The sequence below is a fragment of the Escherichia sp. MOD1-EC6098 genome (assembly GCF_002965865.1).
Taxonomy (GTDB): Bacteria; Pseudomonadota; Gammaproteobacteria; order Enterobacterales; family Enterobacteriaceae; genus Escherichia; species Escherichia marmotae.
On record NZ_PTSN01000020.1, the window covers coordinates 54,038 to 95,358 of the forward strand.

At 46.5% G+C, this 41,321-nt stretch carries 45 protein-coding genes and 6 pseudogenes (1 of these 51 cut by a window edge); 22 read left to right on the top strand and 29 right to left on the bottom strand.

Translation table 11 applies throughout. The annotated features are described in order from the left end of the window. The 4 genes from kdgA to C0K55_RS26140 form a co-directional block, all read right to left on the bottom strand. Nucleotides 1–43, bottom strand: the beginning of a protein-coding gene (kdgA, locus tag C0K55_RS19595) for a bifunctional 4-hydroxy-2-oxoglutarate aldolase/2-dehydro-3-deoxy-phosphogluconate aldolase (RefSeq protein ID WP_000800529.1). The gene continues 599 nt to the left of window position 1, outside the view; the window shows 43 of its 642 coding nt (coding positions 1–43); the start codon lies at nucleotides 41–43; the stop codon falls past the left edge of the window. Nucleotides 44–80: 37 nt separating this feature from the next. Continuing rightward, on the bottom strand, nucleotides 81–1,892 hold the full coding sequence (edd, locus tag C0K55_RS19600; protein WP_105266316.1) for a phosphogluconate dehydratase: 1,812 nt from the start codon (nucleotides 1,890–1,892) through the stop codon (nucleotides 81–83). 234 nt (nucleotides 1,893–2,126) lie between these two features. Continuing rightward, the gene (gene zwf / locus C0K55_RS19605) at nucleotides 2,127–3,602 is read right to left on the bottom strand and encodes a glucose-6-phosphate dehydrogenase (protein WP_000301721.1); all 1,476 of its coding nucleotides are present in this window, start codon (nucleotides 3,600–3,602) and stop codon (nucleotides 2,127–2,129) included. Nucleotides 3,603–3,617: 15 nt separating this feature from the next. Next, complete coding sequence (locus tag C0K55_RS26140) at nucleotides 3,618–3,917, bottom strand: hypothetical protein (protein ID WP_000155615.1); 300 nt, start codon at nucleotides 3,915–3,917, stop codon at nucleotides 3,618–3,620. Nucleotides 3,918–3,939: 22 nt separating this feature from the next. Here C0K55_RS26140 and hexR point away from each other — a divergent pair, with 22 nt between their 5' ends. Together hexR and pyk are read left to right on the top strand one after the other, a co-directional pair. Beyond that, nucleotides 3,940–4,809, top strand: a complete 870-nt coding sequence (hexR, locus tag C0K55_RS19615; RefSeq protein WP_001056699.1) for a DNA-binding transcriptional regulator HexR — start codon at nucleotides 3,940–3,942, stop codon at nucleotides 4,807–4,809. 126 nt (nucleotides 4,810–4,935) lie between these two features. Then, nucleotides 4,936–6,378, top strand: a complete 1,443-nt coding sequence (pyk, locus tag C0K55_RS19620; RefSeq protein WP_000091161.1) for a pyruvate kinase — start codon at nucleotides 4,936–4,938, stop codon at nucleotides 6,376–6,378. Nucleotides 6,379–6,532: 154 nt separating this feature from the next. On the opposite strand, the gene lpxM is transcribed toward pyk, so the two are convergent. The 3 genes from lpxM to znuA all read right to left on the bottom strand — a co-directional run bounded on the left by lpxM (nucleotide 6,533) and on the right by znuA (nucleotide 9,893). Further along, on the bottom strand, nucleotides 6,533–7,504 hold the full coding sequence (gene lpxM, locus C0K55_RS19625; protein ID WP_105266315.1) for a lauroyl-Kdo(2)-lipid IV(A) myristoyltransferase: 972 nt from the start codon (nucleotides 7,502–7,504) through the stop codon (nucleotides 6,533–6,535). A gap of 118 nt (nucleotides 7,505–7,622) precedes the next feature. Next, entirely contained in the window at nucleotides 7,623–8,945 is a 1,323-nt protein-coding gene (gene mepM, locus C0K55_RS19630) for a murein DD-endopeptidase MepM (protein WP_001184055.1), read from the bottom strand. 15 nt (nucleotides 8,946–8,960) lie between these two features. After that, entirely contained in the window at nucleotides 8,961–9,893 is a 933-nt protein-coding gene (znuA, locus tag C0K55_RS19635) for a zinc ABC transporter substrate-binding protein ZnuA (RefSeq protein WP_010376204.1), read from the bottom strand. A 78-nt stretch (nucleotides 9,894–9,971) separates the two neighbouring features. Between znuA and znuC the strand changes: the two genes are divergently transcribed. Continuing rightward, nucleotides 9,972–10,727 carry a zinc ABC transporter ATP-binding protein ZnuC gene (gene znuC / locus C0K55_RS19640; protein WP_001516255.1) on the top strand — a complete coding sequence of 252 codons (756 nt, stop codon included), beginning with the start codon at nucleotides 9,972–9,974 and terminating at the stop codon, nucleotides 10,725–10,727. Then, entirely contained in the window at nucleotides 10,724–11,509 is a 786-nt protein-coding gene (znuB, locus tag C0K55_RS19645) for a zinc ABC transporter permease subunit ZnuB (protein ID WP_000571466.1), read from the top strand. The genes znuC and znuB overlap by 4 nt, the downstream gene beginning before the upstream one ends. A gap of 838 nt (nucleotides 11,510–12,347) precedes the next feature. Here znuB and C0K55_RS19650 read toward each other — a convergent pair. The 3 genes from C0K55_RS19650 to C0K55_RS19660 all read right to left on the bottom strand — a co-directional run bounded on the left by C0K55_RS19650 (nucleotide 12,348) and on the right by C0K55_RS19660 (nucleotide 13,910). Next, nucleotides 12,348–12,794: a YcgN family cysteine cluster protein gene (locus C0K55_RS19650; RefSeq protein WP_001516253.1), complete on the bottom strand. Its 447-nt coding sequence runs from the start codon at nucleotides 12,792–12,794 to the stop codon at nucleotides 12,348–12,350. Between the two features lie 91 nt (nucleotides 12,795–12,885). Then, nucleotides 12,886–13,545, bottom strand: a complete 660-nt coding sequence (locus C0K55_RS19655; protein WP_000284291.1) for a fumarylacetoacetate hydrolase family protein — start codon at nucleotides 13,543–13,545, stop codon at nucleotides 12,886–12,888. Between the two features lie 71 nt (nucleotides 13,546–13,616). Next, on the bottom strand, nucleotides 13,617–13,910 hold the full coding sequence (locus tag C0K55_RS19660) for a YcgL domain-containing protein (protein ID WP_001516252.1): 294 nt from the start codon (nucleotides 13,908–13,910) through the stop codon (nucleotides 13,617–13,619). A 128-nt stretch (nucleotides 13,911–14,038) separates the two neighbouring features. On the opposite strand from C0K55_RS19660, the gene minC reads away from it, so the two are divergent. From minC to C0K55_RS19685, 6 genes are all read left to right on the top strand, one after another. Further along, nucleotides 14,039–14,734, top strand: a complete 696-nt coding sequence (gene minC / locus C0K55_RS19665) for a septum site-determining protein MinC (protein WP_001516251.1) — start codon at nucleotides 14,039–14,041, stop codon at nucleotides 14,732–14,734. 23 nt (nucleotides 14,735–14,757) lie between these two features. Continuing rightward, the gene (minD, locus tag C0K55_RS19670) at nucleotides 14,758–15,570 is read left to right on the top strand and encodes a septum site-determining protein MinD (protein ID WP_000101053.1); all 813 of its coding nucleotides are present in this window, start codon (nucleotides 14,758–14,760) and stop codon (nucleotides 15,568–15,570) included. Between the two features lie 3 nt (nucleotides 15,571–15,573). Continuing rightward, nucleotides 15,574–15,840, top strand: coding sequence for a cell division topological specificity factor MinE (gene minE, locus C0K55_RS19675; RefSeq protein WP_001185664.1), 267 nt, complete (start codon nucleotides 15,574–15,576; stop codon nucleotides 15,838–15,840). 283 nt (nucleotides 15,841–16,123) lie between these two features. Next, complete coding sequence (locus C0K55_RS27200; protein WP_372340132.1) at nucleotides 16,124–16,273, top strand: hypothetical protein; 150 nt, start codon at nucleotides 16,124–16,126, stop codon at nucleotides 16,271–16,273. Between the two features lie 16 nt (nucleotides 16,274–16,289). Beyond that, nucleotides 16,290–16,634 (top strand): YMGG-like glycine zipper-containing protein, encoded by a 345-nt coding sequence (locus tag C0K55_RS19680; RefSeq protein ID WP_000726984.1) that lies wholly within the window; start codon nucleotides 16,290–16,292, stop codon nucleotides 16,632–16,634. 3 nt (nucleotides 16,635–16,637) lie between these two features. Further along, a complete protein-coding gene (locus C0K55_RS19685) occupies nucleotides 16,638–16,973 on the top strand; it encodes a YmgD family protein (RefSeq protein WP_000979974.1) in 336 nt (111 codons plus the stop codon). A gap of 307 nt (nucleotides 16,974–17,280) precedes the next feature. On the opposite strand, the gene ymgF is transcribed toward C0K55_RS19685, so the two are convergent. The 3 genes and pseudogenes from ymgF to C0K55_RS27205 form a co-directional block, all read right to left on the bottom strand. Further along, nucleotides 17,281–17,499: a cell division-associated protein YmgF gene (gene ymgF / locus C0K55_RS19690; RefSeq protein WP_001065870.1), complete on the bottom strand. Its 219-nt coding sequence runs from the start codon at nucleotides 17,497–17,499 to the stop codon at nucleotides 17,281–17,283. Nucleotides 17,500–17,669: 170 nt separating this feature from the next. Further along, nucleotides 17,670–19,193, bottom strand: coding sequence for an EAL domain-containing protein (locus tag C0K55_RS19695; RefSeq protein ID WP_001246517.1), 1,524 nt, complete (start codon nucleotides 19,191–19,193; stop codon nucleotides 17,670–17,672). 672 nt (nucleotides 19,194–19,865) lie between these two features. Beyond that, a pseudogene (locus C0K55_RS27205) lies at nucleotides 19,866–19,951 on the bottom strand (capsid protein); the annotation flags it as partial. Nucleotides 19,952–20,003: 52 nt separating this feature from the next. Between C0K55_RS27205 and C0K55_RS19705 the strand changes: the two are divergent. Beyond that, entirely contained in the window at nucleotides 20,004–20,333 is a 330-nt protein-coding gene (locus tag C0K55_RS19705) for a YkgJ family cysteine cluster protein (RefSeq protein ID WP_010376212.1), read from the top strand. A 274-nt stretch (nucleotides 20,334–20,607) separates the two neighbouring features. Continuing rightward, nucleotides 20,608–21,324, top strand: coding sequence for a YebC/PmpR family DNA-binding transcriptional regulator (locus C0K55_RS19710; RefSeq protein WP_000532916.1), 717 nt, complete (start codon nucleotides 20,608–20,610; stop codon nucleotides 21,322–21,324). A gap of 112 nt (nucleotides 21,325–21,436) precedes the next feature. Here the strand turns inward: C0K55_RS19710 and C0K55_RS19715 are convergent, their stop codons facing one another. After that, nucleotides 21,437–21,763, bottom strand: coding sequence for an EthD family reductase (locus C0K55_RS19715; RefSeq protein ID WP_000092982.1), 327 nt, complete (start codon nucleotides 21,761–21,763; stop codon nucleotides 21,437–21,439). Nucleotides 21,764–21,991: 228 nt separating this feature from the next. Here C0K55_RS19715 and C0K55_RS19720 point away from each other — a divergent pair, with 228 nt between their 5' ends. Beyond that, on the top strand, nucleotides 21,992–22,903 hold the full coding sequence (locus C0K55_RS19720) for a LysR family transcriptional regulator (protein ID WP_105266314.1): 912 nt from the start codon (nucleotides 21,992–21,994) through the stop codon (nucleotides 22,901–22,903). Here the strand turns inward: C0K55_RS19720 and C0K55_RS19725 are convergent, their stop codons facing one another. Both C0K55_RS19725 and C0K55_RS19730 read right to left on the bottom strand, forming a co-directional pair. Next, the gene (locus C0K55_RS19725) at nucleotides 22,904–24,013 is read right to left on the bottom strand and encodes an alkene reductase (protein ID WP_085448856.1); all 1,110 of its coding nucleotides are present in this window, start codon (nucleotides 24,011–24,013) and stop codon (nucleotides 22,904–22,906) included. A gap of 183 nt (nucleotides 24,014–24,196) precedes the next feature. After that, nucleotides 24,197–24,503, bottom strand: a pseudogene (locus C0K55_RS19730) (terminase small subunit); the annotation flags it as partial. Nucleotides 24,504–25,262: 759 nt separating this feature from the next. Between C0K55_RS19730 and ynfU the strand changes: the two are divergent. Then, nucleotides 25,263–25,433 (top strand): putative zinc-binding protein YnfU, encoded by a 171-nt coding sequence (gene ynfU / locus C0K55_RS26690; protein WP_001405948.1) that lies wholly within the window; start codon nucleotides 25,263–25,265, stop codon nucleotides 25,431–25,433. A 279-nt stretch (nucleotides 25,434–25,712) separates the two neighbouring features. Here ynfU and cspB read toward each other — a convergent pair whose 3' ends face one another. The 5 genes and pseudogenes from cspB to C0K55_RS19760 all read right to left on the bottom strand — a co-directional run bounded on the left by cspB (nucleotide 25,713) and on the right by C0K55_RS19760 (nucleotide 28,242). Beyond that, nucleotides 25,713–25,928 (bottom strand): cold shock-like protein CspB, encoded by a 216-nt coding sequence (cspB, locus tag C0K55_RS19740; protein WP_000066486.1) that lies wholly within the window; start codon nucleotides 25,926–25,928, stop codon nucleotides 25,713–25,715. 372 nt (nucleotides 25,929–26,300) lie between these two features. Continuing rightward, nucleotides 26,301–26,624, bottom strand: a pseudogene (locus C0K55_RS19745) (antitermination protein Q); the annotation flags it as partial. Nucleotides 26,625–26,680: 56 nt separating this feature from the next. Beyond that, nucleotides 26,681–26,782, bottom strand: a complete 102-nt coding sequence (locus C0K55_RS19750; protein ID WP_077767216.1) for a hypothetical protein — start codon at nucleotides 26,780–26,782, stop codon at nucleotides 26,681–26,683. A gap of 103 nt (nucleotides 26,783–26,885) precedes the next feature. Next, a pseudogene (locus tag C0K55_RS19755) lies at nucleotides 26,886–27,681 on the bottom strand (helix-turn-helix transcriptional regulator). A gap of 9 nt (nucleotides 27,682–27,690) precedes the next feature. Further along, on the bottom strand, nucleotides 27,691–28,242 hold the full coding sequence (locus C0K55_RS19760) for a kinase inhibitor (protein WP_016248622.1): 552 nt from the start codon (nucleotides 28,240–28,242) through the stop codon (nucleotides 27,691–27,693). 361 nt (nucleotides 28,243–28,603) lie between these two features. Between C0K55_RS19760 and C0K55_RS19765 the strand changes: the two genes are divergently transcribed. Beyond that, a complete protein-coding gene (locus C0K55_RS19765) occupies nucleotides 28,604–29,647 on the top strand; it encodes an alpha/beta hydrolase (protein ID WP_105266313.1) in 1,044 nt (347 codons plus the stop codon). Between the two features lie 60 nt (nucleotides 29,648–29,707). On the opposite strand, the gene emrE is transcribed toward C0K55_RS19765, so the two are convergent. Beyond that, nucleotides 29,708–30,040 carry a multidrug efflux SMR transporter EmrE gene (gene emrE, locus C0K55_RS19770; RefSeq protein ID WP_001070432.1) on the bottom strand — a complete coding sequence of 111 codons (333 nt, stop codon included), beginning with the start codon at nucleotides 30,038–30,040 and terminating at the stop codon, nucleotides 29,708–29,710. A 195-nt stretch (nucleotides 30,041–30,235) separates the two neighbouring features. On the opposite strand from emrE, the pseudogene C0K55_RS27210 reads away from it, so the two are divergent. The 3 genes and pseudogenes from C0K55_RS27210 to C0K55_RS19785 all read left to right on the top strand — a co-directional run. Then, a pseudogene (locus C0K55_RS27210) lies at nucleotides 30,236–30,382 on the top strand (exonuclease); the annotation flags it as partial. A gap of 112 nt (nucleotides 30,383–30,494) precedes the next feature. After that, entirely contained in the window at nucleotides 30,495–30,590 is a 96-nt protein-coding gene (locus C0K55_RS25995; RefSeq protein ID WP_001516237.1) for a DUF1317 family protein, read from the top strand. 182 nt (nucleotides 30,591–30,772) lie between these two features. Then, a complete protein-coding gene (locus C0K55_RS19785; protein ID WP_001516236.1) occupies nucleotides 30,773–31,183 on the top strand; it encodes an ASCH domain-containing protein in 411 nt (136 codons plus the stop codon). Between the two features lie 263 nt (nucleotides 31,184–31,446). On the opposite strand, the pseudogene C0K55_RS19790 reads toward C0K55_RS19785, so the two are convergent. After that, nucleotides 31,447–31,614 (bottom strand): annotated as a pseudogene (locus tag C0K55_RS19790) (isocitrate/isopropylmalate family dehydrogenase); the annotation flags it as partial. A gap of 912 nt (nucleotides 31,615–32,526) precedes the next feature. Between C0K55_RS19790 and sitA the strand changes: the two are divergent. Genes sitA through sitD form a run of 4 tightly spaced genes read left to right on the top strand, consistent with a single transcriptional unit; the run spans nucleotide 32,527 to nucleotide 35,976 of the window. Continuing rightward, nucleotides 32,527–33,441 (top strand): iron/manganese ABC transporter substrate-binding protein SitA, encoded by a 915-nt coding sequence (sitA, locus tag C0K55_RS19800; RefSeq protein ID WP_033552498.1) that lies wholly within the window; start codon nucleotides 32,527–32,529, stop codon nucleotides 33,439–33,441. Continuing rightward, the gene (gene sitB / locus C0K55_RS19805; protein ID WP_000983722.1) at nucleotides 33,441–34,268 is read left to right on the top strand and encodes an iron/manganese ABC transporter ATP-binding protein SitB; all 828 of its coding nucleotides are present in this window, start codon (nucleotides 33,441–33,443) and stop codon (nucleotides 34,266–34,268) included. Before sitA ends, sitB begins: the two co-directional genes overlap by 1 nt. Further along, entirely contained in the window at nucleotides 34,265–35,122 is an 858-nt protein-coding gene (gene sitC / locus C0K55_RS19810) for an iron/manganese ABC transporter permease subunit SitC (RefSeq protein WP_001101728.1), read from the top strand. The genes sitB and sitC overlap by 4 nt, the downstream gene beginning before the upstream one ends. Then, complete coding sequence (sitD, locus tag C0K55_RS19815) at nucleotides 35,119–35,976, top strand: iron/manganese ABC transporter permease subunit SitD (protein WP_033552502.1); 858 nt, start codon at nucleotides 35,119–35,121, stop codon at nucleotides 35,974–35,976. Before sitC ends, sitD begins: the two co-directional genes overlap by 4 nt. Before the next feature lie 203 nt (nucleotides 35,977–36,179). On the opposite strand, the gene C0K55_RS19820 is transcribed toward sitD, so the two are convergent. The 6 genes from C0K55_RS19820 to C0K55_RS19845 form a co-directional block, all read right to left on the bottom strand. Further along, nucleotides 36,180–36,467 carry a hypothetical protein gene (locus C0K55_RS19820; protein WP_069371600.1) on the bottom strand — a complete coding sequence of 96 codons (288 nt, stop codon included), beginning with the start codon at nucleotides 36,465–36,467 and terminating at the stop codon, nucleotides 36,180–36,182. 13 nt (nucleotides 36,468–36,480) lie between these two features. Beyond that, nucleotides 36,481–37,182, bottom strand: a complete 702-nt coding sequence (locus C0K55_RS19825; RefSeq protein ID WP_105266311.1) for a tail fiber domain-containing protein — start codon at nucleotides 37,180–37,182, stop codon at nucleotides 36,481–36,483. A gap of 9 nt (nucleotides 37,183–37,191) precedes the next feature. Beyond that, entirely contained in the window at nucleotides 37,192–37,473 is a 282-nt protein-coding gene (locus tag C0K55_RS19830) for a hypothetical protein (RefSeq protein ID WP_001531348.1), read from the bottom strand. Beyond that, complete coding sequence (locus C0K55_RS19835) at nucleotides 37,473–39,848, bottom strand: prophage tail fiber N-terminal domain-containing protein (RefSeq protein WP_105283147.1); 2,376 nt, start codon at nucleotides 39,846–39,848, stop codon at nucleotides 37,473–37,475. Before C0K55_RS19835 ends, C0K55_RS19830 begins: the two co-directional genes overlap by 1 nt. Before the next feature lie 64 nt (nucleotides 39,849–39,912). After that, nucleotides 39,913–40,512: an Ail/Lom family outer membrane beta-barrel protein gene (locus C0K55_RS19840; RefSeq protein ID WP_105269418.1), complete on the bottom strand. Its 600-nt coding sequence runs from the start codon at nucleotides 40,510–40,512 to the stop codon at nucleotides 39,913–39,915. Nucleotides 40,513–40,581: 69 nt separating this feature from the next. After that, on the bottom strand, nucleotides 40,582–41,321 hold a 740-nt coding region (locus tag C0K55_RS19845; protein ID WP_123059773.1), incomplete at its 5' end, for a phage tail tip domain-containing protein.

A 41,321-nucleotide genomic window follows, 5' to 3' on the forward strand; every position in this document is an offset into this window, starting at 1 on the left:
CAGTGGTCAGGATTGATTCTGCACTTGTTTTCCAGTTTTTCATCAGAGTTTTCTCTCGCCTGATTACAAATTTTGTCGTCTTAAAAAGTGATACAGGTTGCGCCCTGTTCGGCACCGGACAGTTTTTCACGCAAGGCGCCGAATAATTCACGTCCTGTTCCTACGCGTGACGCGCTCAGGTCAGGAATGTGTGGTTCGCGAGCAGCCAGTTCCGCTTCGTCTACCAGCAACGTCAGTTCGCCTGTCTGTCCATTCACACGAATGATGTCTCCATCGCGCACTTTCGCCAGTAACCCGCCATCGTAGGCTTCTGGTGTTACGTGGATAGCTGACGGCACTTTACCTGAAGCACCGGAGAGGCGTCCATCGGTAACTAACGCAATTTTGAAACACCGGTCCAATAATACACCAAGTGGCGGCATGAGTTTATGTAATTCTGGCATTCCGTTCGCTTTTGGCCCCTGATGACGAACAACAACCACACAATCACGGTCCAGCAAACCCGCTTCAAAGGCTGGCATAACGTCATGCTGGCTCTCGAAAACAACCGCAGGCGCTTCAATTACCTGGTTTTCAACGGGTACAGCGGAGGTTTTCATAACCGCACGGCCCAGGTTACCGCTTAACACTTTTGTCCCACCATGATGAGAGAAAGGTTGTTCGAAGGAAGCGATCACATTGCTGTCGAGCGATTTTTCTGCACCTTCTCGCCAGTCCAGCTCACCGTTATTCAGCCACGGCTCGAGGGTATAACGAGAAAGACCAAAACCCGCTACCGTATTCACATCTTCATGCAGCAGACCCGCCTTGAGCAGTTCACGCACCAGCACCGGTACGCCTCCCGCCGCCTGGAAGTGATTAATATCGGCCGGGCCGTTCGGGTAGAGACGCGCCATCAGCGGTACGACATCAGAAAGATCAGAGAAGTCATCCCAGTTAATCTGAATACCCGCCGCACGCGCCATCGCCACCAGGTGCATTGTATGGTTAGTGGAACCACCTGTTGCCAGCAGCGCCACGATACCGTTCACCACCACTTTCTCATCGATCATCTTACCGATTGGCATCCATTCATTACCATTGCCGGTCATGCGTGTAACCTGGCGCGCAGCGGCTGCAGTTAATGCATCACGCAGTGGAGAGTCCGGATGAACAAAAGAAGAGCCTGGCAACTGCATCCCCATAAATTCAACCACCATCTGATTGGTGTTGGCTGTACCGTAAAAAGTACACGTACCCGGCGCATGATAAGACGCGGCTTCTGACTCCAGCAGCGCCATACGATCCACTTTTCCTTCAGCATAAAGCTGGCGAATGCGAACTTTCTCTTTGTTTGGCAAACCACTTGCCATCGGGCCTGATGGCACAAATACCGCAGGCAGATGACCGAACGACAGTGCAGCCATCGTCAGCCCTGGGACAATCTTGTCGCACACGCCGAGGAACAGCGCGCCATCAAACATGTTATGAGACAGCCCCACCGCCGCCGACATGGCAATCACTTCGCGGCTTAACAGCGACAGCTCCATTCCGTCCTGCCCCTGGGTGACACCATCGCACATCGCCGGAACACCCCCCGCCACCTGGCCGACCGCGTTAGCTTCATGCAGTGCTTTACGAATGATCTCTGGATAATGTTCATAAGGCTGGTGGGCAGAGAGCATGTCGTTGTAGGAGGTGATAATGGCGATATTGTTACGCAACATGCTTTTCAGGGAGGCTTTGTCTTCTGGCTGGCAAGCGGCGAAACCGTGTGCCAGATTACCGCATGCCAACTGCGAACGATGAACGGTCGAGGTTTTCGCTTGTTCGATCCGGGCGAGATAAGCAGAACGAGTCGCGCGCGAACGTTCAATAATTCGATTTGTTACGCGTAACAATTGTGGATTCATAAAGGCTCCTGAAATTGAGTTGTCAGAGCAGGGTGATTCACAATGCGTTTCACTCAAGAAAAATATGACTGAAACGCCTGTAACCGGAGCTCATAGGGCAGAAACGTTTCAGTGAGTGTAATAAAAAAAGCCTCGTGGGTGAATCCACACGAGGCTCAAAAGTGTAAAAATTACTCTACAATCTGTGCAAGATCATGTTACCGGTAAAATAACCCGTAAGGATAAGTCGAGATATTACTCAAACTCATTCCAGGAGCGACCGTCACGGGTAATCATCGCCACCGAGGCAACCGGGCCCCAGGTTCCGGCCTGATACGGTTTCGGCGCATCGTTGTCCATCGCCCATGCTTCAGTAATGGAATCTACCCATTTCCACGCTTCTTCCACTTCATCGCGACGCACAAACAACGCCTGAATACCGCGCATCGTTTCCAGCAACAGACGCTCATAAGCATCAGCCAGATGCGTCTGATTAAAGGTTTCTGAATAGCTCAGATCCAGTTTGGTGATTTGCAGATTATGTTTGTGATCAAGACCAGGGACTTTATTCAACACCTGGATATCCACGCCCTCATCGGGTTGCAGACGAATAGTCAGTTTGTTCTGCGGCAGATCCTGCCACGACTCTTTGAACAGATTCAGTTCTGGTGTTTTGAAATAGACCACAACTTCAGAGCATTTTGTCGGCAGACGTTTACCTGTTCGCAGGTAGAACGGCACGCCAGCCCAACGCCAGTTATCGATGTCGACGCGGATAGCCACGAAGGTTTCCGTGTTACTGCTTTTATTCGCACCCTCTTCTTCCAGATAGCCTGGTACTTTTTTGCCCTGAGCGAAGCCTGCGGTGTATTGCCCGCGTACTGTTTTTTCACGCACATTGGTGCGGTCAATTCGACGCAATGACTTCAGTACTTTCACTTTTTCATCACGGATGCTGTCGGCGCTCAGGTCGGACGGCGGAGACATCGCAATCATGCAAAGAATTTGCAGCAGGTGGTTCTGGATCATATCGCGCATCTGACCGGCTTTATCAAAATACCCCCAGCGCCCTTCGATTCCGACCTCTTCTGCCACCGTGATCTCAACATGATCAATGGTGCGATTGTCCCAGTTGTTCACAAACAGAGAGTTAGCAAAACGCAGCGCCAGCAGGTTCAGTACCGTTTCTTTACCCAGATAGTGGTCGATACGGTAAACCTGGCACTCCTCGAAATATTCGCCTACCTGATCGTTAATTTCACGCGAAGTCGCCAGTGATGTTCCCAGCGGTTTTTCCATGACCACGCGAGCAGGTTTAGCATTCAGTTTTGCCTCACCCAACCCTTTGCAGATCGCACCAAAGGTGCTTGGTGGCATGGCAAAGTAGTTAATGGTGATACGATTTTTTTGATCCAGCATCGCGCCAAGGCGGTTGAATGCGGCCGTGTCATTGACATCAAGATTACAAAAATCCAGACGCGCACTCAGGGTATCCCACAGACCTTCATCAATGGTTTCTTTCATGAAGGTTTCAAGCGCCTCGCGGACAACTTTGGTATATGCCGCTTTATCCCAGTCAGCACGCCCTACGCCGATAATCCGGGTGTCCGGGTTGAGCTGACCGGCTTTTTCCAGTTGATACAGGGAAGGCAGCAATTTACGACGCGCAAGGTCGCCTTTCGCGCCGAAAATGACCAGGTCACAGGCCTGGGCTGTTTGCGTTACCGCCATGTCATTCTCCTTAAGTTAACTAACCCGGTACTTAAGCCTGGGTATATTTGTAATTTTCTTACGGTGCACTGTACTGCTTTTACGGGCTTGCGAAAACTGTAAACGCTTATCCACCCGTGCGATTACGGCAAAAGCGCGCAAAGTGCGGCAAAACTGATAAAAAAACCATCGTTTTCCATTGGGTAAAAATCTGACACTGATCATGTTATGAAAAAAAATAACAACTTTTTTATCTGCTTTTGTCATTAACCCAGCACACAGGCGTAATATCTGACAAAACTGCATTTCGATTTCTTTCAGTGCGGAAATCGTCATTACCCGTGAGTCTCTTTACATCATGAATATGCTGGAAAAAATCCAGTCTCAACTGGAACATTTGAGCAAATCAGAACGCAAAGTTGCCGAGGTCATTCTTGCTTCGCCCGACAACGCGATCCATTCGAGTATTGCTGCTCTGGCGCTGGAAGCCAATGTTAGCGAGCCGACGGTGAATCGTTTCTGTCGCAGCATGGACACTCGCGGTTTTCCTGATTTTAAACTGCATCTGGCGCAAAGTCTGGCGAATGGCACTCCTTATGTTAATCGCAACGTCAATGAAGATGACAGCGTTGAATCATACACAGGGAAAATATTTGAGTCGGCAATGGCTACTCTTGATCACGTCCGTCACTCGCTGGATAAATCCGCCGTCAATCGTGCCGTTGATCTCCTCACCCAGGCGAAGAAAATTGCCTTTTTTGGATTAGGTTCTTCCGCTGCCGTTGCCCACGATGCGATGAATAAGTTTTTTCGCTTCAATGTTCCGGTGATCTACTCGGACGATATCGTACTGCAACGAATGAGTTGTATGAATTGTAGTGATGGTGACGTCGTTGTGCTGATTTCCCACACCGGCAGAACAAAAAATCTGGTTGAACTGGCGCAACTGGCGCGAGAAAACGACGCAATGGTGATTGCCCTCACCTCAGCGGGAACGCCACTCGCCCGGGAAGCAACGCTGGCAATTACCCTCGATGTACCGGAAGATACTGACATTTATATGCCCATGGTCTCTCGACTTGCACAGTTGACCGTGATAGATGTGCTGGCAACAGGATTTACTTTGCGACGCGGAACAAAATTCAGAGATAACTTGAAGCGGGTCAAGGAAGCTCTCAAGGAATCGCGTTTTGATAAGCAGTTACTTAATTTAAGTGACGATCGCTGAAACGATAGTCACTGTTCTATCCTTATACGACATTCGCATGTGTTTAATTTAGAACCGTTATCGTTTTAATTTATGCGAATTTCATGTTCAAGCAACACCTTGTTGTTTCAGTCAACGGAGTATTACATGTCCAGAAGGCTTCGCAGAACCAAAATCGTTACCACGTTAGGCCCGGCTACTGATCGCGATAATAACCTTGAAAAAGTTATCGCTGCCGGCGCAAACGTTGTACGTATGAACTTTTCTCACGGCTCGCCTGAAGATCACAAAATGCGCGCAGATAAAGTTCGTGAAATTGCCGCAAAACTGGGGCGTCATGTGGCTATTCTGGGTGACCTTCAGGGGCCAAAGATTCGTGTATCTACCTTTAAAGAAGGTAAGGTGTTCCTCAACATTGGGGACAAATTCCTGCTGGATGCTAACCTGGGTAAAGGTGAAGGCGATAAAGAAAAAGTCGGTATCGACTATAAAGGTCTGCCTGCTGACGTCGTGCCTGGCGACATCCTGCTGCTGGACGACGGTCGCGTACAGTTAAAAGTGCTGGAAGTTCAGGGCATGAAAGTGTTCACCGAAGTCACTGTCGGTGGCCCTCTCTCTAACAATAAAGGGATCAACAAACTCGGCGGCGGTCTGTCGGCTGAAGCACTGACCGAAAAAGATAAAGCTGATATTCAGACTGCCGCACTGATTGGCGTGGATTATCTGGCAGTTTCCTTCCCGCGCTGTGGCGAAGATCTGAACTATGCCCGCCGTCTGGCACGCGACGCAGGTTGTGATGCGAAAATTGTCGCCAAGGTTGAACGTGCGGAAGCCGTTTGCAGCCAGGATGCAATGGACGACATTATCCTCGCCTCTGACGTGGTGATGGTCGCACGCGGTGACCTCGGCGTTGAAATTGGCGATCCGGAACTGGTCGGCATTCAGAAGGCGTTGATCCGTCGTGCGCGCCAGCTTAACCGTGCGGTAATTACAGCGACCCAGATGATGGAGTCAATGATCACCAACCCGATGCCAACCCGTGCAGAAGTTATGGACGTGGCAAACGCCGTGCTGGATGGTACTGATGCCGTGATGCTGTCTGCGGAAACCGCTGCGGGCCAATACCCTTCAGAAACAGTTGCTGCGATGGCGCGCGTTTGCCTGGGGGCTGAAAAAATCCCGAGCATTAACGTTTCTAAACACCGTCTGGACGTTCAGTTCGATAATGTGGAAGAAGCAATCGCCATGTCCGCGATGTATGCAGCTAACCACCTGAAAGGGGTTACCGCTATCATCACCATGACCGAGTCTGGTCGTACCGCGCTGATGACCTCCCGTATCAGTTCCGGTCTGCCAATTTTCGCCATGTCTCGTCATGAGCGTACCCTGAACCTGACTGCACTTTATCGTGGTGTCACGCCGGTCTATTTTGACAGTGCAAGTGATGGCGTAGTTGCGGCCAGCGAAGCGGTAAATCTGCTGCGCGATAAAGGCTATCTGATGTCCGGCGACCTGGTCATCGTCACCCAGGGCGACGTAATGAGTACCGTGGGTTCTACCAATACCACGCGTATTTTAACTGTTGAGTAAGTAAGTTGCCGGATGCGGCGTAAACGCCCTATCCGGCCTACAACACCTTGATAATTCAAAAGATTACAAATCGTCTGTAGGCTCGATAAAATTACTCATCAGGCAAACTTGAACTTATCAACTAACGGAAGCCTCTCCTCGTGAGAGGCTTTTTTTATTTGATGGGATAAAGATCTTTACGTTTATACGGCTGGATTTCACCAGGCTTCCGGGTCTTGAGCAATTTTAAAATCCAGGTGTATTGTTCTGGTCGCGGACCAACAAAAATCTCGACTTCTTCATTCATCCGCCGCGCAATCGTATGATCATCCGCTTCTGACAAGTCGTCCATCGGCGGGCGCACCTGAATCGTCAAACGGTGCGTCTTGCCATCATAAATCGGAAACAGCGGTACGACGCGCGCACGACACACTTTCATCAAACGACCAATCGCGGGCAGCGTCGCTTTATAGGTTGCAAAGAAATCAACAAATTCGCTGTGCTCCGGGCCATGATCCTGATCGGGCAAATAATAGCCCCAGTAGCCCTGACGAACCGACTGGATGAACGGTTTAATGCCATCATTTCTCGCGTGAAGACGTCCGCCAAAACGACGACGCACGGTGTTCCAGACATAATCAAAAACTGGATTGCCCTGATTATGGAACATTGCCGCCATTTTCTGTCCTTGCGATGCCATCAGCATGGCGGGGATATCCACTGCCCAGCCGTGCGGCACCAGAAAGATCACTTTCTCGTTGTTACGCCGCATCTCTGCGATGATCTCCAGCCCCTGCCAGTCGACGCGCGGCTGAATTTTCTCCGGCCCACGTATCGCCAGTTCCGCCATCATCGCCATCGCCTGGGGCGCTGTGGCAAACATCTCATCAACAATCGCTTCGCGTTCGGCTTCGCTACGTTCCGGAAAACAGAGGGACAGGTTGATCAACGCACGACGGCGCGAGCTTTTTCCCAGTCGTCCGGTAAAACGCCCGAGTCGCGCCAGAATGGGATCGCGGAATTTCGGAGGTGTTAAAGCAATACCGGCCATCGCCGCCACGCCCAACCAGGCTCCCCAGTAGCGCGGATGGCGAAAGGATTTATCAAACTCAGGAATGTATTCACTATTATTTTTTTTCGTTTCCATGCTTTTCCAGTTTCGGATAAGGCAAAAATCAATCTGCTGATAGTGTAGCGGCGCAATTTGCCCCGCACCAAATAAAAAAGCCGGTACTGACTGCGTACCGGCTGCGAATGGATGTTAATTAATCAAACAGTAGCTGCGGCACAATCTCTTTGGCCTGCGCCAGGAACTCGCGACGATCGGAACCTGTCAGCCCTTCGGTACGCGGCAGTTTCGCCGTCAGCGGGTTTACGGCCTGCTGGTTGATCCATACTTCATAGTGCAGGTGTGGTCCGGTTGAACGCCCGGTGTTACCGGATAGCGCGATACGATCGCCACGTTTCACCTTCTGCCCCGGTTTCACCAGAATCTTACGCAAGTGCATATAACGCGTGGTATAGCTACGACCATGACGGATCGCAACATAATAACCTGCAGCGCCACTGCGTTTGGCTACCACCACTTCACCGTCACCCACCGAAAGCACCGGTGTACCCTGTGGCATCGCGAAATCAACACCTCTGTGTGGTGCAACACGACCAGTTACCGGGTTCAGACGACGCGGGTTAAAGTTAGACGAGATGCGGAACTGTTTCGCCGTCGGGAATCGCAAGAAACCTTTCGCCAGGCCAGTACCGTTACGGTCATAGAACTTGCCATCTTCAGCGCGGATTGCGTAATAATCTTTGCCTTCAGAACGCAAACGCACGCCCAGCAACTGGCTTTGCTCACGTTTGCCATCAAGCATTTCACGCGACATTAATACAGCAAATTCATCGCCTTTTTTCACCTTCCGAAAGTCCATCTGCCACTGTAGCGCTTTGATCACTGCGCTCACTTCAGCGCTGGTCAAACCAGCATTTCTGGCGCTGGCAACAAAGCTCGACCCAACGGTGCCTTTCAGTAGATTATTAACCCACTCCCCTTGCTGCATTTCGCTGGTCATTTTAAAACCATTAGCAGCAGTGCGATCATAGGTACGGGTTTCGCGGCGAGAAACTTCCCAGGTCAGACGCTGTAAATCGCCCTCTGCGGTTAATGTCCAGGAGAGTTGTTGACCAATTTTCAGGTTACGCAGATCTTTATCCGCAGCAGCCAGTTGGGTGATATCACCCATCTCAATACCATATTGATTGAGGATGCTACTTAGCGTATCGCCTGTGGAAACGACATATTCATGCACACCCGCTTCACCAGCGGTTTTGTCGTCCAGTTCGTCCTGCGGAATGGCTTCATCTTCTTGTGCGGTTTGATCAATCGGTTCACTGGCTTCAGGTAAGAGTGAACGGATTTCGTTCTGTTCCAGCTCAATTGTTTTGACAATTGGCGTGGCGTCGCGGTGGTAAACATAGGGCCGCCAGACAGCGACGGCCAGGGTAAGAACGGTGAGCGACCCCAGCATAACGCGGTGTGGTCGCGGTAAATTATTAAACGCCAGGGCGACAGAGCGGGCTATCTGTTGCACGTAATCACTTCCTCATTAATCTCCTTTCAGGCAGCTCGCATACTGGTTGGCTAATTGATTCAGAAACTCTGAATAACTTGTTTTACCCAGTTTGATATTCGTCCCAAGGGGATCCAACGTTCCCATACGAACGGATGTCCCTCGTGCGACGCTTTCAACGACCGCTGGCCTGAACTGTGGCTCAGCAAAAACGCAGGTTGCTTTTTGCTCAACCAACTGTGTTCTTATTTGATGTAAACGCTGCGCGCCCGGTTGAATCTCTGGGTTAACGGTAAAATGACCAAGCGGTGTCAGTCCGAATTGTTTTTCGAAGTAGCCATAAGCATCATGAAAAACGAAATAACCTTTTCCCTTGAGCGGCGCGAGCTCATTACCAACCTGTTTATCGGTTGCAACTAATTGTGCCTCAAAATCCTTCAGGTTGGCGTCAAGTTTGGCTCGACTTTGCGGCATAAGTTCCACTAATTTTCCATGGATTGCAACCGCTGTAGCCCGCGCTATCTCTGGGGAAAGCCAAAGATGCATGTTGAAATCGCCGTGATGGTGATCTTCGTCACTTTTTTCCGCGTGGTTATGATCATCATCATCGTCGTGAATACTTTTCATCAGCAGCGGTTTTACATTCTCAAGCTGCGCAATCGTTACCTGTTTCTCCTCTGGTAATTTGCTCACCGGCTTTTGCATAAACGCTTCCATCTCCGGGCCAACCCAAACGACTAAGTCCGCGTTCTGTAAGCGTTTTACATCCGATGGACGCAGTGAATAATCGTGTTCAGAAGCACCGTCCGGAAGTAATACCTCGGTCTCTGTTACCCCATCAGCAATGGCGGAAGCGATGAATCCGACAGGTTTAAGCGAAGCAACAACGGCGGCATTTGCGGCCTGTGTTGCGCCCCCCCAGAGAGCAGCGGATAATGCTGCGAAAAGAAGCGTTTTTTTATGTAACATAATGCGACCAATCATCGTAATGAATATGAGAAGTGTGATATTATAACATTTCATGACTACTGCAAGACTAAAATTAACATGACAAGTCTGGTTTCCCTGGAAAATGTTTCGGTCTCTTTTGGCCAACGCCGCGTCCTCTCTGATGTGTCGCTGGAACTTAAACCTGGAAAAATTTTGACCTTACTTGGGCCGAACGGTGCCGGTAAGTCGACGCTAGTGCGGGTTGTGCTCGGACTGGTAACACCTGATGAAGGTGTTATCAAGCGCCACGGAAAACTGCGCATCGGATATGTGCCGCAGAAGCTGTATCTCGACACCACGTTGCCACTAACTGTAAACCGTTTCTTACGCTTACGCCCCAGTACACATAAAGAAGACATTCTGCCTGCACTGAAACGCGTTCAGGCCGGGCATCTGATTGACGCGCCAATGCAAAAGCTCTCTGGTGGTGAAACGCAGCGTGTATTGTTGGCACGCGCGTTGTTAAATCAACCGCAATTATTAGTGCTGGATGAACCTACTCAGGGCGTGGATGTGAATGGTCAGGTTGCGCTGTACGACCTTATTGACCAACTGCGCCGCGAACTGGATTGCGGCGTTTTAATGGTGTCTCACGATCTGCATCTGGTGATGGCCAAAACCGATGAAGTACTTTGTCTGAATCATCACATCTGTTGTTCCGGCACACCGGAAGTCGTTTCCCTGCATCCGGAATTTATTTCGATGTTCGGACCTCGGGGTGCTGAACAGCTAGGTATCTATCGCCATCATCATAATCACCGCCACGATTTACAGGGGCGAATTATTCTGCGTCGGGGAAATGACCGCTCATGATTGAATTATTATTTCCCGGTTGGTTAGCCGGGATCATGCTGGCCTGTGCTGCAGGTCCGCTGGGTTCGTTTGTTGTCTGGCGTCGTATGTCTTATTTCGGTGACACGCTGGCTCATGCGTCTTTACTGGGAGTCGCGTTTGGTTTGTTACTGGATGTGAATCCTTTCTATGCGGTGATTGCGGTTACGCTGCTGCTGGCGGGCGGCCTGGTATGGCTGGAGAAGCGCCCACAACTTGCGATCGATACGTTATTGGGAATTATGGCGCACAGTGCATTGTCGCTGGGTCTGGTCGTCGTCAGCCTGATGTCTAACATTCGCGTTGACTTGATGGCATACCTGTTCGGTGATTTGCTGGCAGTAACACCGGAAGATCTTATCGCTATTGCGATTGGCGTGGTTATCGTGGTGGCGATTCTGTTCTGGCAATGGCGCAATTTACTGTCGATGACGATTAGCCCGGATCTGGCGTTTGTTGATGGTGTGAAATTACAGCGTGTGAAATTGTTGTTGATGCTGGTGACCGCATTGACGATTGGCGTAGCAATGAAATTTGTTGGCGCGTTGATTATTACCTCGCTGTTGATTATTCCTGCGGCTACTGCGCGCCGTTTTGCCCGCACGCCGGAACAGATGGCTGGTGTCGCTGTTGTAGTAGGAATGGTTGCTGTAACGGGCGGTTTAACATTTTCCGCGTTTTACGATACGCCAGCAGGCCCCTCGGTGGTGTTGTGTGCAGCGCTGTTGTTCATTCTCAGTATGATGAAAAAGCAGACCAGCTAAGTTGCGACTGGCACTATACAGTGCCAGTTTCATCAACCAGGCCACCACATTGCGGACATAATCAAAAAAAACATACCGTTAAGAACGATCGAACAGTGAGAACATAAATCTGTATATGTTCTGAATGAGACCCGCGTTCGGGTTCGACGAATTAAACGGCTATATTAGCAAATCTCCTTTTACAGCTATTCTCCCTCTCAAAAAAGCGAAATCAGATCAAACCCCTCTCACTTGTGAGGGATATTATCGTCTCTCTGGAAAATGCCCGTACAGGCAGATACATAATCTCTGGAAACTGGTAATAAATACAGTAGTGTGGCACGGCGAAATATATGTATTAGCAGGGGAAATATTTATACAAAAAATGGATAATTACCATCAAATGCAATCTTGCGATTAAAGATCATTTCACATCATCAGAAACAGAAAGCGGTATACGGATGATCAATCTTAGGCAGGCCGTTATTAATGTGCTGATAATTCAGATGGCTTTTACCAGAATAGGTAAATAACCTTATATTGAGGTTCATCTTCGTTCCTCACTTGATGGCAAGAAATAACAAAGGTGGTAAACGGCATGCACCTGGCTCATTTGGTGCTAACTGAAACAACATTCTAAAAAGAGCAGCTATGTGTTTGTAACGTGTACAAATCAAGGCGCACATTTGCTTGTAGAGCACTAAGCGCAGGTCATTGCTGCACAAATGGGGCAGATTTCTGCTCAGATGGGTGTCAGACAATAATGGCAATCCACTGGCAATTCTGGATGCTAATTTCAGTTCTGATGCACCAACAATGCCCCATGCACAAAACAAGTAATCCCTTCGGTTTCAGTTGCTCACTGTGCCCAGTCAGGTTTATTGAGTATATGATCCTGCCAGTCGATCACTTCTGATTCTTTCACCGCGATATGACGTACGGAGATTCGCTCACCATGCATTGCCGCTTTCGAACCGGTAATCAGTGGGTGCCACCCTGGCAATGCCTTCCCTTCCGCCAGCAACCGATAAGCACAGGTCATCGGTAGCCATTCGAATGTTGGCAGATTCTCACGGGTTAATTTAATGCAGTCAGGTTCAAACTCGAAGCGGCGTTCGTAGTTACGACATTGACAGGTTTTAATATTAAGCTGACGGCAAGCGACGTTAGTGAAGTAGATTTCGTCAGTATCTTCATCCATCAGTTTATGCAGACAGCACTGACCACAACCATCACACAACGACTCCCATTCTGCATCGCTCATTTCATCCAGGGTTTTACTTTGCCAGAAAGGTATATCGCTCATCAGGTGTTCCGCCATTACGTTAAAACGCACCTTATAACCAGTCTGGCACAGCGTTGCAAGTATTGCCGCCTCTTTCAGGCGGCAAAAAGTATTACAAAACGCGAGTTGTCAACGAATGACTACCGAAAGTGATGATCAGTTCATCACCGCTGTGTAGTGGTCCAACACCATCAGGCGTGCCTGTTAGTACAACGTCACCAGGCTTGAGGGTAAAAAACTTGCTCATATAAGCAATCAGCGGAACGATTTTATGGATCATATCTGCCGTTGTACCCTGTTGACGAACGACACCATTTACACTTAAGCCTAGCGACGTATTTTGTGGATCGCCAGTGAACTCTGCAGCGGGAATAAACCCGGACAGTGGGCAAGAGTTATCAAACCCTTTAGCTTTTTCCCATGGCTGCCCGGCTTTCTTCATCTTTCCCTGAACATCACGTAATGTCAGATCGAGCGCCACACCATAACCGGCAATGGCTTTGCGTACATGCTCTTCCGTGGCCTGGCGTAGCGTCGCGCCGATCAACACCGCCAGTTCAACCTCATGATGAACCGCACCGAAATCAGAGGGGATGGCCAATGGCTGGCGCAGATCGCACAGTGCCGTTTCGGGTTTAATGAACAACACTGGCTCTTCAGGCACTTCACTCCCCATCTCTTTAATATGTTTGGCATAATTACTGCCAACACAGACCACTTTACTCACCGGATAATCCAGCAGCGCACCTTGCCAGTTGTGATGTTGATACATAACGTTCCTCTCACTTCATCGTGGTTCTTAAAACCCGCTCCGACAAATATGGTGCCACCGCCGGATATCGGTTATTTTTTAGTGCTGTCTGTATTTTTCGCCATCACAGAAAGATGTTGCTTCAGCAAATCCTCGGGAGGTGGTGGCAATTGAAGATAATAGCCATGCTCAGCTAATGCCTGTTTAACTTTCTCAATATCGGCATTTACCAGTTTCTTTCTCCCGTCCAATGGAAGAATCATCGCAAGTTGAGGTTGACCAAAACCTTTCATCAGCTCCTCTGGAACACGCGAAAAGTCGTCTTTTTTTTCAACATATAAATAGGTCTGGTCACGTTTGCTACTTCGATAGATCACACAAAACATAATTTTACTCTGAATAAATGGGGGGGTGACTTGCCTCAATATAATCCAGACTATAACATGCCTTATAGTCTTCGTAATATCATCGCACGCTGATGATGATGGTAATTAGCTAATTGAGTAAGGCCAGGATGTCAAACACGCCAATCGAGCTTAAAGGTAGCAGCTTCACCTTATCTGTGGTTCATCTGCATGAGGCAGAACCTAAGGTTATTCATCAGGCGCTGGAAGACAAAATCGCTCAGGCTCCCGCATTTTTAAAGCATGCCCCCATCGTACTCAATGTCAGTGGCCTCGAAGAACAGGTCAACTGGTCTGCAATGCATAAAGCTATCTCGGCAACGGGCTTGCGGATCATTGGTGTCAGTGGCTGCAAAAATGCGAAACTGAAAGCTGAAATCGAAAAAATGGGGTTGCCAATCCTGACTGAAGGAAAGGAAAAAGCGCCGCGTCCAGCTCCTGCCCCCCAGGCTCCTGCGAAAAATACAACGCCGGACACAAAAACGCGCTTAATAGATACCCCTGTGCGTTCCGGTCAGCGCATTTATGCGCCACAATGTGATCTAATTGTTACAAGCCATGTTAGCGCAGGGGCAGAATTGATCGCAGATGGTAACATTCATGTCTATGGCATGATGCGCGGTCGTGCGCTGGCGGGGGCAAGTGGTGATCGGGAAGCACAAATATTTTGTACGAGCCTGATGGCAGAACTGGTCTCTATCGCAGGTGAATACTGGCTGAGTGATAAAATCCCAGCAGAATTTTATGGCAAAGCGGCACGGCTGCAATTAGTCGAAAACGCTTTGACCGTTCAATCGTTAAATTGATCCCTTTTTAACAAGGAATTTTTATGGCACGCATTATTGTTGTTACTTCGGGGAAAGGGGGCGTTGGAAAGACAACCTCCAGCGCGGCCATCGCCACTGGTTTGGCCCAGAAGGGAAAGAAAACTGTCGTGATCGATTTTGATATCGGCTTGCGTAATCTCGACCTGATTATGGGTTGCGAGCGCCGGGTCGTTTACGATTTCGTCAACGTCATTCAGGGCGATGCAACGCTAAATCAGGCTTTAATTAAAGATAAGCGTACTGAAAACCTCTATATTCTTCCGGCATCACAAACTCGCGATAAAGACGCCCTTACCCGCGAAGGGGTCGCCAAAGTTCTTGATGACCTAAAAGCAATGGATTTTGAGTTTATTGTTTGTGACTCACCGGCGGGTATTGAAACCGGTGCATTAATGGCGCTCTATTTCGCAGATGAAGCTATTATAACCACGAACCCGGAAGTCTCATCAGTTCGTGACTCAGACCGTATTTTAGGTATTCTGGCGTCGAAATCCCGTCGAGCAGAAAACGGTGAAGAACCGATTAAAGAGCACCTGCTATTAACGCGCTATAACCCAGGCCGCGTTAACAGAGGCGACATGTTGAGCATGGAAGACGTACTGGAGATCCTGCGCATCAAGCTCGTCGGCGTGATCCCAGAGGATCAATCAGTATTGCGCGCCTCTAACCAGGGGGAACCGGTTATTCTCGATATCAACGCCGATGCGGGTAAAGCCTATGCTGATACCGTAGAACGTCTGTTGGGAGAAGAACGCCCTTTCCGCTTCATTGAAGAAGAGAAGAAAGGTTTCCTCAAACGCTTGTTCGGAGGATAAGTTATGGCATTACTCGATTTCTTTCTCTCACGGAAGAAAAACACGGCCAATATTGCAAAAGAACGGTTGCAAATTATTGTTGCTGAACGCCGGCGCAGCGATGCAGAACCGCACTATCTGCCGCAGTTGCGTAAAGATATTCTTGATGTCATTTGTAAATACGTACAAATCGATCCCGAGATGGTGACTGTTCAGCTTGAGCAAAAAGATGGTGATATTTCCATCCTTGAGCTTAACGTGACCTTGCCGGAAGCAGAAGAGCTGAAATAAGCCGTATTAGCTCAGACCTGATCTGACAGTTACCGGTGATTTATACAGGTATCTGTCAGATTACATCCGATTTAAGTTTTCTCTGCCTGGCTACCCCCTTCCCCGCCAAACAGATTCACATTACTGCCGCCAGAAGATAATCACTTACATTACGTTTTCTGATAAATATTGTTCACATATAAATTACACAATAATATTGATATTTCAGATCACCTTACCTTTACAATACCACGTTAACATTTGATGACATTTCTTGAATAAACATTTCAAATCAATGAGTTAATTGTTATTTAAGATTATTCCCATTCAAGCAAAAACCATAATTCTTATTATACAAACCGCGCTCATTTTGAATTATCTGAATAATAGAGAGCGTTCTTTAGTTAAGCTGTTCTTAATTGAAGACGAAATTATTGTGTGTGCAACTTACTAAATACCGGACATCTAAGTTGAAGAAAAAAATACTCGCCTTAGGGCTTATCTCAGCATTGCTCTGCTCCGCGCCAGCGATGGCGGATATGAATCGCACCACGAAAGGTGCACTGTTAGGCGCAGGCGTTGGTTTACTGACTGGCAATGGTGTTAATGGCGTACTGAAAGGTGCTGCTGTGGGCGCTGGCGTTGGTGCAGTAACAGAAAAAGGCCACGATGGTAAAAATGCCCGTAAAGGCGCAAAAGTGGGTGCCGCCGTTGGCGCGGTCACTGGCGTTCTGACCGGCAATGGTCTTGAAGGCGCAATTAAAGGTGCCGTAATTGGCGGTACGGGTGGTGCAATTCTGGGTAAAATGAAATAAGGAATGATGATGAAAAAATTTGCTTTACTGGCGGGGCTGTTCGTCTTCGCACCAATGACCTGGGCTCAGGACTATAATATTAAGAATGGTTTGCCAGCAGAAACCTATATTACCTGCGCAGAAGCCAACGAAATGGCAAAAACTGACAGCGCACAGGTTGCAGATATCGTTGCGGTAATGGGTAACGCCAGCGTTACCAGCCGTGATTTAAAGATTGAGCAATCACCGGAACTGAGTGCCAAAGTGGTAGAAAAACTGAATCAGGTTTGTGCCAAAGATCCGCAAATGCTGTTAATTACCGCAATTGATGACACCATGCGTGCCATCGGTAAAAAATAATCGATAATGTAGCACCGCGCCGATTGATTCGACGCGGTGTATTTTTAGCGGGTGAACAGACTTACAGACAATACTGAAGCACTGATTATTTATTTTGGTGATTTTATTGATTTAGTTTTTTATTCTTCACAAAAACTATTTCCCTGCAATCATATTCGTATACGCGTTACTCACCGCCAAAGCAATTCCTCAAATTAAACCCGGATAGTTTTTCAGTTTTAATGATTAATTATTCAATGATTGGACTTATAAACACGCCTGATCAAATATCCTATAAGTCCAGATTATCAAAATATAATGAAAAAGATTAATGTTGATCCCTTTGACTTACAAACTTTTCTCTTAATCGGTTAAGCAAATTGATCACCAACCAAACAAGTGCATTGATTAAATTTATGGTAACCAGCACTTCTCCCAGCCAGATGCTGGGTTTGGCGACCAGGATCACCAGAATGGTGATCAGCATAAACGCGATGGAGAAGATGATATACAAAGTGAAATAATCCAGGCTATTACTATTGTTCATGCTACTGACGGCGATCCTGAAAACAATTTCAGATAATTATAGCAAACAAAATAATGAACAATAGTAACAAGACGCAACGAGCTAATTATCTGTCTACAATTGCACCACCACAGAGTCTTCTCGATCATTTTTTAGCCAGACATCATCATGCTACGTGAATTAGTACATATTTACTCAACAACCACCTTCACCCTCGGTTTTGAGAGAATAATTTTGACTAACTCAATATACGTCACCGGTTTATAGAAATAATACCCCTGCTGAAACGTGATATTATTTTTGTTCAGGTAATCGAGTTGCTCCTTCGTTTCGACACCTTCGGCAACAATACTGATAGAAAGTTTGCGCGCCAGATCCAGCACACAGTCCAGAATTCGGGTGGAATCTGGATCTGCGTTGACCCGACCAACGAAACTGTGATCAATCTTAATATAATCGATGTGCAGATCATGGAGATAAGAAAGTCCCGAGTACCCCGTACCAAAATCATCCAGCGCAATGACAAAGCCATTTTCATGCAGAATATTTAGTCGCTGGACAAGGTTTTCATCAACATGCAAAGCTTCACGCTCAGTAACCTCAAGAACGAGATTCAAATCATGGCGCGTGAAGCTGTCCCGGTATTTCAGACACTCTTCAACAAACGTAGGCGAAATAATATGTGAGGCGCTAAAATTAATCCCTACATGGAAACCTTCCGGCAGTTTACTTGCGATCGCGTTCATTTGTGTGGCGACCTGGTTCATCAGACTTTGGGTGAGCGGAACTATCAACCCTGATTTTTCAGCAAGTGGAATAAATGCTGCGGGTGAAATATATCCTCCGCGAGGATGTTTCCACCTGGCAAGTACTTCTACGCCGCGTAACGTCCCTTCCCGGCCATTAACCACGGGTTGGTAAAAAGGTACAATTTCACCATTGCTTATTGCTCTACGCAGGATCTCTTCAGGTGTGTCACTCTTGTTAAAATATTTATCAAGCAAAAAAGCAGCAGAACAGGAGATTAACAGGCTGAATATCAAAATACCCAAACCTTTATCGATAAGTCTGGTGAAATTAAATAGCGGCGGTTGGTTATAGATAATACTGAAATGATATTCTGTGGAATTTACCCGTCCAGAAAATTGATGGCTGCCATTGAGAGTTGTCACATCTCCTGACGGTCCAATAATGCTATTCCCCACGCGCAAAGTATATTTCACCCCCTTCAACGGCACATTGAGCGCCCCGCGGATATGCTGGTCACTAATTGTCACCAGGATACGCGTATCAGCGAATTGAATCTGATAAAGGAGGATGGGTAATCTATTTACGGTGTCGATCGCCGGAGCCAATAGCAAATTGTTGTCAGATATAACAGGAATACGGGATAGCAGAACCCGATTACCTGGTAGCGATGTACACCAGACTGCACCTTGTTTGAGAATGATGATCGTCCGCAGATGTGGTTTCAGCGCAGCCTCTGTACCTAGTTGGTATTGTTCATCCAGATCGCACCTCTTCCCGGCAATTTTCATTGCCGTTCGAGTCGCCTGTGACGCTTCCTCAAGAATATGATTAATGTTGTTAGCGGCGTACCTCGCCCCCGCCAGGCTCTCTGCTTTTGCGGAATACCAGAGCTGAAAATTCAAAATAGACACACCAGTAAGAAACAAGCACACCGCAACGAGGATGGGGATAAGTGTATTGCGCATTTGCGTGTCCCGGGGCCATTATTTTGTGTTCATTCGCTCAATCTGGCGTCTACAAAGAGCATGGTAGAGAGAACCAGAAATATCCATACTCTTGATGAAATTTTGCCCTCTATGCCGTAACTTAAAGCAGAGAAAAAGCATTGGACAACAAAACGGAACAAGAATATTGGTCAGGCAAAGTTCTCTGTGTCCCCTTCACTTTTATACATAAGCTATCAATAAGTAAGGATATGATGAACTGGCACAACGTCGATGGGGTCTCGCTGGTAAGGTGGGTGTTAATTTTCCAGTACGTGCCCCCGCGTCTTTTCTTCGATAGCGGCGGCTCCAGATCATAAGATGGAGATGCCAGACCATGTCGCTCAATAGCCACATCCCAAATCAGCACCAATACATACAGCAAAATCACTAGAATGAATGTGAAACACGGATAGCAGTAATATAAGCCTTACACGTTAAAACAAGAAAAATAACTTTTTCTGATGAACTTACCTAACCAATTAGAATTAAAAAGAAATCACTAATCGCTATATTTAGCAAGTCGGACTATAGGGACAATATAATACAGACTCTGGTTACATAAGACGTTCACTTTTCACAAACCACCACGTTACAAATTGTAAAGATTAACTCTTCCAGTTTGCATTCAACTTGTCTGGTCATATCTAAATAGATATGTAAAATTGATAACGGCTGGTAATCATTCAATACTCGCACTATAGAAAGTTCGCCAGCCTGCCGCAGGCACGTGCTTTCATATGACGTGTCTGCGGTTTCGTTGTGATATTTAAATAGTAGTACTGGTGAATTATGAGCAATCCGAATCCATGCATGACGTGTGGTGCCTGTTGTGCATTTTTCCGCGTCTCTTTTTACTGGGCCGAAGCTGATGATGCAGGCGGCACCATACCGGCTCATCTGACTGAGCAGATATCCCCTTACCACCGATGTATGCGCGGTACTAACCAGAAGAATCCACGCTGTGTTGCCCTGGCTGGAACGCCTGGAAAAAACGCCTGCTGCACAATATACAAGAATCGCTCATCCACATGTAGAGAATTCGCCATGTCTGGCGAGCATGGAGAAATTAATGAGGCATGTAATCGCGCCCGAGCTAAATATGGGCTACCGCCAATTTAAAACCGCGCCTCCTTAATAAGGCATTCAGGTGTCAAAATCAACCATACCGCGACATTATTGTTGCGGTTTAATTATTAACAATGAAAAATGAAATCATAAAATAACGCATCGACAATAATTAACATCGTTAAAATTAAATATCCTTGAGTGAAAATAGAATATTTTATGTTCCCATAGACGAATTTTTTCATGTTATGATATAATATAATACGATGAAAAAACACAAGTTATCAACTTGTCGGTAATGTAAATAAATTTCGAGGAGATCATTCCAGTGGGACGTAAATGGGCCAATATTGTTGCTAAAAAAACGGCTAAAGACGGTGCAACGTCTAAAATATATGCAAAATTCGGTGTAGAAATCTATGCTGCAGCTAAACAAGGTGAACCAGACCCTGAATTAAATACATCTTTAAAATTCGTTATTGAGCGTGCGAAGCAGGCACAAGTTCCAAAACACGTCATTGATAAAGCAATTGATAAAGCTAAAGGTGGCGGAGATGAAACGTTCGTACAAGGACGTTATGAAGGTTTTGGCCCCAATGGTTCAATGATTATCGCCGAAACGTTAACTTCAAATGTTAACCGCACGATTGCTAATGTTCGCACAATTTTCAACAAAAAAGGCGGAAATATCGGAGCGGCAGGTTCTGTCAGCTATATGTTTGACAATACTGGAGTGATTGTATTTAAAGGAACAGATCCTGACCATATTTTTGAAATTTTGCTTGATGCTGAAGTTGATGTTCGCGATGTGACCGAAGAAGAAGGAAATATCGTTATTTATACTGAGCCTACAGACCTTCACAAAGGAATTGCAGCGCTAAAAGCAGCCGGAATTACTGAGTTCTCAACAACAGAATTAGAAATGATTGCTCAATCAGAAGTTGAGCTTTCACCAGAAGATTTAGAAATCTTTGAGGGACTTGTTGATGCCCTTGAAGATGATGATGATGTTCAAAAAGTATATCATAACGTTGCAAATCTCTAATTATGAATTTAAGAAATCTGCCTTTATGGCAGATTTCTTCACCTTATCTTAGATTTACCTAAAAACTCCGCATTAAATCCAGTACCTCTACCGCTCCCGGCATGTTAAGGCATTAGCGCTTTCTGATTTCAGTGATGTAGGTAATGGCAGCATGTTCAACAAAATTGGACACGTCGTCATAGGCTTCTTTACCGACGGGAGAATTGAATGCCGCGATAGCGTCTTCAAGTGAGTCGAACCACAGTTCGGAGAAACCGTCAACGGGGGAATCGGGATATTTTTCCCGATCGATGGGGTTGAGTACATAACCTCTTAAGCCGGGGAGTCTGAGCGCTATCGCTGTATGTACCTCATCCCAGTATTTAACAAAATCGTCGAAGCTCTGTCCTTTTTTACGGGTAAGAAAGCCCACATGTTTGAAACCGTTAGCAGATGACATCATATTCTCCTCTGTATTAATTCATGTTTTTGTAAAACTGGCCGGCGAAATCCGGCATCGTCTTGCAATTTAGATGAAGCGTAATAGAGAAGGTGACTATGGCTGTTTTTCTTCGTGCGATAAACACGCTTTCACTCGTCTCTGAGTAGACATAGATTCTACAAATCGTTTTCAATTTATTGTAAAATAAATCTATGTATACAGGGCTAATACCTCTCACGGACAATTATGAGAAGAACAGATCATCTGGGGGGAATTACGGCTTTTGTCGCCACAGCCCAGCAAGGAAGTTTTACGGCAGCAGCGGAAAAGCTGGGGCTGACAAAGTCTGCCATAGGAAAAAGCGTCAGTCGTCTGGAAGACCGCCTCGGGTTGAAGCTTTTTCAACGTTCCACCCGTCGGTTGAGCCTGACGCCTGATGGCGAGCGTTTTCTTGCCAGTTGCCAGAGCGCAATAGATATCCTGGAGCAGGCTGAGGCGGAACTGACGTCACATACCTGCCAGCCCTCCGGGCGCCTGCGGGTAGATTTACCTGCAGCCTTCGGACGACAGCGCATCCTTCCTATCCTGCTTGATATCACCCGACGCTACCCCGAACTGGCGTTGACCGTTACGTTCAGCGAGCGGTTCGTTAACCTGATTGATGAGGGGATCGATCTTGTCGTTCGCATTGGTGAGCTGTCAGACAGCAGTGGGCTGGTTGCCAGAAGACTGACAACCCAGAAGCTGGTGATCTGCGCCTCTCCAGATTATCTGTTCAACCACGGCGAGCCTGTCAGTATCGATGACCTGAATCACCATCAGTGCGTTGTCGGCTTTCGCCGTAACCAGCCTGTTTCGTGGTTGCTGAAAGAGGGGGATGGTCAAATCAGCCGCTTTGTCCCTCCGCCGACCCATGAGTTTGCCGATGGTGACGCGATGCTCGCTGCTACCCTGGCGGGAGGGGGATTGTCGCAACTCCCCCTCTGGTTGGTGGGCAGATATCTCGACGAGGGTAAATTGCGGGAAGTGCTGCCCGGACACTCCGGCGGGGAGATGCCTATCAGCGCGCTGTGGCCAAAAAGCCGCCAACTGCTGCCCAAAATCCGCTATGTAGTGGATACCCTGGTCAAGGCTGCGGAAGACGGCCTGCTTGATTAATTATTCCCTGCTATCGGACCAGAAGGGGTAATCCGTATAGCCTTTTTCATCTCCGCCGTACATCGTTGCCCGGTTAACGTCATTCAACGGCCAGTCATTAACCATTCGTTCCACAAGATCCGGGTTCGCAATGTAAGGCCGACCAAAACCAATCAGGTCAGCTTTCCCCTCCTGGAGATATGCTTCGGCACGCTGCTTATCAAAGCCACCGGTAATAATCAAAGGTCCGGAATAAGCTGCACGAAATTTTTCAATAAACCCGGCAGGGATGGCCTGTTCTCCCAGTGTTTGCTGGTCGCTCAGATGAACATACGAGAGAGAACGGGCGCTGAGTTTATCAGCAAGCATCAGCCAGGTTTCTTCCTCGCCATCAAAAGGACGCATGTCAAACAGACGCCCGAAGGGAGCCAGGCGGATACCCGTTTTACCTGAGCCGATGGCCGTAGAGATTGCGTCAGTCACTTCCAGAACAAAGCGCAGGCGATTGTCAGTATCCGCGCCACCGTACTCATCCTTGCGAGTATTCAGCCCACCATTAATAAACTGCTCAAGCAGATAGCCATTGGCGGCGTGGATCTCAACACCATCAAAGCCCGCCCGAATAGCATTTTTAGCGGCCTGAACGTAATCCTGCACCACGGCTTTAATCTCGGGGCTCGACAGCGCACGGGGTTCCGATACCGGAACCGGACCGGGTTTGCCGTTTTCGTCGCGTGCGTAGCAGGTGGAATTATTGGCTTTAACTGCCACCGAACTGACGGGGGCCTGTCCATTAGCCTGCAAACTTGTGTGAGAAATTCGCCCGACGTGCCAAAGTTGAATATAAATTTTTCCGCCAGCGTCGTGGACCGCTTTTGTAACTTTTCCCCATCCCTGCACCTGAGCATCGCTGTAGATTCCGGGAGTGAAAAGATAACCCTGTCCCTGGACGGAGATTTGCGATCCTTCTGTAATAATGAGCCCTGCAGATGCGCGCTGCTGATAATATTTTGCAGTCAGTTCATCTGGAGTATCGTCTGAAATTGCCCGTGAGCGGGTCATTGGTGCCATAACGACGCGATTTGCCAAGTTAGTGTCACCGGCCTGAAACGGGGTAAATAATTTTTCCATTTTTATCTCCTTTACTGGAGGAAGTATGATGGTCTCAACGACGTAATAAAAAACAGCACTCTGGTCCGAACTGAGTAGACATAATTTCTACATTTAGTGTTCTCTCAGTATTAAGCCGTCATATTTTTGTTTTTAGGTGATGTCCCACGTGGAGATAAAGCCTGCTGCAAAGTTGATGAAGGCTCAGTACATCTGCTTCTGGCACATAACAGTCTTCCAGACAGCGGTCGATATATTCACTCGGCCCCGTATCAGTTCATCCAGTGCGGTTGCTTTGTTCATGGCTTTGATGATGTCCCGTTTCAGGAAATCAATATGCCGGTTATCCAGCTCAAGAAAATGCTGCTGCACCACAGGGGGATTCCGTCGAGAATACTGGCAATTTCACCTGCAATCCGTGAAAGCACAAAAGTACAAAATGCGGTTTCCACCACTTCAGCAGAGTCTCTGGTATTTTCAGCTCCTGTGCGTCGGTCTGCGCACGTGTAAGTTCTGAATAGTACGGACATTCGCACCAAAAATGTCAGCCGACTGCTTTTTGTTGACTTCCATTGTTCATTCCACGGAAAAAACAGAGAAGGAAGCAGCAGAGGCCAAAAAGCCCATTTTCAGTAACTGTCGTTTCCTTTCTTTTTAGGCGGTGTTTTAAATAAAAACATTAAGTTACTGTGAAGAAGAACGAAACGCCTTAAACCGGAAAATTTTCATAAATAGAGAAAACCCGCGCGCCTTCCCCCCCCGTAGTCTGCCGGATTGCCGGAAAGGGCCTGCAAAATTTTAGTCACCAAGTCCAGTTATAAGAGGAGCATTCCTGTCTCATATTCTCTTTTTCTGCTCCTCACTCTGAGGGAAATAACGATTTTTGGAAGTAATAGCAACCGCAACAGTCTTGCGTAATGATGGCGGCATCATTCATCTCTCGCAGTCTTACGCCTCTCTTCTTTAATCTTGAAATGTGACGGAGTTCTGGCAATGCCCAGAAACCAGCATTACAGGCCGATGTGCCACAGGCGACGCCAGTTGTTATTATCAATGGATTTCATATCCTCACCCCGATGTGCGCGAATGGTGCAGTATGTTTGAAAAGATCGGAGTCTACGGGTTAGTTTTTACAGCAAACATTGTTCACAACAACACTAAAAAACAGAAATTTAAAATAATAGGGTTAAAAACCATGTATTAAATAATAATGCGCGATATGTTTTGTTATTTAGTGTATTGTATACGACCATTTACACAGGAAAAGCCTATGTCAGAACGTAAAGACTCAAAATCACGCCGTAATTATCTCGTTAAATGCTCCTGCCCAAACTGCACCCAAGAATCAGAACACAGTTTTTCCAGAGTACAAAAAGGTGCCCTTTTAATCTGCCCTCATTGCAACAAAGTATTCCAAACAAATCTTAAAGCTGTTGCCTGATTTTTGATTACTTATCAAGAGCTTTGATATTTTAATAATATATTTAAATCAGATAAGAAAAAACCCGCCTGAGCGGGTTTGAGATTGTGGTGCTTTTTGTGGGAGTCACCCACTTACGCACTTTGTTTTACTATGCCAGCAGTTAGCTTCTGCTATTAAACTATTCATACAGCAAACCTGTACTTCACCACAAAATGGGATTCTATATCCATTACTCTATCTGCATCTCTACTCAGGCATCAGCCATCTTCGTTATCGTATACAGTCGAGTCCTGGATTTTAATCGGTAATTATAACATTTGCTGCCGCAGGACCTTTAGCACCACTCTCGACAGAGAAGGTAACCTTTTGACCTTCAAATAAGGTTCGATAATTATCATTCTGAATCGCAGAAAAATGCACAAACACATCTTTACTACCATCAACAGGAGAAATAAAGCCGAAACCTTTATCAGCGTTAAACCATTTTACTAAACCAGTCATTTTATTTGACATTCTACATTCCTTAACTTGAGCCTTTCGGCATAAATGGTTTGTATAACAGAAACGACTTCGTACTTAATTGGAGAGACTCAAAGAAGGAATAAGTGAATAACACCTGAAATGAGAACTGCTTTAGTAAACTACTTCGTATATCGTCTGTTCTTCAAACCGACGCAATCATTAACGCATAGTTGTACACATAGAAGCAATGTTTATTTTAGACATCCAGCCACCCCCTCCAATTTAAAACACAAAAAACTCTCATTAGCGGGTTTTCTACTTTTTCTCAACACCGGATATACAAAGCCCATCGTTGAGAAAATCTCACCCATGTTTTTTGAAGCAAAAAGCAAGCATCATGCCGCCATCTTCGCTGAAAATTATTTATATTGTCAATTTCCTTAACTGCACCTCACATACGCTTCTTCCTGCCAGCACTTTGTAACCAGTTTATCAATAACGTCAGCATATCCTTTATCCCATTGATAATCCGTCATGTCTGGAACCAGCTTCTGGACATGACATCGCACCTGGGGGGCGGTAAACGACTAAACCAATTTCCATTGCAACGTCCGCACATCTTATAAACAGGCACGCCATGAAGCCGGATTCTTTTTTATCCAGGACAATACCTTTACTCTTACACCCTCTGCTCACCGTGCTGACTTCTCCCTTGCCATGACAATACTGACATAGTTTCTTCTCCCACCAGGTAGACGGTATATCCGAGCAGCGTTGGCATTTCGGATAACTTCAGCTCAGGTTTACGCTTCACCTCCACAGAGGTCAAACGCTGGATACAAAAAATCGCAGGTGCATTTCTGCATCTCTGATGGAAGAAAAGGGTTTAGATTGTATGTGCGCATAAACGTCCCTGTTTAGCGCAGAAGCCACCGGAGTTGTTCAGGCTCCGATAGGGTAATTATGCCGTTTTGATTTCCCAAAAACATCGATACAGTTAAAATACTTTTACTCTCTGGAAGCCTTTCTGAGCTCTCTTGGTGTTATCTTAAAACGATTATGGAATCTTTCAGTAAAACGAGAAGGACACTTATAACCATTTTCTCTGGCAATCTCGCTTATGGATTTTATAGTCGTTTGTATAGCAGACAACGCATTATTTAACCTCACATCGTCCAATATACTTTGAAAACTTACCCCCTCGTTTGCCAGACGGCGATGTAATGTGGAAACAGAAATGTAGAGATATCTCGCAACCTTGTTTGCTGTCCATTTTGCTCCTGGTTCGGATAGCAGCAGGTTATAACAATGACTTATCAGTGATTGTTTACTATCTGATAAAAGTAAATAATTAGCATGATTTACTCCTAACGAAAGTAGAACAGCCATTGCTAAATGCTCCTGAATTTGAGTTGAGAAACCTCGAAAAATAGATATTTTTAGCTGCTCCCAACAATATATTAACTCAGGGTTCTGAGGTAAACAGAACCCTGTTTTGTTACGTGTTTGATCAGTTACCGCAAAAAATCTTTGGAATTTTTCAATTAGTTCAATGGGAAAGTAAAGCATTTCTGCAAGATAAAGACCTGCTTCTGGATAATTCGCAATATAAAACTCATGTCCACATGGAAATAACATTATTTGATTATTATCAACAGTCAAACTATGCGTCTCCCAATTGATAATTTTTTCCCTGACGGATATGGCATAAAGCTGGCATAATAGCCCTAACCCTATGAGTCTCATGATGTTTATGCATCCGTATTTCTTCAATCTTTAGGTTGGTCTTACCTTTTGCCAGCATACTCTCACCCTACTTTATCTCATAAACTGGTGTTATCTCAGCGGTTGTGATTTTATTGGCATTAAGCATATAACCAACTAACGCTCCGCTGGAATTAGAATCTACAGGAATCTTGTCAGTTTTCAGAGCCCATACTTTAAACTGGTAATGATGCGGTTTATCCCCTTTCGGAGGACATGCACCACCAAATCCGGCATAGCCAAAATCATTTCGGCCTTGAACAGCACCTGTCGGCAGTTTTGTACCATCACGTCTTCCTGCATCAGCAGGCAAATATGTTACTGTTGCTGGAATATTAACAACAGTCCAGTGCCACCAACCACTACCAGTAGGTGCATCTGGATCATAAACAGTTACGGCGAAACTTTTAGTGCCCTCAGGGACACCAGACCAGGTTAATGAGGGCGATATATTGCCACCTTCACACCCAAATCTGGAAAAGATATGAGACTTTGTAAGTTGTTTTCCTGTTTTCATTTCACTACTTGTGACCTGAAACTCTGCGGCCTGCGCAGAAAATGTGATGAATACCAATACACTTGAAACGATAAGTTTTTTCATAAAAACCTCTTTGTTATGACCTATCGTTATTTTATTTGATATTCCTTTATCACATTATGCATAAAGACGCAATGTTCATGCAAAAGCAATCATAATTATAAAATAGACCCCAGCATTAGCCATAATATGCACGAATCATATTGATGTTATCTAAATAGATTTTAGGTTTATTATTAGTCATGCTGGCATAAGTTAGTATGATTTATAGACGGCTATTCTTGAACCAGAATACGCGCAATTTCACTGACAAGGATTTTTTGCATCTTGTTGAGTTTCCTAAGATGCCTCCTGTTGTACAACTCTTAAGTTGCCGTTAAATTCGCTAAGAAAATTTCATCCGATAAGTCAAGGCATGTAAAATATGAAAATTAACAAAATACTATTATCCGCAACATTATTGTATGGTATGTCAGTAGTCATGTCGGTCGGGAATTGTTCAACAACTGTCCAGACTAATCTTCCTGGTTACACCCCTGGTGCAGATGTCATTAATGTTTCATCGACCAGAAACCAGGTCGATCTTATTGGTGACGTTGTTTATTCCCAGATAAAAGGGACCCGTTCTGTCAGACAGCTTCACATGTCAGTTCTTGTCCCGCGAACAAATGATTTGAAACCAGCCATTATTTATTATCCTGGCGGCGGATTCATGTCTTCTGAACATGACAAATTTATTGAAATGAGAATGGCTCTGGCAGAAGCTGGTTTTGTTGTAGCCGCTGTAGAATACAGAACAATTCCTGATACATTTCCAGCGCCAGTTGAGGATGGAAAAGCTGCAATACGTTACCTGAGAGAGCATGCCCGCGATTATGGGATTGATCCTCAAAGAATCGGAGTTCTGGGTGACTCTGCCGGTGGATGGCTTGCCCAGATGATGGGAACTACAAATGGTGACAAAACCTTTGATAAAGGTGACTTTCTTCAGCAATCATCAGATGTTCAGGCAGTTGCCACACTTTATGGGATTTCTGACTTGTTGAATATTGGTGAGGGGTTCCCTGAATCAGTGCAGGAGGTTCATCGATCTCCTGCCGTAACCGAAGCTTTAATGATCAATGGCCCTGCATTCAGAAGTTTTGCGGGAGCCCCCATCACAGCGTCAAAAGAAAAAGCGCTAAACGCCAGCCCAATCGGACATATGAAAGGAGTAAAACCCCCATTTCTTATTATGCATGGTAGCAAAGACACTCTGGTTTCACCGGAGCAAAGTGCCAAACTATTCAGAATGTTGAAAAAGAACGGCAATAATGCTGAGTACGTGCTGGTAGAAGGGGCTGAGCATGGAGATAATACATGGTATCAGCCAATTATTATAAACAGGGTTGTTGAGTGGTTTACTAAAAATCTGGGAGTCCCTATGAAAACCACCACCCAACAACAAAACCCAAACGCTAACCTGTAAAAAGCAGCCCGCATTTACATGCGGGCTGACATATTCCATTTGATTAAAAAGAAATTATTTTTAATGTGGTGCGCTTCGTGACAACAAGTTAATTACCAACACTCCGGCACAAATCAATATCATGCCTATAATGGCTGGCAGATCAAGACGTTGGCCGAAAAATCCCCAAGAAAGTAAACTAATCAGGACGATACCGACTCCTGACCAGATAGCATAAGCAATCCCTGTAGGAATATAAGCCAATGTTTGAGCTAATAACCAGAATGATGCACAGTAACAAATAATTGTACCAACAGAGGGCCATAACCGTGTAAAGCCATCTGAATACTTCATTAAGGTTGTACCAATCACCTCTGCAAATATTGCACCACCAAGATAAATATAAGGATTCATAGCATAGTCTTTCCTGTTAATACCGGAGAGAATTGTACTACAGTTTGAACTTAACTCACCGGTTTCATCCCGGTGCATTCATTGATGTTCGTTTATATACCATCGATAACCTGAATTCCTGTCTGCGCCACTTTAGCCGCTGCCTGATTTATACTGGTTACTGAAACAGAAAGCCACAGAGCAGAAGGTGGCGTCATGGCACCGGACATTATCCTGCTGCGTACCGGGATCGACGTGAGGGCTGTCAAACAGGGAGATGATGCGTGGCACAAATTACGGCTCAGCGTCATTACCGCTTCTGAAATTCACAACGTGATAGCAAAACCCCGTTCAGGAAATAAGTAGCCTGACATGAGAAGTACATGCCGAGTTTTGACGAGATGGTGCCGGAGTTCATCGAAAAAATGGACGAGACATTGGCTGAAATTGGTTTTGTATTTGGGGAGCAATGGCGATGAAGCATACTCACGATAATATCCGCGTAGGCGCGATCACTTTCGTCAAACCGATCGTTATCATGATGATTGAGGTAAAGAATGGCGCAAAGTAGCGTTGTGAAAATTTAAACGTCTCAACGCCTCCTTGAATTTCTCACCCCACATGAAAAAGAACCAAACAGCCCGCTTTGAGCGAAAAACGGACTATGATATTAGCAAGAAAGCATCACTGTTAATATTCGAACAATTAATGCTCAGCTATTTCTCTATTATTTACAATCAGAAAGGACGTGTAATGGGTAAGGTTGATGAACTAAAGATGAAATATCCGGACGCGAATGCCTGGCAAATGGGCGACAGCCCTGAACTGGCTAACGAGCTTGCAGCACTTATAGAAAAAGGGATTAAAACGGCCTCCTGTGGCTCTTATGCCTCTTATCAGAAAGAAGAATTTGCCCCAAGGATTGGGAGCTATAACATCATCCTTGACGGCCAGGATGTACCGGTATGCGTGACCAGGCTGGTGTCGATGCAACTGGTGTGTTTTTGTGATGTTACTGCCGAGTTAGCTCGCAAGGAAGGTGAAGGCGATTTGAGCCTTGAATATTGGCAGAGAGAGCATCAACGATTTTTCACCCAGGAAGGTCATTTTTCTGAAGATATGGAGTTGATTATGGAAGAGTTTGAAGTTGTTGAGGTTCTGTAAGATGAGATAAACGAGCTGACGTTATATCAATTGGCATTTATAACAATGTCCGCACCTGACACATAGCGGATCTAAATATTAACGAGCGTCCACCAAATAGAGGAATGTCTAATAGGAACCTGGCCGTAGAACTGTCATCTGACTGACCAACCGACCCCAAACAACTAAGAGGTTTTGATAACTTATTTTGATAACCGTTAGAAAACTTACATAAAACAACGGGCGTGTTATACGCCCGTTATAATATTTAACACATATAGTAATTACATGTTCTTGATGATCGCATCGCCAAACTCTGAACATTTCAGCAGCTTAGCGCCTTCCATCAGACGTTCGAAGTCATAGGTTACGGTCTTCGCATTGATTGCGCCTTCCATACCTTTAACAATCAGGTCTGCGGCTTCAGTCCAGCCCATATGGCGCAGCAGTATATAAAAACATCAAGTTCAAGCCATTGATATTTAATGATAAAAATTATTTTATTGTTTTTTTATTAGCCAAAATCAACTTTATTCAACCGTTTGATTTCATTGACGTTCGTTTTTATTTTGGGGAAAGGTTTTATCTACCATTTATATCAAAATTACAAGTCTACATTTTATTAACATCTCAATATATGTGAGGCCTTGCAGACCTTTGTGAGACCTTATGTGTCTCAGTTTTGTCCCACCTTTTATTACGACTTGCATAGCCAATGAAGATAAATGTAGTTAATGCCTGTTATGAGCGAGAAGTGGACGTAAAAGAATTTTTAAAAATTTAAGGCTTACTAAGGTAACAAGTATCAGAGAATCTCATGAACCTATTGCTGCGTCCTAGCAGAACGAAATTTCTCTCTACTTAATACTAAAATTGTTTTATATTTTTCGTAGTCTTTTGTCACTAAGTTTGTTCGTACTTGATATAATTTTTAAAAATGGCTTTCGAAATCTTGTTCGAATGTCGTAGGACTTACAACCAAATCATGTACAGCGTCAACTAAATGCTGTGCTAATGAATATTTGAATTGGAGTGACTGCAAGTTTTCTTTATTGATTAATTTATATTTATCAGGGTCCACAGTATTTCCTTCATTATTGAAGGGATAGATCCATTGTCCATGTGCTAGCTTGTTTCGTATTTCTATCAGGATTCGTAGCTCATTCGACAAAACATCATGTAATGCTGCTCTTCGTGCGGCATTTGCTATCCCAAGAGTCCTTTCATCCAGCAGGAAACAAACTAATCCCTGTTTTGGGCCTCAAAGATGTTAATGATAATCATTTTCATTCTGTATAGGTTATGCTATAAAACATAGCCGTTGCTATGTTTGTTCTAATTTTGCTCACTATAGGTACTAAATTATGCGCTCAATAAAAAAAGTAACCATGCTCTTGGGAGGCCTCGCACTCACCTGCTCGATCGCATTTCAGGCAAGTGCAACTGAAAAATTCAAGGTCATTACAACATTTACCATCATCGCGGATATGGCCAAAAACGTGGCGGGAGATGCTGCAGAAGTCTCATCCATAACCAAGCCTGGTGCAGAAATTCATGAGTATCAGCCTACCCCTGGCGATATTAAACGTGCGCAGGGTGCACAACTGATTCTCGCCAATGGTATGAATCTGGAATTGTGGTTCCAACGCTTTTACCAGCATCTCAATGGGGTTCCAGAAGTAATTGTCTCTTCGGGTGTGACGCCTGTAGGGATCACTGAAGGACCCTATGAGGGCAAACCTAACCCCCATGCATGGATGTCGCCAGATAATGCTCTGATTTACGTCGATAATATTCGTGATGCGTTGATAAAATACGATCCGGCAAATGCACAAACCTACCAACGTAATGCCGATACTTATAAAGCCAAGATTACCCAAACCCTTGCCCCCCTGCGTAAGCAGATTACGGAACTCCCTGAGAATCAGCGATGGATGGTCACCAGTGAAGGGGCTTTTTCTTATCTCGCACGCGATTTGGGGCTAAAAGAGCTTTATCTGTGGCCGATTAATGCCGATCAACAAGGAACACCGCAGCAGGTACGTAAGGTTGTTGATATAGTTAAGAAAAATCATATCCCGGCAGTCTTTAGCGAGAGTACGATTTCCGATAAACCAGCGCGTCAGGTTGCGCGTGAAACCGGCGCACACTACGGCGGTGTGCTCTATGTCGATTCCCTGAGCACAGAAAACGGCCCGGTACCTACGTATATCGACCTTCTTAAGGTTACTACCAGTACGCTGGTACAGGGAATTAATGCCGGGAAAAGGGAGAAATAATGATGCAATCTGCAGGCATTGTCGTTAATGATGTTACTGTCACCTGGCGTAACGGGCACACAGCACTGCGCGATGCATCCTTCACAGTACCAAGTGGATCTATTGCCGCTCTGGTTGGGGTAAACGGTTCCGGAAAATCGACGTTGTTTAAAGCGATTATGGGATTTGTGCGTCTGACCAGCGGAAAGATATCTGTTCTGGGTATTCCCACGCGACAGGCGCTACAGAAAAACCTGGTTGCCTACGTCCCTCAGTCAGAAGAGGTTGACTGGTCATTTCCTGTACTGGTGGAAGATGTGGTGATGATGGGCCGCTATGGGCACATGGGTATGTTGCGTATAGCCAAAAAGAGGGATCGTCAGATTGTCACCGATGCGCTGGAACGTGTCGATATGGTGGATTTTCGCCATCGACAAATCGGCGAGCTTTCCGGTGGACAAAAGAAACGCGTCTTTCTGGCGAGAGCGATTGCACAGCAGGGTGATGTGATCCTGCTGGATGAACCTTTTACCGGCGTTGATGTGAAAACCGAAGCGAAAATCATCAGCCTGTTGAGGGAGTTACGCGCGGAAGGCAAGACGATGCTTGTCTCAACGCACAATCTCGGCTCAGTCACGACATTTTGCGATTATACGGTCATGGTCAAAGGCACCGTCCTGGCAAGCGGGCCGACAGACACCACTTTTACAGCCGAGAACCTGGAGCTGGCTTTTAGCGGCGTACTGCGCCATGTCACACTTAACGGCTCGGAAGAAAGCATTATTACTGACGATGAACGCCCTTTTGTGGCACATCGACCGTCAGCGGTGCAGAGGGAAGCAAGATGAACGTGCTACTGGAACCCTTCAGCTATGAATATATGCTCAATGCGATGTGGGTCTCGGCGATGGTCGGCGGTCTCTGCGCTTTCCTGTCATGCTATCTGATGCTAAAAGGCTGGTCGCTGATTGGCGATGCGCTGTCGCACTCTATTGTCCCGGGTGTTGCGGGGGCATATATGCTGGGGCTTCCGTTTTCTCTGGGAGCCTTCTTTTCCGGCGGACTGGCAGCGGGCAGCATGCTGTTTCTTAACCAACGCACTCGCTTAAAAGAAGATGCCATCATCGGCCTGATCTTCTCCTCCTTTTTTGGCCTGGGGCTGTTTATGGTGTCATTGAACCCGACATCCGTGAACATTCAGACCATCGTATTGGGCAATATTCTGGCAATCGATCCGGCGGATATCCTGCAACTCACTATCATTGGCATTCTCTCGATCATCGTGCTTTTTTTCAAATGGAAAGATCTTATGGTGACCTTTTTCGACGAGAATCACGCCCGTGCTATTGGATTGCATCCGGGCAGATTAAAAATCCTCTTCTTCACCCTGCTGTCGGTTTCGACCGTTGCGGCGCTGCAAACGGTTGGTGCCTTTCTGGTGATCTGTCTGGTGGTGACTCCCGGTGCAACAGCATGGTTGTTAACCGATCGTTTTCCCCGCCTGCTCATAATTGCTGTAACTATTGGCAGTGTAACCAGTTTCCTCGGCGCGTGGGTCAGTTACTTTCTGGACGGCGCGACAGGTGGAATCATCGTGGTAGCGCAGACACTGCTGTTTCTTTTAGCATTTGTATTTGCGCCCACCCATGGGCTTTTGGCAAATCGTCGGCGTGCGCATAAAGCGCTGGAGGATCGCTCATGATGGCATTATTACTGGAGCCACTGCAGTTCACCTTTATGAGTCACGCACTGCTGATTTCACTGGTAGTTTCCATACCCTGTGCGCTGCTGTCGGTCTTTCTGGTCCTGAAAGGTTGGGCACTGATGGGTGACGCGATGAGTCATGCGGTTTTTCCTGGCATCGTGCTTGCCTGGATTCTGGGGTTACCTCTGGCTACAGGGGCATTTATCGCCGGAGTATTCTGCGCGGTGGCGACGGGATACCTGAAAGACAACAGCCGAATCAAGCAAGATACAGTGATGGGGATTGTTTTTTCTGGCATGTTTGCCGCAGGTCTGATCTTGTATATTGCAGTCAAACCAGACGTACATCTTGACCATATTCTTTTCGGCGACATGCTCGGGGTAACCATCGGCGATATAATCCAGACGGTGATTATTGCCGGGCTGGTTACACTTGTTATTAGCGTAAAATGGCGGGATTTTTTGCTGTTCAGCTTTGATTATCAACAGGCGAAGGTAAGCGGTTTGCATACGAGATGGCTGCATTATGGGCTGCTGTGCATGGTTTCCCTGACCATTGTGGCGACGCTGAAAGCAGTAGGTATCATTCTCTCCATTTCTCTGCTCATTGCGCCTGGCGCCATTGCGGTACTCCTGACACAACGCTTTCATATTGCGCTCCTACTGGCGACTGGCATATCGGTAATAGTCTCAATGACTGGTGTTTGGCTGTCCTTTTTTATCGACAGCGCACCAGCTCCGACGATTGTCGTCTTATTCGCGGTTGTGTTCATCATGACGTTTACCGTTATCAGCTTCAACGCACGCACAAAGGGAAACGCTCATAGACAGGATCTGTTATCCCCCAATTAGCACAACATCCGAGGGCAGCATTGTCCGCTAGTACACAGCAGTCCAGAAAGTCATGGACGGACGTTGGGAGGAGGTGCAAATTCTCCCATACAAAAAATACGTAAAATCAATAACAGCTGGAAATTATTTAATAATCAAATTATCGGAAGTTCACCAGCCAGCCGCAGTATTCTGCCACGACAAGTTGCTGCGGCTTTTTATGTTTAACGGATAAACAGCCAGACCAGCAGACACGCCACCGCGGGCACCGCAAAATCCATCAGACTTGCCACATCCCATGCACGAGGATCAAAACCGCCCCACCACGGCATGTTAATCCGCTTGCCATGCCCGAACATTTCAATCCAGCGATATTCTGCCTGGGTGTGTTCACGCGCAATGAAGAACGTACAACCGGCTATCGCCCCGTAAGCCCAGTTTCCGGTAAAAAGACCAATCAGTAGCTGCGCAGCCACAGCACAAAGTGCATGAAGGAAAGGTGTTATATCCATTACTCCTCCTTTATCAGATATCACTTCGGGAAGTTGATAACAACTTTAATTCTGACTCAAGTTCATCAACTCTTTCAGTCAGTTTCTGGATATGGTGAATCAGTGGAACAACCAGACGTTCGTACATTACACCTTCGGCAACAAGGCCATTGCTGGAAATAGCTTCAGGAGCATCATCTTCGTTAGCTGGTCGCCAGTGTACAAACTGAGGAGCAATTTCTCCCACTTCCTCGGCAATCAATCCGTAGAATCCCCAGTCACTCCTGTCATTTTCGCATTGCGACCTGTACCACACAGGGCGCATCCTGAAAATGAGATCGGCGTGCTCTGAATCTATTGTCTCTACTGAATGTTTATAGCGAATAGACGATGTTGACCGCAGTACAGACGAAATTGCAGGGTCAGGATTAAGATAAAGATTTGCCGCCGCTGTAGTCGTGCCCAATTCCCATAAATAAAACGCTTCACGGCCAGTCAGCGGGTAAAAATCTCCACCATAACGACCGCTTTCCAGATCGTTCACTTCCAGTTTGTTTTTCAGCTTATTATCAACTTCAGTTTTTGTGTATCTGGTGCTGATATCCTGCTTTGCACTGGTCATATCAGTCTGAAGCGTTGATACTTTTCCGTTAATTGAGGAAATATCTTCCTTAGTTTTACTGACATCTCCCTTTAGCGTGGTGATATCTCCTGGAATTACTGTCGATGTAGCCATTTGTCTCCCTCACATCCAGCCACGAAGTTGATGCTCAACAACAACCGCGTATTTATCGAATATTGACGATTTTTTTGCATCATTAATGATGCGCACGTTTACAAAATATCCGTCTTCCTTAACACATACCGGTTCGCCATCTTCAGTCAGTTCTCCGGTTTCTTTGTACACGTTACCTATCACGTCAATAAGAATATTATCCTGCATCGACTCGTCATCATAATAGCCAGTGCTCTCCATAAAGGCCGAAAAGTCGGCCCTGTCTGCAAATTTGAGTGTTAAATCTTTCATTAGATTGACTCCCCCACCTGAGCATCAGTCAATGCCTTGTGCCATATTCTGAAATTCCTGACATGACCAAATAAATGACGTAACCCGGCAGTAGTCTGGCCTCCAATACGGATAATTGCGGTGTTCTGAATACAGGACCATGTGGTTTTTGTTTCGCTGGATATACGCCCGTTACTTACTGAGCACGTAGACTGATCTGACTTTACACGCATCCCCATAACCATTTTTTCAAGCGATGCGTTTTCGTTTACCCGTCTGTTAGCTCCACCAATATCGCAATAAGGAAATCCGTCGTAATCTGTTGAACGACCGAAGCCAAGAATAATAGCCGCTCCGGTTTGATGACCGCCGGTGTCAAAAACACGCGGAGCTGCATTTGGCGTTTTATACCAGTTCTTATGTACCTCACAAAGAACCGTAAAAGGAAGATTATAAAGATTATTCTTAATGGGAACTGTAACTATATCGCTTGCGCGGGTCGCCGCCGTCGTTCCTGATATAATAAAAGATGATACACAAGGCCCATTTTCTACTTGTGGGGTGGCCAGATAAATATAGTCACCAGATACGGTTGCCCCGCCCTGCTTAGGAGAATACTGTATCTGAGAACCTATTTTTAACTCCCCATCAATTGCCTGAATTGTTGCCTCTGCAAAAATCCATCCGGTAGCTTCGTCCTTTCTGACTCTCGCAGTAATCCTTGAGGCAGCACCGCCTGTCATATTAATTTCAAGCGTTTGTGTATCAATATACGCATCACCAAGAAAAGTTGTTGCGCTACCGTCATATTTATCAAACCGGATACGCAACCTTACCTGCAGTTCTGTTTTAAAACGACATGAGGTTGTCACGTGTTTATTATCGCCTGAGACATCAACTGACTTTGTTGCAGCAATTGATGCCATATTAATGGCTGAGGTTTGCCCAATCAGAGAATCGTTGCAGACAAACTTTCCATAGGTAAAACCAAAACTATCCGTCCCTGTTTCGGGCACATCCATATTTGACGATCGCCCCCAACTGGCAGGGTTTTCCGAATTGAGCATGTAGTTTGTTCTTTGCCCCTCAATAAGCAGGCCATCACGTTCAAACCGTGGCTCGTCAATGGCAGCCTCTGTCAGCACACCAGATTTATTAATGTAAGTTGCTTTTGATGCGCGTTTAAACTTTACAACCTTATCGCCAGGCATCGTTATTTCATCATCACCAATAACAATCTTTTTATATGACGGCGAAAAGCCCGTAATCATATCCAGTGAATCGTTAAACGGTATCCACACATCGGGAAGCGGCTGCAATACTTGTTTATACGGCTCCGCAGCCTGGCTTGCATACTCTCTGGCTGCGTCTTCACTTGCTTTTGCAGCCGTCTGGCTTGCAGCGGATGCTTTCGCCGAGTTAGCCGCCGCAGTCTCGCTCGCCTTTGCGTTGGTTTCACTGGTTTTTGCAGCTTTTTGACTGTTGGCTGATGCAGTGGCAAAAGCAGCCGCCGCGCTTGCAGAGCCAGCTGCAGCACTCTCGCTTTCGGCTGCTGCATCCTGACTGCTTTTCGCCGCAGTTTCACTGGCTTTGGCATTCGTTTCGCTGGTTTTCGCTGCCGTCTGGCTGGACTTTGCGTTGGTTTCGCTGGTTTTTGCAGCTTTTTGACTGTTGGCTGATGCAGTGGCAGAAGAAGCCGCCGCACTTGCAGAACCAGCTGCGGCACTCTCGCTTTGGGCCGCTGCATCCTGGCTGTTTTTCGCCGCAGTTTCACTGGCTTTGGCATTCGTTTCGCTGGTTTTCGCTGCCGTCTGGCTGGACTTTGCGTTGGTTTCGCTCGTCTTTGCGGCTGTCTCGCTGTTTTTCGCATTGGTTTCTGATTTTTTGGCTGCTGTCGCGGAGTTTGCCGATGCAGTCTGTGAGGTCGCTGCCGCCTGTGCGCTGTTAGCTGCATTCGTTTCTGAGGTTTTCGCCGCGTTCTTCGATGATGCCGCTGCAGTTTCGGATTTCTTTGCCGCCGCTGCGCTCTGAGAGGCGGCTTCGGCGTTGCGTGCCGCTTCTTCCACCATTTCCTGAAAACGGCGCAATGCCTCCGGCATGACATCATCTTCCGTCATGGCACCGAGAAAATCATTCAGCGTCCCCGGACTGGAACCTTCATAGACGGTAATGGTCCCGGCATGTGAAGGCGGAAAACCTTCAACCAGCAGGGTGACGCTGTACTGGCCATACTCAACATCCATGCTGTAACGCCCGGCTTCATCCGGATTTTCAGAGGCCACTGTGTTGACCAGTACCGTGGTGCTGTTACGCTTTGCCTTCAGTTGAATAGTGCAGTTCTGTATTGGTTTTCCCGCACCATCTTTCAGCACACCTGAGATTTTTACTGCTGCCATATCCACTCCACAAAAAAGCCCGCCTGAACCGGCGGGCTGTCATAACACTGTGTTACCTGGCTAATCAGAATTTATAACCGACACCAACGATGAAACCGTCAGTGCGCCAGTCGCCACTGCCGGAACCTTCATAAGCAATATCAATGGCCACGGATTCGGTCGGGTTAAACTGCACGCCAGCCCCCCATGCCAGAGACGTGTCGCTGTGGCGACCGTCATCACTTCCGGTCAGCACATCGTGCGTTTTCCCCTTGTTGTCAGTTACGCGGATATAATCTCCGGAGAAAGTCGAAACACGGCTGTAAGCCATACCCGCCATCGCATACGCGCTGAACCATTCATTCACGCGCACAGACGGCCCCGCCATCACGCTGAACCAGCGGTTACGCACGGAATCTTCATGCCAGCGGGTATCGCTGTAATGGGTAAGCTGGCGATTCTTGTCTCCTGCATAGCTGAATGACGTCACCAGCCCCAGTGTGTCCGTAAACTCATAACGGTATTTCACGTTAATCCCGTTAAGATCATCGCTGCCGGGAACGTTCGTCGAGGCATGAAGATACCCCGCGCTCAGCGTGGACTGATGTTCAGATGCCCATGCAGGCGCACCGGATACGGCCAGACAGATGGCTGCGGAAAAAATGGCGGCATAAAGTTTACGCATAATTACCTCTCGCTTTTCTGCAATAAAAAAGGCACCATTTCTGGTGCCCTTATATGGGTTATAACAATTTCAACGAATACTGATGCCGGAAGCGGCTTTTTTGGTCACAATCACCGTACAGTCGGTGATATTACCTGCCCACTGATTGCCTTTATGGAAAACCTTAAACTCCAGAGTGACGCTTCCCCTGCCACTCGGCATATCAATAACCGCACTGTAGCTACCGGGAATGGCCCCTTTAGTTTCTCTGGATGCGATTAATACACCGTTTTTGCGAACTTCAAAACCATAACCCGTGTATCTTGTACCTCCCGGGTTATTACCACTTCCCGGATCGCTATACGCTATTCCGTTAAAGATAATGGGCGGAATAATGATTTGACGGTCAAAGTTATGATCATCGCTGATGGTGACTGTAACCGTCCCGTTTGGTGTTTCCGTGTTACCCCACGTACCAGCCTGTTTCGGAAATGATTTGGATACAGCTTTAACGAAGTCACCTCTGACCTGAGTCGCCTCCAGCATGCCCTTAATCGTACAGTTCTGGTTAATCGTGACATTGTTGAGCGTTCCTGAGTTCGCATTCACACTACCACTGATATCCGCATTTTTAGCGGTCAGCTTTCCGTCTGATGTCAGGGAAAATACCGGAGGACTGCCACCGCTGGTAATGGTGGGGGCTGTCAGGCGCTTCAGGAACACGTCGTTCATGAATATCTGGTTGCCCTGCGCCACAAACATCGGCGTTTCATTCCCGTTTGCCGGGTCAATAAACGCGATACGGTTAGCGGCAACCAGAAACTGGCTCA

Bases quoted from the DNA above. Each gene is read 5' to 3' on its own strand.
- edd (WP_105266316.1), bottom strand. From the start codon at position 1,892: ATGAATCCACAATTGTTACGCGTAACAAATCGAATTATTGAACGTTCG.
- zwf (WP_000301721.1), bottom strand. From the start codon at position 3,602: ATGGCGGTAACGCAAACAGCCCAGGCCTGTGACCTGGTCATTTTCGGC.
- C0K55_RS26140 (WP_000155615.1), bottom strand. From the start codon at position 3,917: ATGACGATTTCCGCACTGAAAGAAATCGAAATGCAGTTTTGTCAGATA.
- hexR (WP_001056699.1), top strand. From the start codon at position 3,940: ATGAATATGCTGGAAAAAATCCAGTCTCAACTGGAACATTTGAGCAAA.
- pyk (WP_000091161.1), top strand. From the start codon at position 4,936: ATGTCCAGAAGGCTTCGCAGAACCAAAATCGTTACCACGTTAGGCCCG.
- lpxM (WP_105266315.1), bottom strand. From the start codon at position 7,504: ATGGAAACGAAAAAAAATAATAGTGAATACATTCCTGAGTTTGATAAA.
- znuA (WP_010376204.1), bottom strand. From the start codon at position 9,893: ATGTTACATAAAAAAACGCTTCTTTTCGCAGCATTATCCGCTGCTCTC.
- znuC (WP_001516255.1), top strand. From the start codon at position 9,972: ATGACAAGTCTGGTTTCCCTGGAAAATGTTTCGGTCTCTTTTGGCCAA.
- znuB (WP_000571466.1), top strand. From the start codon at position 10,724: ATGATTGAATTATTATTTCCCGGTTGGTTAGCCGGGATCATGCTGGCC.
- C0K55_RS19650 (WP_001516253.1), bottom strand. From the start codon at position 12,794: ATGAGCGATATACCTTTCTGGCAAAGTAAAACCCTGGATGAAATGAGC.
- C0K55_RS19655 (WP_000284291.1), bottom strand. From the start codon at position 13,545: ATGTATCAACATCACAACTGGCAAGGTGCGCTGCTGGATTATCCGGTG.
- C0K55_RS19660 (WP_001516252.1), bottom strand. From the start codon at position 13,910: ATGTTTTGTGTGATCTATCGAAGTAGCAAACGTGACCAGACCTATTTA.
- minC (WP_001516251.1), top strand. From the start codon at position 14,039: ATGTCAAACACGCCAATCGAGCTTAAAGGTAGCAGCTTCACCTTATCT.
- minD (WP_000101053.1), top strand. From the start codon at position 14,758: ATGGCACGCATTATTGTTGTTACTTCGGGGAAAGGGGGCGTTGGAAAG.
- minE (WP_001185664.1), top strand. From the start codon at position 15,574: ATGGCATTACTCGATTTCTTTCTCTCACGGAAGAAAAACACGGCCAAT.
- C0K55_RS19685 (WP_000979974.1), top strand. From the start codon at position 16,638: ATGATGATGAAAAAATTTGCTTTACTGGCGGGGCTGTTCGTCTTCGCA.
- ymgF (WP_001065870.1), bottom strand. From the start codon at position 17,499: ATGAACAATAGTAATAGCCTGGATTATTTCACTTTGTATATCATCTTC.
- C0K55_RS19695 (WP_001246517.1), bottom strand. From the start codon at position 19,193: ATGCGCAATACACTTATCCCCATCCTCGTTGCGGTGTGCTTGTTTCTT.
- C0K55_RS19705 (WP_010376212.1), top strand. From the start codon at position 20,004: ATGAGCAATCCGAATCCATGCATGACGTGTGGTGCCTGTTGTGCATTT.
- C0K55_RS19715 (WP_000092982.1), bottom strand. From the start codon at position 21,763: ATGTCATCTGCTAACGGTTTCAAACATGTGGGCTTTCTTACCCGTAAA.
- C0K55_RS19720 (WP_105266314.1), top strand. From the start codon at position 21,992: ATGAGAAGAACAGATCATCTGGGGGGAATTACGGCTTTTGTCGCCACA.
- C0K55_RS19725 (WP_085448856.1), bottom strand. From the start codon at position 24,013: ATGGAAAAATTATTTACCCCGTTTCAGGCCGGTGACACTAACTTGGCA.
- ynfU (WP_001405948.1), top strand. From the start codon at position 25,263: ATGTCAGAACGTAAAGACTCAAAATCACGCCGTAATTATCTCGTTAAA.
- cspB (WP_000066486.1), bottom strand. From the start codon at position 25,928: ATGTCAAATAAAATGACTGGTTTAGTAAAATGGTTTAACGCTGATAAA.
- C0K55_RS19750 (WP_077767216.1), bottom strand. From the start codon at position 26,782: ATGCGCACATACAATCTAAACCCTTTTCTTCCATCAGAGATGCAGAAA.
- C0K55_RS19760 (WP_016248622.1), bottom strand. From the start codon at position 28,242: ATGAAAAAACTTATCGTTTCAAGTGTATTGGTATTCATCACATTTTCT.
- C0K55_RS19765 (WP_105266313.1), top strand. From the start codon at position 28,604: ATGAAAATTAACAAAATACTATTATCCGCAACATTATTGTATGGTATG.
- emrE (WP_001070432.1), bottom strand. From the start codon at position 30,040: ATGAATCCTTATATTTATCTTGGTGGTGCAATATTTGCAGAGGTGATT.
- C0K55_RS25995 (WP_001516237.1), top strand. From the start codon at position 30,495: ATGAAGCATACTCACGATAATATCCGCGTAGGCGCGATCACTTTCGTC.
- C0K55_RS19785 (WP_001516236.1), top strand. From the start codon at position 30,773: ATGGGTAAGGTTGATGAACTAAAGATGAAATATCCGGACGCGAATGCC.
- sitA (WP_033552498.1), top strand. From the start codon at position 32,527: ATGCGCTCAATAAAAAAAGTAACCATGCTCTTGGGAGGCCTCGCACTC.
- sitB (WP_000983722.1), top strand. From the start codon at position 33,441: ATGATGCAATCTGCAGGCATTGTCGTTAATGATGTTACTGTCACCTGG.
- sitC (WP_001101728.1), top strand. From the start codon at position 34,265: ATGAACGTGCTACTGGAACCCTTCAGCTATGAATATATGCTCAATGCG.
- sitD (WP_033552502.1), top strand. From the start codon at position 35,119: ATGATGGCATTATTACTGGAGCCACTGCAGTTCACCTTTATGAGTCAC.
- C0K55_RS19820 (WP_069371600.1), bottom strand. From the start codon at position 36,467: ATGGATATAACACCTTTCCTTCATGCACTTTGTGCTGTGGCTGCGCAG.
- C0K55_RS19825 (WP_105266311.1), bottom strand. From the start codon at position 37,182: ATGGCTACATCGACAGTAATTCCAGGAGATATCACCACGCTAAAGGGA.
- C0K55_RS19830 (WP_001531348.1), bottom strand. From the start codon at position 37,473: ATGAAAGATTTAACACTCAAATTTGCAGACAGGGCCGACTTTTCGGCC.
- C0K55_RS19835 (WP_105283147.1), bottom strand. From the start codon at position 39,848: ATGGCAGCAGTAAAAATCTCAGGTGTGCTGAAAGATGGTGCGGGAAAA.
- C0K55_RS19840 (WP_105269418.1), bottom strand. From the start codon at position 40,512: ATGCGTAAACTTTATGCCGCCATTTTTTCCGCAGCCATCTGTCTGGCC.